The sequence below is a fragment of the Dyella japonica genome (assembly GCF_040545895.1).
Taxonomy (GTDB): Bacteria; Pseudomonadota; Gammaproteobacteria; order Xanthomonadales; family Rhodanobacteraceae; genus Dyella; species Dyella japonica_D.
In genome coordinates this window covers 173,015-230,685 of record NZ_JBEPMU010000005.1, presented here as the reverse complement: position 1 = coordinate 230,685, position 57,671 = coordinate 173,015, and the positions used below count along the sequence as shown (strand labels likewise).

The 57,671-nt window shown below is 65.2% G+C and carries 43 protein-coding genes and 2 pseudogenes (1 of these 45 cut by a window edge); 21 read left to right on the top strand and 24 right to left on the bottom strand.

Going from position 1 to position 57,671, the window contains the following annotated elements; all coding sequences use genetic code 11:
• The 14 genes from ABIC75_RS16795 to ABIC75_RS16730 form a co-directional block, all read right to left on the bottom strand.
• Positions 1-1,097, bottom strand: partial view of a S10 family peptidase gene (locus ABIC75_RS16795; RefSeq protein ID WP_354015042.1) — the 5' portion only. Its footprint begins 451 nt before the window's first position; 1,097 of the gene's 1,548 nt are visible here — the first part of the coding sequence; its start codon is at positions 1,095-1,097; its stop codon lies off the left edge, out of view.
• Positions 1,098-1,394: 297 nt separating this feature from the next.
• Complete coding sequence (locus ABIC75_RS16790; RefSeq protein WP_354015041.1) at positions 1,395-2,132, bottom strand: DUF2968 domain-containing protein; 738 nt, start codon at positions 2,130-2,132, stop codon at positions 1,395-1,397.
• 124 nt (positions 2,133-2,256) lie between these two features.
• Positions 2,257-4,335, bottom strand: a complete 2,079-nt coding sequence (locus ABIC75_RS16785; RefSeq protein WP_354015040.1) for a TadG family pilus assembly protein — start codon at positions 4,333-4,335, stop codon at positions 2,257-2,259.
• Between the two features lie 5 nt (positions 4,336-4,340).
• Positions 4,341-4,751 carry a DUF3613 domain-containing protein gene (locus ABIC75_RS16780; RefSeq protein ID WP_354015039.1) on the bottom strand — a complete coding sequence of 137 codons (411 nt, stop codon included), beginning with the start codon at positions 4,749-4,751 and terminating at the stop codon, positions 4,341-4,343.
• Positions 4,748-5,581 (bottom strand): Flp pilus assembly protein TadD, encoded by an 834-nt coding sequence (locus ABIC75_RS16775; protein WP_354015038.1) that lies wholly within the window; start codon positions 5,579-5,581, stop codon positions 4,748-4,750. The genes ABIC75_RS16780 and ABIC75_RS16775 overlap by 4 nt, the downstream gene beginning before the upstream one ends.
• Before the next feature lie 2 nt (positions 5,582-5,583).
• Entirely contained in the window at positions 5,584-6,519 is a 936-nt protein-coding gene (locus tag ABIC75_RS16770; protein WP_354015037.1) for a type II secretion system F family protein, read from the bottom strand.
• Between the two features lie 53 nt (positions 6,520-6,572).
• Positions 6,573-7,499: a type II secretion system F family protein gene (locus ABIC75_RS16765; protein ID WP_354015036.1), complete on the bottom strand. Its 927-nt coding sequence runs from the start codon at positions 7,497-7,499 to the stop codon at positions 6,573-6,575.
• Complete coding sequence (locus tag ABIC75_RS16760; RefSeq protein ID WP_354015035.1) at positions 7,496-8,860, bottom strand: CpaF family protein; 1,365 nt, start codon at positions 8,858-8,860, stop codon at positions 7,496-7,498. The genes ABIC75_RS16765 and ABIC75_RS16760 overlap by 4 nt, the downstream gene beginning before the upstream one ends.
• On the bottom strand, positions 8,845-10,122 hold the full coding sequence (locus ABIC75_RS16755; RefSeq protein ID WP_354015034.1) for an AAA family ATPase: 1,278 nt from the start codon (positions 10,120-10,122) through the stop codon (positions 8,845-8,847). The genes ABIC75_RS16760 and ABIC75_RS16755 overlap by 16 nt, the downstream gene beginning before the upstream one ends.
• 10 nt (positions 10,123-10,132) lie before the next feature.
• Positions 10,133-11,434, bottom strand: coding sequence for a type II and III secretion system protein family protein (locus ABIC75_RS16750; RefSeq protein ID WP_354015033.1), 1,302 nt, complete (start codon positions 11,432-11,434; stop codon positions 10,133-10,135).
• A complete protein-coding gene (cpaB, locus tag ABIC75_RS16745) occupies positions 11,431-12,432 on the bottom strand; it encodes a Flp pilus assembly protein CpaB (RefSeq protein ID WP_354015032.1) in 1,002 nt (333 codons plus the stop codon). The genes ABIC75_RS16750 and cpaB overlap by 4 nt, the downstream gene beginning before the upstream one ends.
• Before the next feature lie 29 nt (positions 12,433-12,461).
• The gene (locus tag ABIC75_RS16740; protein WP_354015031.1) at positions 12,462-12,956 is read right to left on the bottom strand and encodes a TadE/TadG family type IV pilus assembly protein; all 495 of its coding nucleotides are present in this window, start codon (positions 12,954-12,956) and stop codon (positions 12,462-12,464) included.
• Complete coding sequence (locus tag ABIC75_RS16735; protein ID WP_354015030.1) at positions 12,953-13,477, bottom strand: A24 family peptidase; 525 nt, start codon at positions 13,475-13,477, stop codon at positions 12,953-12,955. Before ABIC75_RS16735 ends, ABIC75_RS16740 begins: the two co-directional genes overlap by 4 nt.
• A 107-nt stretch (positions 13,478-13,584) precedes the next feature.
• On the bottom strand, positions 13,585-13,764 hold the full coding sequence (locus tag ABIC75_RS16730) for a Flp family type IVb pilin (protein WP_354015029.1): 180 nt from the start codon (positions 13,762-13,764) through the stop codon (positions 13,585-13,587).
• 616 nt (positions 13,765-14,380) lie between these two features.
• Between ABIC75_RS16730 and ABIC75_RS16725 the strand changes: the two genes are divergently transcribed.
• The 4 genes from ABIC75_RS16725 (at position 14,381) to ABIC75_RS16710 (ending at position 21,408) form a co-directional block, all read left to right on the top strand.
• Positions 14,381-15,352 carry an AraC family transcriptional regulator gene (locus tag ABIC75_RS16725; protein ID WP_354015028.1) on the top strand — a complete coding sequence of 324 codons (972 nt, stop codon included), beginning with the start codon at positions 14,381-14,383 and terminating at the stop codon, positions 15,350-15,352.
• A gap of 279 nt (positions 15,353-15,631) precedes the next feature.
• The gene (locus ABIC75_RS16720) at positions 15,632-20,140 is read left to right on the top strand and encodes a YadA-like family protein (protein ID WP_354015027.1); all 4,509 of its coding nucleotides are present in this window, start codon (positions 15,632-15,634) and stop codon (positions 20,138-20,140) included.
• Positions 20,141-20,187: 47 nt separating this feature from the next.
• Positions 20,188-21,006, top strand: a complete 819-nt coding sequence (locus tag ABIC75_RS16715) for an OmpA family protein (protein WP_354015026.1) — start codon at positions 20,188-20,190, stop codon at positions 21,004-21,006.
• A gap of 186 nt (positions 21,007-21,192) precedes the next feature.
• Positions 21,193-21,408 (top strand): hypothetical protein, encoded by a 216-nt coding sequence (locus tag ABIC75_RS16710; RefSeq protein WP_354015025.1) that lies wholly within the window; start codon positions 21,193-21,195, stop codon positions 21,406-21,408.
• Positions 21,409-21,447: 39 nt separating this feature from the next.
• Here the strand turns inward: ABIC75_RS16710 and ABIC75_RS16705 are convergent, their stop codons facing one another.
• Positions 21,448-22,743, bottom strand: a complete 1,296-nt coding sequence (locus ABIC75_RS16705; protein WP_354015024.1) for an amidohydrolase — start codon at positions 22,741-22,743, stop codon at positions 21,448-21,450.
• A 146-nt stretch (positions 22,744-22,889) separates the two neighbouring features.
• On the opposite strand from ABIC75_RS16705, the gene ABIC75_RS16700 reads away from it, so the two are divergent.
• On the top strand, positions 22,890-24,578 hold the full coding sequence (locus ABIC75_RS16700; RefSeq protein WP_354015023.1) for an AMP-binding protein: 1,689 nt from the start codon (positions 22,890-22,892) through the stop codon (positions 24,576-24,578).
• Here ABIC75_RS16700 and ABIC75_RS16695 read toward each other — a convergent pair.
• The 4 genes from ABIC75_RS16695 to ABIC75_RS16680 form a co-directional block, all read right to left on the bottom strand.
• Entirely contained in the window at positions 24,575-26,404 is a 1,830-nt protein-coding gene (locus ABIC75_RS16695) for a putative bifunctional diguanylate cyclase/phosphodiesterase (RefSeq protein ID WP_354015022.1), read from the bottom strand. The two genes, ABIC75_RS16700 and ABIC75_RS16695, sit on opposite strands and share 4 nt — an antisense overlap.
• A gap of 133 nt (positions 26,405-26,537) precedes the next feature.
• On the bottom strand, positions 26,538-26,915 hold the full coding sequence (locus tag ABIC75_RS16690; protein WP_354015021.1) for a peptidase C13: 378 nt from the start codon (positions 26,913-26,915) through the stop codon (positions 26,538-26,540).
• A gap of 60 nt (positions 26,916-26,975) precedes the next feature.
• Complete coding sequence (gene zapE, locus ABIC75_RS16685; RefSeq protein WP_354015020.1) at positions 26,976-28,094, bottom strand: cell division protein ZapE; 1,119 nt, start codon at positions 28,092-28,094, stop codon at positions 26,976-26,978.
• Positions 28,095-28,163: 69 nt separating this feature from the next.
• Entirely contained in the window at positions 28,164-28,853 is a 690-nt protein-coding gene (locus tag ABIC75_RS16680; protein WP_354015019.1) for an alpha/beta hydrolase, read from the bottom strand.
• A gap of 48 nt (positions 28,854-28,901) precedes the next feature.
• On the opposite strand from ABIC75_RS16680, the gene ABIC75_RS16675 reads away from it, so the two are divergent.
• Positions 28,902-29,501: an ACP phosphodiesterase gene (locus ABIC75_RS16675; protein ID WP_354015018.1), complete on the top strand. Its 600-nt coding sequence runs from the start codon at positions 28,902-28,904 to the stop codon at positions 29,499-29,501.
• A gap of 1,147 nt (positions 29,502-30,648) precedes the next feature.
• Here the strand turns inward: ABIC75_RS16675 and ABIC75_RS16670 are convergent.
• Positions 30,649-31,170 (bottom strand): c-type cytochrome, encoded by a 522-nt coding sequence (locus ABIC75_RS16670; RefSeq protein WP_354015017.1) that lies wholly within the window; start codon positions 31,168-31,170, stop codon positions 30,649-30,651.
• Positions 31,171-31,525: 355 nt separating this feature from the next.
• On the opposite strand from ABIC75_RS16670, the gene ABIC75_RS16665 reads away from it, so the two are divergent.
• From ABIC75_RS16665 to ABIC75_RS16650, 4 genes are all read left to right on the top strand, one after another.
• Positions 31,526-32,797, top strand: coding sequence for an efflux RND transporter periplasmic adaptor subunit (locus ABIC75_RS16665; RefSeq protein ID WP_354015016.1), 1,272 nt, complete (start codon positions 31,526-31,528; stop codon positions 32,795-32,797).
• A gap of 145 nt (positions 32,798-32,942) precedes the next feature.
• On the top strand, positions 32,943-36,179 hold the full coding sequence (locus tag ABIC75_RS16660; protein WP_354015015.1) for an efflux RND transporter permease subunit: 3,237 nt from the start codon (positions 32,943-32,945) through the stop codon (positions 36,177-36,179).
• A gap of 114 nt (positions 36,180-36,293) precedes the next feature.
• Positions 36,294-36,809 carry a Rossmann fold nucleotide-binding protein gene (locus tag ABIC75_RS16655; protein WP_354015014.1) on the top strand — a complete coding sequence of 172 codons (516 nt, stop codon included), beginning with the start codon at positions 36,294-36,296 and terminating at the stop codon, positions 36,807-36,809.
• Between the two features lie 174 nt (positions 36,810-36,983).
• Positions 36,984-40,112, top strand: a complete 3,129-nt coding sequence (locus ABIC75_RS16650) for an efflux RND transporter permease subunit (protein ID WP_354015013.1) — start codon at positions 36,984-36,986, stop codon at positions 40,110-40,112.
• A gap of 59 nt (positions 40,113-40,171) precedes the next feature.
• On the opposite strand, the gene ABIC75_RS16645 is transcribed toward ABIC75_RS16650, so the two are convergent.
• Positions 40,172-40,516, bottom strand: a complete 345-nt coding sequence (locus tag ABIC75_RS16645) for a hypothetical protein (protein ID WP_354015012.1) — start codon at positions 40,514-40,516, stop codon at positions 40,172-40,174.
• Here ABIC75_RS16645 and ABIC75_RS16640 point away from each other — a divergent pair.
• From ABIC75_RS16640 to ABIC75_RS16630, 3 genes are all read left to right on the top strand, one after another.
• A complete protein-coding gene (locus tag ABIC75_RS16640; RefSeq protein ID WP_354015011.1) occupies positions 40,506-42,734 on the top strand; it encodes an NADP-dependent isocitrate dehydrogenase in 2,229 nt (742 codons plus the stop codon). The two genes, ABIC75_RS16645 and ABIC75_RS16640, sit on opposite strands and share 11 nt — an antisense overlap.
• Positions 42,735-42,838: 104 nt before the next feature.
• Positions 42,839-44,059 (top strand): chromate efflux transporter, encoded by a 1,221-nt coding sequence (gene chrA, locus ABIC75_RS16635; protein ID WP_354015010.1) that lies wholly within the window; start codon positions 42,839-42,841, stop codon positions 44,057-44,059.
• A gap of 74 nt (positions 44,060-44,133) precedes the next feature.
• On the top strand, positions 44,134-45,210 hold the full coding sequence (locus tag ABIC75_RS16630) for a TraB/GumN family protein (RefSeq protein WP_354015009.1): 1,077 nt from the start codon (positions 44,134-44,136) through the stop codon (positions 45,208-45,210).
• A gap of 214 nt (positions 45,211-45,424) precedes the next feature.
• On the opposite strand, the gene ABIC75_RS16625 is transcribed toward ABIC75_RS16630, so the two are convergent.
• A complete protein-coding gene (locus ABIC75_RS16625; RefSeq protein ID WP_354015008.1) occupies positions 45,425-46,369 on the bottom strand; it encodes an aldo/keto reductase in 945 nt (314 codons plus the stop codon).
• A 117-nt stretch (positions 46,370-46,486) separates the two neighbouring features.
• Here ABIC75_RS16625 and ABIC75_RS16620 point away from each other — a divergent pair, with 117 nt between their 5' ends.
• A complete protein-coding gene (locus tag ABIC75_RS16620; RefSeq protein ID WP_436407937.1) occupies positions 46,487-48,718 on the top strand; it encodes a beta-glucosidase family protein in 2,232 nt (743 codons plus the stop codon).
• Between the two features lie 37 nt (positions 48,719-48,755).
• On the opposite strand, the gene ABIC75_RS16615 is transcribed toward ABIC75_RS16620, so the two are convergent.
• Positions 48,756-48,944 (bottom strand): hypothetical protein, encoded by a 189-nt coding sequence (locus tag ABIC75_RS16615; protein ID WP_354015006.1) that lies wholly within the window; start codon positions 48,942-48,944, stop codon positions 48,756-48,758.
• A gap of 105 nt (positions 48,945-49,049) precedes the next feature.
• On the opposite strand from ABIC75_RS16615, the gene ABIC75_RS16610 reads away from it, so the two are divergent.
• The 4 genes from ABIC75_RS16610 (at position 49,050) to ABIC75_RS16595 (ending at position 52,881) form a co-directional block, all read left to right on the top strand.
• Positions 49,050-49,958, top strand: a complete 909-nt coding sequence (locus ABIC75_RS16610) for a LysR substrate-binding domain-containing protein (protein WP_354015005.1) — start codon at positions 49,050-49,052, stop codon at positions 49,956-49,958.
• 145 nt (positions 49,959-50,103) lie between these two features.
• Positions 50,104-51,216, top strand: coding sequence for an S-(hydroxymethyl)glutathione dehydrogenase/class III alcohol dehydrogenase (locus ABIC75_RS16605; protein ID WP_354015004.1), 1,113 nt, complete (start codon positions 50,104-50,106; stop codon positions 51,214-51,216).
• 187 nt (positions 51,217-51,403) lie between these two features.
• Complete coding sequence (locus ABIC75_RS16600) at positions 51,404-52,300, top strand: class I SAM-dependent methyltransferase (RefSeq protein WP_354015003.1); 897 nt, start codon at positions 51,404-51,406, stop codon at positions 52,298-52,300.
• Between the two features lie 47 nt (positions 52,301-52,347).
• A complete protein-coding gene (locus tag ABIC75_RS16595; protein ID WP_354015002.1) occupies positions 52,348-52,881 on the top strand; it encodes a pseudouridine synthase in 534 nt (177 codons plus the stop codon).
• A gap of 11 nt (positions 52,882-52,892) precedes the next feature.
• Here the strand turns inward: ABIC75_RS16595 and ABIC75_RS16590 are convergent, their stop codons facing one another.
• Positions 52,893-53,687: a TatD family hydrolase gene (locus ABIC75_RS16590; protein ID WP_354015001.1), complete on the bottom strand. Its 795-nt coding sequence runs from the start codon at positions 53,685-53,687 to the stop codon at positions 52,893-52,895.
• Positions 53,688-53,962: 275 nt separating this feature from the next.
• On the opposite strand from ABIC75_RS16590, the pseudogene ABIC75_RS16585 reads away from it, so the two are divergent.
• The 3 genes and pseudogenes from ABIC75_RS16585 to ABIC75_RS16575 form a co-directional block, all read left to right on the top strand.
• Positions 53,963-55,057 (top strand): annotated as a pseudogene (locus ABIC75_RS16585) (S8 family serine peptidase); the annotation flags it as partial.
• 10 nt (positions 55,058-55,067) lie between these two features.
• Positions 55,068-56,270 (top strand): annotated as a pseudogene (locus ABIC75_RS16580) (YadA family autotransporter adhesin); the annotation flags it as partial.
• A gap of 149 nt (positions 56,271-56,419) precedes the next feature.
• On the top strand, positions 56,420-57,286 hold the full coding sequence (locus tag ABIC75_RS16575; RefSeq protein WP_354015000.1) for a YadA family autotransporter adhesin: 867 nt from the start codon (positions 56,420-56,422) through the stop codon (positions 57,284-57,286).
• Positions 57,287-57,671: the final 385 nt, after the last annotated feature.

Here is a 57,671-nt window from a genome sequence, read left to right as displayed (position 1 = left end):
CCGGCGGCGTCTTCGTCCACGCCTTCGAAGCGCGCGTCGTAGCGACCGATGGTGCGACGCTCGTTGCGCAGCAGTTCCTTGCGGAAGCGCGAGGGATCCACGCGCAGGTTCGATTCCTTGATGTAGCTCACCGACAGGCCGGTGTACGCAGCGAGCTGGCGCGCCACGGTGTCGGCTTCGGCCGGCGAAATGTCCTGTCCCTTGGCGAGCGCGCTCGCATACGGGCCGCTGGCGAAGGCGCGCACCTGGTCGATGTATGTCTTCAGATCAGCCGGCTTGTTGGCCAGCTTGTTGTGGTACCACGCGGCGGCGGCGTAGCTCGGCACGTAGCCGATGTACATCGCGTCGTAGCCCGGCATGCGCATGCCGTAGTTGAGGATGGAGGACATGATGATCACGCCGTTGAACGACATGCCCTTGTCCTGCAGCGCATCCACCAGCGCGCCGGAGCGCGTGGTGCCGTAGCTTTCGCCATAGAGGAACTTCGGCGAGTTCCAGCGGTTGTTGATGGTCACGTAGCGCTGGATGGCGCGCGAGAATGCGGACACGTCCTGGTCCACGCCCCAGAAGTCCTTGCCCTCGGCCTTGCCCAGCGGACGCGAATAACCCGTGCCCACGGCATCGATGAAGACCAGGTCGGTCTTGTCGAGCAGGCTGTCGCTGTTGGACACCAGCTTGTACGGTGCGGGCGCCGTGGCTGCCGGGCTGTCGGTGGCAATGCGCACCGGGCCGAACGAGCCCATGTGCAGCCACATCGAGGAAGAACCCGGGCCGCCGTTGTAGAGGAAGGTGACGGGACGCTTCTCCGCCTTGCCGCCATCCACCGTATAGGCCACGTAGAACACGCTGGCCTGCGGTTCACCCTTGTCGTCGCGGATGATCACCGTGCCGGCCGTGGCGGTGTACGACACCGAGTGACCGTTGATGCTTACGCTGTGCTTGGTGCGCACCGCGGTCTCGGTGCTGGGCGCCTGGACGTCCTCGTCCTTGCTGGCGGCCTTCTTGTCTTTATCGGGCGGCGCGTCCTTGGCCAAGGTCGTGAAACACGGCAGCAGCACAAGGCTGCCTGCCATCAGCAAGGTCAAGAGACGGCGCATGCAATTCCCCGGGGTTGGATCGATGTAAGCCCCGAGTATGCGTATCGCGGTCACGCGGCGACCGTGACAAAAGTACTGGTTGGCTTGCCTTTCACTGACGGGATGCGCCAAAGCGACGTCGCAGGATCATGCGCGTGGCGGCGTCAGGCCAGCCCAGCGATGGGCTTGTTGGCGATGGCCGCCGGTCGGCAAACGTGATCGACGTCACGCTTTCCGTGCGCGCGCCACGCAAGCAGCCAAAACCAAGCCGCCGCTATCCAGGCGGATGCGACGGCTCTCAGGAGAAGCGCGTGTTGCTCAGGGCGAGGCGGCAGGCGGCTGGTTCGGCTGCGCGGTGGGCGTCGATGTGGTGGCGGCCGGTGCCGGCGTGGGCAGCACGAGGTTCGGGTTGGCCTGCATGGTTTCCAGCGCGTGGATCTGCTGCTTCACTGCATCGAGCTGCGCGTTGGTGTTGTGCAGGTCGCTGCTGAGCGCCACGGCCTGCTGGCGCGCCTGCTCCTGCTGCTCGGCCACCTGGCGGGCCTGCTGCTGCTGGTTGTTCGCATCCTGCTGCAGGCTGCGCAGCTTGGCTTCGTTCACCGCGATCATGTGCGCGGCGTATTTGTTGCCGGCATCCAGTCGCATGGTGTCGATCTCGACCTGGCCCAGCGTCTGCGTTTGCGACACGAAGGTGCGGTAGAGGCTTTCGGCATCGTCGAAGGAATCGGTCTGCATCACGCGCCAGAATTCCTTGCCGTGAAACAGCACCACGTAATAGGCCAGCGTATCCGGGCGGAACAGCAGGCTCGCGCCGTAGGTGCTGTTGTAGGTGGTGCGCACTTCGGTGAGCTGGTGGTTGTCGATCAGCTGGCGAAGGCTCTCCACCGTGTTCAGTGGCACCTTGGTCTGCGTGGATGCGGCAGGATCGGGTGTGGGCGGCATCGGGTTGTTGCTCGTCGCGGGCGCGCTGGCGCAAGCGGAGGTAGCCATGAGCACCATGGTGCCGATCGCGAACAGCACACGCCGTGCGCTCGCGTTGCGAGTGAAAGCCGTCATCCTGATGTTCCCCTCTGATCGTGGCCCGCCCCGGAGCGCACTGGAACGTGCGGTTCCGGCCCTTTGTCGAGCCATCCACGACAGTCTAAGGTTCTGCCTGATGGGGTCAAGGGGCCGCGCATGGCTAATAGACCAACTGCACGCCGTGACACTGCAACGACTGCAGGCTCACGGTGCTCACGCCGAGACGGACACCAAGGATGTCTCTCAACGCCGGCGTCAGGAACTGCGAGCCGAGCTGGTTGAGCGGCCCCTGCAACGTCTGCACCACAAAACCGAGCACGGCCACGAGGCTGTTGGGCAGCGTGCTGGAACCACCGTTCATGGCCGTCTGGATGGCCGCGATGCAACTGCCTTGAAAGCCTGCCGCACAACCGGTTTGCGTGAGCACGCTGCCCAGCAGGTTGACCACGCCACCCAGCACGTTGCTGGTGCCGGCGAGGATGCCGGGCACGTTGAGTGTCAGCGTGCTGCCCAGGATGCCGCCGACCTGGCCGCTGGTGTTCTGCAGAAAGCCCTGCAACCCGCTGGTGGTATTCGACAGCTGGTTCAACGCGGCCGACAACTGATTGAGATTGGGCGAGGCGCCGGTATGGGCGCCCGCATTGTTGTTCCACAAATCGGTCGCCAACGGGCTGGATATCGTCGATGACGACGATGACGTCGCCGTCTGGTTGATCAGCGCCGTGGTCAGCGCGTTGAAGACATTGGTGACGGTGGTGCCCACGTCGAGCGCGGTGCCGCCGCTGGGAATGTCCGCCGATTCGCCGGCCGCCAGCGTGCCGCTGCCATTGGCCGGCAGGCCCGTAATCACGAAAGGGTGGACCACGCTGGCCACGGTTGCCCCGGCCACCGTCACGTTCAACAGCGGATTGCCGCTCACCTGCGGAATCTGGTCGCAGCTGCCGGCCGTACTGAAGGCGCTGTTCTGCGACACGCCGCCCACGCACATCTTCAATACCGACGATTGCACGCCGAACGTGGCGTGATAGGGGCCGCTGTTCTCCGTGCACAGGCTGTTGAGCGTCGCTTTGGCATAAACCAGATCGATCGCGATGGGCAGGTTGAGGCTGATGGACGTCTTGGCCAGCGTCGACGCCAGCGTGCCCAGCAACGGAATGTTGTTGCTCGAGAACTGCACGTTGACGAAGGCACGCACCTGGGCCGTGGATGCCGTGGTGCCCACGCCGCCGATGCCGATGGAGGGAGGCTCGATCACGCTCACCGCGCTGCTGATGTTGAATCCCAGAACGTTCGGCGCCGTGACGGCGCCGGTCAGCGCGTGCTGTCCGGTGGCCACGCCGACCGCGCCACTGATCAGCTGCAGCGCATTCACCTGCGCATTGAGCGCGGACTGCAGGTTGGCGTCGGGCGCGGTGATCTGCGCGAACAATCCACTGGTCGAACCATACGACCCGAGCGTGACCTTGCCCGGTGGCGTGCCGACGGCCGTCGTCACCGCGTTGACCAGGGTGGCGTTGGCGCTGAGCAGCTGTTGCTGTCCCGCGGCGTTCACCACGGCGTTGAGCACGTCGATCAACGCATGTGCCTGCACCGACGAGGCGAGCAACTGGTTGAGGCCACCGGCGTCGATGTTGGCCGGCACGCTCACGCCAAGCTGATTGAGCAGGCCCGAAGGCGTGATGCTCGCCGTGGCCAGCCCGTTGTAGCCGACCAGCGTGGCCTCGGGAATGTTGAGTCCCACGCCGCTGAGCAGTTGTCCCAGCGGCGACTTGCCGCTGACGCTCGCCAGCGTGCTGCCGATGCTGAAAACGGCAGTGGGTTGCAAGCCGCTGGCCACGGCTTCGGCGCTGACCGAAGGCAATGCGCCAGCCATGCCCCAGATGGGAAGCACCGAACGTTGCGCCACTACCTTCACCGCATTGGGTGTGCCGCTGGTGCCGGCGAAGTGATCGCTGGCGCCGCTGGCCATCGGGTTCCAGGTGCCGCAGGTGACGGTCAACTGGCCGGTGAACCGATTCTCGGTCGTGGCATTGCCCGTGGCGGCCGTGTTGTTCGCATTGCCCGACGCGCACGCGTTGAGCTGTTGCGCGCCGGCAAGCGCCGCAAGATCGGCCACCTTCTGCGTGTCGCGCTTGGCCCAGTACAGATAGCCCACTTCCACCAGGCCCAGCATGGTGATGAGGCCAAGCATCATCAACAACATCGCCACGGCCGTGGCCCCGCGTTGTGTGCGCTGCATACAGGTCAGGGCGAGCTGGATGTGGAGGACATGCCGGCACTCTTGGACACCGCCGCGTCATAGAACTCCGGAATGGGATGTTCGAAGCTCTTGAGGTAACGCTGGTAGCTCGCCGACGCCTCCTGTCCGGGTATCGGCAGATGCTTGCCTGCGTGCGTGCCTTGCGACTGCATGGTCAGCAACTGGCGCGTCACATCGCCTACCTGCGTCTGCATGGTCGCGTTGTCGGTCGCAACTGACGGCATGGGCGAAGGAGCGAGCGGTGGCGATGCGTGTTCGGCCACGGCGGTCGGCGTGGTGGGTGCCAGCATCTGGCCCGTGAGCGGAGCCTGTTGCGCCTGCACGGCGATACCGGCCGAGCAGGCGAGCAACCCTGCAATGAGATGCCGTTGGCATGCGTAAGGCGAGCGATTCATGGGCGTGCCTCGTAAGCGGTGGCGTCCGTGGTAAAGCGTTTCAACATGCTGGCGGGCACATCAGTGCCGCCCGCCGCTTCATTCGCGGAAGAGGCGGTTGCGGTGGGACGCGTTGTCGACGTGCTCGCATGCGTGCGGCGCGATGCGAGCTGCATGGCAAGACGCCGCACATCGTCCTGGCTGCTCGCGGGAAGTTCGCCACGCTGCATGATGGCGTCGGCGCGCGCGCTGTCGCCCGTCAGCATCGCCCACAGGGCGAGATTGGCGATGACCTTCGCATTGGTCGGGTCGAGTTCGGCGGCCATGGCGAGCGGGTCCTTCGCGCTGGCGGTTTGCCCATCGCACAGGCGCGCATAGCCCAGGTCGCTGAGGTAGGCGGCGTTCACCGGTTCCAGTTCGGTGGCCTTGAGCAGCGCGTCGTCGGCCGCGACGGCGTGACCCGACTGCGCCTCGACGAGCCCCAGGCCGTGCCACGCCGCAGCGGCCTGGTCACCGTTGAGCAGGCTGCGATAGAGCGCGCGTGCCGCATCCAGTTGCCCGGTGGCGCGCAGTGCGTCGGCTTTTCTCCGCAGCAATTCCGGCGTGCTGCCAAAGCGCTGGCGATAGGCATCGATATGCGCCAGCGAGGCGTAGTACGCGCCCTGTTGCTGCATCTGGCGTATCAGGTCCATGTAGACCGTCTTGTCGTCGCGCGCACTGTTGCTCGGCGCAACGAGGGATGCCGTGGACGCGTGGTTGGGATAACCGCCGAGCGTCTTGCCGCATGCGGTAAGCAGCATGCAAGCCGTACCGATAAACATCCAGCGGGGCAACGAGGCATGCAAAGCCATGATCAATGTCCTTTCAGCTTCATCATGGTGGTGACGAGCGAGATCACCGCGGGGCCCGCGAGCACCAGCATCAGGGCCGGAATAAGCGTGAGCATCATCACCACGGTCATCTTCACGGAAAGCTTTCCGCTCAGTTCCTTCATGCGCAGCTTGCGCTGCTCGCGCAGGCGGTCGCCGAACTGGCGCAAGGGCTCCTGCACCGCGCCGCCGTGCTCGTGCACCTGCACAAGGATCTGCACGAGGCTCTTCAGTCCATCGTTGTCGAACTCGCACAGGCGATGCAGCGACTGCATGCGCGTGCGGCCGCGCAGGTAGAGCGCGTTGGCGTCGCGAACTTCGCGGCTCATCAGGGGCATCGCTTCCTGGAAACGATCGCCCACCATCTGCAGGCTCTGGTCCACGCTGAAACCCACGCCCTGCAGCAGCCGCAGAAGGTCGATCAGCAAGGGCAATTCGTCATCGGCACGCTTGCGCAGCTTCTTGGCGAGGCTGCCAAGCACCAGCTTGGGCGCGATCAGTCCGAATGCCGCTGCACCAAGGAACACCACGAATGCGGCAAGCCCGCTCGGTGCGAACCACAGCAACGCCGGCAGCGGCACGGCCATCGCCAGCGCGAGCCGCAGGCCCAGGAACATGGCGCGGCCTTGTGCGGTGTTGCGATTGATCTGTCCCAGCAACAGACGGTCTTCCGGCGTGATCAGCGCGCGCCCAAGCCGACCGCTCTCGAAACGGTTGCCCAGCGCACCCAGCGAGCGCAGTAGGAGTTTCCAGCCACCTTCGTCGGCATCGGCCGGTGTGCCCGGCTCGTTGCCGGTGCCCGGACCCAGCAGCGCGCGATCGATCAGCCGGCCTTCCTGCTGCCGCTGACGGTAGTGACGCACCGCCTCGCTGGCGAACAGCGCAAGGCCTGCCAGCAGCGCCACCGATGCAGCGAGCATGATCCAACCCACTTCCACCACGCACCCCCTGTGAACATCGAACGGAACGACAGCTACAACGACTTGGCAAGGCGGTAGAGCAAGAAGCCTCCCGTCAACTCCAGTCCGAGCGCGATGAGCATGAACCGGTGACCCAACGGCGAGGTGAACATCGGCTTGAAGAAGGTCGGGTCGATCAGCGTCATCACCGTGGAGACCGCCACCGGCAGCAAGGCGAGTACCCAGGCGGACATGCGCGTTTCGGCGGTGATGGCCTTCAGCTCGGCGCGCGCGTGTGCGTGATCGCGCATGAAGTCGCTCATGCGTTGCAGGATGTGATCGGCGCGGCCGCCCACGCGCATGCCGATGCCGAACACGGCGTGCAGCAGCGAGAGTTCTTCCATGGCGTAAGGACGCGATGCCATGGCCAGGGCCTGGTCGAGATCGGCGCCCGCATGCATGGACGACAGCGTGCGATCGAGTACGCCACGCAAGGGCATCGCCACCGACTTGCTGGTGCTCTGGAAGGCCATCGGCAGGCTGTTGCCCACGCTGGTCATGCGGATCATGCCGTCCAGGAAATCGGGCAATTGCGCGAGAAGCATCTGTTGCTGCCTTTCGATGCGCCGGCGTAGCCACAGCCACACGCCCGCCAGATACAGCGCCAGCATCAAGGGCATGCCCCATGCGCTGCCGATGCGCCACCACGCCAGCAGCGTGAGCACCACGCCGGGAGCGGCCAACGCGAGATAGATCGACCTGTCCGTGGAAAGCGCGGCACGCATGAGGACGCTGTCCAACCTCTGCACCAGTGCGCGCCGGCGCGGCACCGGCAACGGTGGCGGCGCGCGATGATCGGCCGGGCCGTGCGGCACCAATCGCTGCTCGATGCTTTCCATGCTCTTGCGCTGTTGCAGGCGCAAGGCACTGCCCCACCACAGCTCGATCGCGCCGGCGAGCAGCAGCAAAGCGAGGGCCGCGAGGGACAGCGCCTGGATCATGCAAACGGCCCGTTCGCATCGCGCAGGAACTGCCGGAACGGTTCGAGCTTGCTGGTGTGCGGCTGCAGGCCCAGGCTCATCCAGCGGTCGACTTCCTTGCCGTCGCGGTCGACGAAGGGATCGTGGCGATACATGTCCTGCGTGGTGATCACGTTGTCGCCCACGCCCGTCACTTCGGTGATGGAGGAAATCACGCGACGCCCGTTGCTCAGTCGCGCGATCTGCACGATGAAATCCACCGCGCTGGCAATCTGCCGGCGCAGGCTGTTCTCGCTGCCTTGGAAGCCGGCGAAGCCCGCGAGCATTTCCAGGCGATACAGCGCATCGCGCGGCGAGTTGGCGTGGATGGTGGACATCGAGCCGTCATGGCCGGTGTTCATCGCCTGCAGCATTTCCAGCACTTCGGTGCCGCGCACTTCGCCCACCACGATGCGGTCCGGGCGCATGCGCAGGCTGTTGCGCACCAGGTCGCGGATGCTCACGGCGCCTTCGCCGTCGAAACTGCCCAGGCGGCTTTCCAGGCGCACCACATGCGGATGGTTGAGCGCGAGTTCGGCGGTGTCTTCCACCGTGATGACGCGTTCCTGCGCGGGGATGAAACTCGCCAGCGCATTGAGCAGCGATGTCTTGCCTGAACTTGTGCCGCCAGAGACGATCACATTGCAGCGCCCCAGCACCGCCGCTTCGAGGAACGAGCGGATGGCGCGGTCGAAGGTGCCCTTGTCCTGCAGCTCGTCCGGCGTGAACGGATCCTTGCGGAACTTGCGGATGGAGACGCAGGGGCCGGTGACGGAGAGCGGTTCGATGATGGCGTTGAGGCGGCCGCCGTTGGGCAGTCGCGCATCCACCATGGGGTTGGAATCGTCCAGGCGACGGCCCAGCGGCGCGAGAATGCGGCGCACGATGCGCAGCAGGTGATGGTTGTCGCTGAAGCGGATGTTCTCGCGCTTGAGCACGCCCTTGCGCGAGACGTACACGTCATCGTGGCCATTGATCAGGATGTCTTCGACGTCCGCATCCAGCAGCAGATCGTCCAGCGGGCCGAAGCCGGTGAGCTCCTTCACCAGCGCGCCGGATACTTGCTGCATCTCCGACTCGTTGACCGGAATGCGCCACTCCTGCACGAAGCTGGCAGTTTCCGTTTCCACATACTTGGTGACGGTGCTGCGCGACCACGAGGCGATGTCGATACGCTGGTCCTCGATGCGGTTCAGCAGGAACTCGTGCGCGGCGGACAGCACGTCCTGGAACTGCTGGGTCTGCTCAAACGGCAGGTTCGGGCCATCCAGGCGCGAGGAGACATCGGCACGGCGAAGTGCCGCGGCTAGCAACGCACTGGAGGAATTCAGTGGCGTGTCCATAAGGCCCCCATTCGGTTGAGCAAGGTCCTCCAGCCGCCGTCGCCGGTGCTGCGCTTCGTGCGCAGGCGGAAGCGGGCGAGGAGGGGTGCGAGTGCGCGCACGTAGGCGTCGCTCGCGGCGGTTTCGTGCAACAGCGTTCCGCGGTTGGCGGCCGCGCGCAGCGTGCGCGAGCGCTCGGGCAAGGTGGCAAGCAAGGGCAGGCCGAAACGTTCGGCCATGCGCATGGCGCTGATGCCGCAGCCTTCGTCGTAGCGATTCACCACCAGCGACACGCGAAGGTCGCGTGCCTGCGCGCGATCGAGCTGGCGCAGGCAGGCATCGAGCGCCACCATGGAACCGAGCGCCTGGTCGCTGACCAGCCAGATCGCGTCGGCCATCTTCAGCAGCGTGTGCGCGACGTCGTCCAGCAGGCGGCTGTCGAGATCGCACAGCACCAGGTCGAACATGCCCAGCAGCCGTTCCAGCAGTGGGCCGACCTCGGCGCCGCCGAGGCTGATGTTGCGCTCGCGCGGTTGTCCCAGCACGGCGGCGCCGCTGGCATGGTGCGATACCGCCGTGCGCAGCAGCGTGGCGTCGATGCGGCTGGCGTTGCGCAGCGCGTCGTCGAAATGGAAATCGCCGCTCGTGCCCAGGTAGAGCCCGATGTCGCCGCTGGAATGTCCAAGGTCCAGCAGCATCACGTGATTGGCGATGGCCGGTGCATCGGCGGACGGCTTGATCGCTGCCGCCATCGCCCCGAGGTGCGCGGCCAGCGTGCTGGTGCCCAGGCCCGGACGCACGCCGCACACCAGTACGAGTTGTCCGCGCTTGGTTGCACGTGCGGGTTGGCCGTCCGCCGCGTTGCGCAGTTGCTCAAGCGCCGTCTTGAGTTGGTCGAGGATTTCATCATCGCCAGCATCGATGTCGATGAAGTCCTTCAGTCCGGCGCGCATCGCGCAGAGCACGCCAGCCCCGCGATCCGATGCCGCCGAGCCGATGCCCAGCAACACCAGGCCGGGATCGAGCGCCATGAGTTGGCGCGCGATTTCGGCGGACGCATCCGTATGACCCTTGGAGAAATCGAGCAGCACCAGGCGCGGCTGGTGCTCGTCGAGCACGCGACGGCTGGCGGTGAACTGACGGCTGTCGCACCAGGCCAGCGTGACCAGGTTGCGCAGGCGTGCCGAAAAACGCTGCGCATTGTTTTCATCGGGCGCGTAGAGCAGCAGCGTCGATTCCAGCGCCGGCTTGGTCAAGGTCACCACGGTGGGGTTTACCTGCATGGCCATGTCCTCAGCGCGAAAAGCCCGGCAGTTGATCGGAGCCTGCCGGATTGAGCAGCCACGAGCCCCACACCGGCAGGTTGTTCCGCTGTTCGCGCTCGCCAGGCAGCGGCAGCCGGGTGTCCTTGGCGATCGGGCGCACCAGATGCGGTGTCACGATCAGCACCAGCTCCTTGTCCTGCCGGCTGTACTTCAGGTCGCGGAAGAACGAACCGAGTATTGGGATGTCGCCGAGCAGCGGAATCTTGTCCACCTGGCTGCTGATGTTCTGGCTCACCAGGCCACCGATGATGAAGGTCTCGCCGTCGCCCAGTTCCACCGTGGTGTCCGCGCGGCGCGTGCTGATGGCAGGCACGGACACGCCGTTCAACACCACGGCATTGGTGTAGTCCAGGTCGCTGGCTTCTGGCGCCACCTTCAACGCGATGCGATCGGGCGCCAGCACCGTGGGCGTCACGGTGAGGCCGATGCCGAACGGCTTGTACACGATGGTGGTGGTGCCCAGCCCCTGCGGTTCGGGAATCGGCAACTCGCCGCCCGAGAGAAAGCTCGCGCTCTGGCCCGACAACGCCACCAGCGTCGGCTCGGCGAGCACGCGTGCCATGCCGTCGCTCTGCAGCAGGTTGAGGTTGGCGTTCCACGCATGCTGACCGTTGGCGCTGGTGTGGCCCATCACCAGGTTGAAGGCAGAAGAGATGGCGCCGCCGGTCGCGGTGGTGGCGCCCAGCGGTGAGGTGAAGCCGTAGCTGAAGCCGTTGTTGGTCGCCTTGAAGTTGATGCCGATCTGGCTCATCACCGTCTTGTCGAACTCCACCACCTTGACTTCCACCTGCACCACGCCGCCGCTGGCGACGGTGGAGGCATCGATCACCGCGCCCTTGTCGCCCGCAGCGTTTTGCGCGGCAGCGACGCCGCGTTCGTGTTCGAGCATGCTGTCGGCCTGTCCGCGCAACACGGCTTCGTTGTCCTGCACGGCGATGTGCAGGCCGCTATCGCTTTGCAGCGCGGCCTGTCCCGCGCTGCGCACTTCCACCGCCAGGCGTTGCGGCGTGGCATCGCCGCGACGCCACAGCAGCAAGGTGGTTTCGCCGGGCTTCTTGCCGACCAGCAGCGCGTCGCGCTGGCCTTTCAGCATCACGATGTCGGTGACGGACGGGTCGGCAATCGCCACGCGCTGGATGTCCGCCGGCAGATGCCAGGGCCGCTGCTCGTGCACTTGCAGCGCTATCGCTGCATCGTTGACGGACGCGGCGTGGGCCACCAGCAGCGGCAATGCGGCGGTTGCGAGCGTGATCCAGAGGCGATGGTTCATGGCGTCACCGCTTGCGGTGCGTGCGACGAGGATGCATTCGAGCCACGAATGATCTCCAAGCCGCCCTGCGAAGGCACGCGTGGCCGTAGTGTCGGTGCGCTTCCTCTTCCGTGTCCCACCAGGCTCGCATCCTCGATGCCGGCGAACGCCCGGTTTTCCGGCATGAGCAACCAGGCGCGCTGTTCGGCGGTGAGATCGCCACGAGGCGCCAGCACCGTGGGCGGCAAGGGAAACAGCAGATCGCTGGGCATGCCCTGATCGCCGGGATGCCGCAGCGCCAGCGACACCTTGCCGGCCTGCAGGCCAAGCACCAGCGGATCGACGTCCGCCAGTGGCACGGCAAGCACCGCCATCTTCGCTGCGGCCTCGCCCGCGTCGTTCCTGGTCGCCGATGCGGACTGCCCCGGTGTGACGCCGACGCTCGGCAGGTCACGCGCACCGTAGGCCAGCACGCGCAAACGCGAGGCAAGCAGGCGGCTGTCGGTATGTTGCCTGCCCATGGCGGCGGGGTTGAGCTCTTCCATCTTCAACGTGACCACGACGTCGACGTAATCGCCCGGTTGCACGCGGTAGCCCACGCCGGACACTTCATCCACCGGCACCGCGAGTGCGCGCTCGCCCGGCCGCAGCTGCATCGCGATGGGATTGGCGAGCAGTGCGGAGGTGACCACCGTGCCCTCGGGAATATCCACGCGCGGCACCTGACCCACCAGCAAGGCGAGCTGGCCGTAGCTGCCCTCAGGCGCCGTGGAAACCACCATGTCACGCAAGGAAGAAGCAGGGATCACCTCGCCCGCTGGCAACGCCTGTGCCGCCACGATGGCGTGCGCCACCTTCGCCGGCGCAGCGGGAGCAGGCGGTGGCGGAGTGGTCGCAGCGGCCACCGGCGCCGGCGCCTCCTGTACCTGTCGCCGCTTGCCGAGGTTGAAGGCGACCAGCGCCAGCACCGTCGCGAGGACGACCAGCACGATGGCGGCGATGCGTGACACGTTGTGCATCTGGATGCGTCTCCGGTTCGCGTGGGTCGTCAGGTGCCCAGATCCAGCTGCACGGTGGCCGAGCTGCTGAGGTTGGACTTCATCAGCCATCCGTACAGCGCCGTGGCGCCAGGTATGAACGGGTGCGTGTTGTAGTCGAACGAAGCCACCACCGTGATGCATTGCATGGCGGCGTTGCTGGGGCAGGGCGTGGCGGCAGAAACCGCGATCGGCGCGTAGTTGCCGCCAGGTGCGGGAGGTGTTCCGCAGTTGGCGCTCTCGCCGGAGAAGGCGAGCAGCCAGGACATGGAACGCTGGGCAGCGTTGCAGGCGTTGCTTTGCCGCTGCGCCACCGTGCCGTACTGCAGTGCCGCGCGGGCACCTTCGGCGGAAGCCAGTGCCAGCGATTGCTGCGCGGCGAAGATAAGAATGCCCGCCAGCGTAATCAGCAACAGCGGAAGCACCCCCAGCAGGAACACGAAGGCGAACTCGATCGCCGCCACGCCGCGCTGTCGCGCCGGGCCTGTGTGAAGGCGGCTGATCACGGCCGTCCCCACTGCGTCAGTTCCGGCGCGAGCACGGTGACGATGGCGGCGATGGCGAGATAGGCGGCATGCGGCAGGCCCACGCGCCCTTGCCGCGCATGCTGGGCGCGCCGCCACAGCGGCCATGCACGCAGATGTTGGTGGACGCTGACGATGCCGGGCGCACATGCGATGCGCGGCATGCGCAGCAGCAGCACGCAGGTGGCATGCACGCCAGTCATCAGGCAGCCCATGACCCAGATCGGCAGCAGCGCACGCGCGCCGAGCAGAAATCCCAGCGTGGCGAAGAACTTCACGTCGCCCGCACCCATCCAGCGGATCGCATAGAAGGGCAGCATGCTGATCAGGCCCGTAGCCAGTCCCAGCGGCGACGGCCAGCTGACCTGGCTGGCACCGGACAACTTTTGCAGGAACGCCATCGCGATGGCGGTCAGCAACGTGGCGACGAGCCACGCGTTGGGCACTCGGCGCGCATAGACATCGCTCAGCACCACGCAGGCGCCAAGAACGATTGCAAGCATAGAAAGTAGCGTGACCATGCCATCCCCCTTCAAGCCTGGTAGCCGTCCGTGGCCGGCCCCGATGCATCGGCGACGTCGCCCTCCGCAACGTCCTCTTCTGCAGTTGCTTAAGTGGTTGCCTTGGTCACCTGTCCCGTCAGGGCGGTGAAGATACTTTCGAACAGCGTGGCCAAAGGCCCCTTGAAGGCCAGTACGACGGCCGCCGCCACGATGGCCGCGAGAATGCCGTACTCGATCGCCGTGATGCCGTCTTCTTCCACAAGGAACTTGCGAATCGCTGCGTTCATGGGTTTGTCTCCGGTGGAGCTACGCGCTCTGTGTTCGGTATTTCAATCAGCATCCCGTCTTTGGCTATCGACGGTTTGCCGCCCCAATTGAGCATTAAGACCATCGTCCATTTGGACTATGAAAAGCGGTTGCACGGCCCGTGCCTTTAATCGGTCCAATAATCCGAATGGCTAGTTGGATCGATTAACAGCAAGCTGCCCGAAAGGTCTTCCGACGATTTAAATCGATGAAATAAAGATCGCGTGAAATTCGCGATTTTGTGAAGTCAATTTCACGTCGCCCGACGGCAGAAAACCGACGCCGGCCGCTCACGGCGCGAATCGCGAGAATTGTCGGAAAGCCCCCAAAAAAGTACGTTCCGGCCGTCCCGGGCGGAGTGACGTACAGCCACAGTCTGTTTTGAGCATGCGTGACTGCTTGCACAAAAACGGCAGGCATGAAGATCAATAATGTGATGCGCTTCACAAACTGAAGGGTGGCATTTCAGCCAAAACGGAAATTGCCGAATACGTGCATGGGGCGGCGCGTGCGAATTCTTTAATGCGCCTTGGCACCGGAGATAATCGATCAAGCAATTAATGGGCGCCTCGAAGTGGATGCCTCAGGGGGCAATCAATGGAAATCGAGAACGACGTCGGACTGCAGTCGCCCGATCTCGTCACGCTGTGCGGCATCCTGAAAGTCTGCGAACTGGAATTGGTGCTGCTGGGCAAGCAGGGACCGCGTGCGCACGCCGACTCGATGGCATCGGAGCATGCGATCTATTTCAGCGGTGAGGTGAACTTCGCCTTCCGCGGCCGCTTCGCGTTGCCGCAGGGCTGGTGCCTGTTCGGCTATCTGCATCACACGACGGAGGACAGCTGGTGCCATGGCACGTCGCTCGGCTCGGGCATGGCGTTCACCGTGTTTCCCGAAGGCATCAGTGAATTCATGCTCGGCAGCGGCAGTCGCGTCACCGGCGTGCTGGTGCCGCAGCAGCGCCTGGTGGACAAGTATCTCGAACTCAGTCCGCACCAGCCCGATGTTCCCGTGCGGGCGATTTCGCTCTTCGCGCTGTCTGACGACGAGCGCGCCCGCGCGTTGCGCGCGAAGATCGACGCCGTGCGCGAGCGCGTGGCGCGTCCGCCCAGCGCGGGGCCGCCGCACGACATCGACCTGGACGGGCTGCTCGAAACGCACCTCATTGCGGCGTTGTCGGCGCGCGCCGAAGATCGGCCCGCCTGCTCGCGCGGCCGCCGCACGCACTACCTGGCCATGCAACGCGCCGAAGAATTCATGCGGCGCAACCTGCGGCGGGACATCTATATAACGGAGTTGTGCAACGCCGCCGGCGTAAGCGAGCGCGCCCTGCGCTATGCGTTCGACGACCTGCTCGGCGTGTCGCCCAACCGTTACCTGTCCATGCTTCGACTTTGCACGGCGTGCAAGAACCTCACGTTGTCCGATGCCAGCCGGCGCTCGGTGAAGTCGGTGGCGCTCAGTTGCGGCCTGTGGGATCTCTCGCGCTTTGCCGATCACTATCGGCGTGTCTTCGGCGAGCGCCCGCGCGACACCTTGATGCGTGCGCCGCCGTTCGAAGTGGCCTGAGCGTCGTTGCTGCGCGCTGGTCACGCGCACGTTCTTCATCATCTCTCTTCACGCGACGCCCACGTGATGCCGGATTTGTGCAGGGCGCTGCCGTATTTGCCCAAGGCCTTGCCGGATTGGCTTATCTCGTTGCCGGATTGGAACATCGGGCGACCGCTGCGATCGTTGTAATGAACCCCAAGCGTTGCCGGTGGCACACGACGTGCGCCGGCACAGCTCGCATGGACTGTATGCGCGGCCACACCACGTGGACTGCGCCGGCCAAAAGGGGACATCTCAATGAACCGCATCTATCGTCTCGTCTGGTCCGACGCGCGGCGCGCGTGGGTACCGGCCTCGGAGCTCTCTTCGCCGCGTCATCGCGTTGCGCGCCAGATGGGTTTTCTGCCCGCGGTACGTGCCTTGCTGGTAACGGGCATGGCGCTGTGCGCGTTGGCGTATCACTCGGCATCGCATGCGGAAGGCGTCGACGACGCCAAGCTCAACGATCTCATGGGCCTGGTGGCGAAGTATGAGAATCCGCCCGCGCGGACGGCGCCGGTGGCCGCCAGCGTGCAGCTGTCGTCGCTGGGCAACCATGCCGCCGTGAGCGTGCCTGCTGGCACCGAGGCCGGCATGTCGTCGACATCATCGTCGGCATCGGTGCGACGCAAGGCCATGGTTGCCGGCGTGCGGGTGAAGGGTGGCGTGCCGATCGTACCCACCGTGCAGCAGATGAACTCCGGCGTCGCCATTCCGGCCGACCTGGGTTCGCGCGTTGGTGCGATATCCGGCGGTGCCGGCGTGGCGGCGTTGGGTCAGGGCCTGGCGTCCGCGATCCTGCCTTCATCGAACGAAGCAGCGGATCGCAACCGTTCCGTGGTGCTGGCCACGCAGGCGAACGTCACCAGCTCGCTCGTGGACAACCGCGCACCGGCGCTGGTCGGCGCCGATGGCCTGGTGCATCTCGGAACGCCGGTCGATGCCACGGTGGGCGCGCATGCCGCGGTGCTGGCAAGCAATGGCGATCTGGTCGATGCGCACGGACATGTCGGCGTCTCCGTGCCGGTGCTGTCGAGCACGCCCCTGGTGAATGCCGACGTCAATCTTCACGTAGGTGGCCAGCTGACGTCCGCGCTTGGTCCCGTACTGCAACCGGTCACCGGCGGCCTGGGTTCCGGCAGCGTGAGTGGCGTGGCGTCGACCTTGCCCGCGGCAGTCGATAGCGTGAATCACGCGGTGAATGGTGTCGTTGGCGGTGTTACCGCAGGTACGCCGCTCGCAGGCGTAACTGCGGCGGTGTTGCCTCCCGTGGAATCGACGCTGCACAACGTGGCGACGACGCTGGCCGGTGCAGGCACAGGCTCGGGTCTCGGCGGCGCGCTGGGAACGAACGGTCTCGTTTCCCCCTTGCCTGCCGCGGTGGATGGCGTGAATCACGCGGTGAACGGTGTCGTTGGTGGCGTCACCGCAGGCACGCCGCTCGCCGGCGCGACTGGCGCAGTGCTCCCGCCCGTGGAGTCGACGCTGCACAACGTGGCGACGACGTTGGCCGGTGCAGGCACAGGTTCGGGTCTCGGCGGCGTGCTGGGAACGAACGGTCTCGTGTCCACCTTGCCCGCCACGGCGGATGGCGTAAATCACGCGGTGAACGGTGTCGTTGGTGGCGTCACCGCAGGCACGCCGCTCGCCGGCGTGACTGGCGCAGTGCTCCCGCCCGTGGAGTCGACACTGCACAACGTGGCGACGGCATTGACCAGCGCGGGCGCAGGTTCCGGTCTCGGCGGCGTGCTCGGTGCGGGCAACGGTTTGGGCGGTGTGGTTTCCGATGTCACCTCGACCGTCGGCAAGGTACTGCAGCCGGTGACGGGTGGCAGCGCTGGCCTCGGCAATGTCACTGGCTTGGTATCGAACCTGCCGGCAACCGTGAGTGGCGTGACCCACACCGTGAGCGGTCTGGTCGGCGGCGCCACCGCGGGTACGCCGCTTGGTGGCACGGTGTCAGGCGTCGTGCAGCCGGTGGTGTCGACGGTCAACGGCGTCGTTGGCACGGTGGCTGGCGTGGGCAACGGCAGCGGTCTTGGCGGTGTGCTTGGATCGGGCAATGGTCTTGGCGGCGTGGTGTCCGGCGTCACCTCGACAGTGGGCCATGTGTTGCAGCCGGCGACGGGTGGCAACAGTGGCCTCGGCCAGGTCGGCAACGTCGTTTCGGGTGTGACGTCGACGCTCGGCGCCGTGTTGAATCCCGTGACGACGGGCGGACCGCTTGGCGCGATAAGCAATCTTCCTTCTACCCTCAACGGCGTCAGCAACACGGTGACGGGCATCGTGGGCGGCGCAACGGCGGGGACGCCGCTTGCCGGCACCGTCAACGGCGTGCTTCAGCCGGTGACCGGCGCGCTCAACAACGTGGTTGGCGCCGTGGCCGGCACGGCATCGGGAAGTGGACTCGGTGGCGTGCTGGGGTCGAGCGATGCGTCGCTGGGCAAGGTGCTGCCCGATGCGGACAAGACCGTCGGCGATCTCACCTCCACCGTTGGCGCGGTGCTTTCGCAGCCGAACGGCGCGGGCCTGGCGAGTGTGCTGGGGCAGGACGGCACGGCATCGTCGCTGTTGGGCAATCTCACGAATACGGCGGCCGACACGGTGAACAGCGTGCCGGGCGTGCAACTGGGCGCCACAGGCAATGGTCAGTCGTCCGGACAGAATCTGATCGGTGCGATTCCCGGTGCATCCAATCTCGTGGGCAAGGCCTTGCCGAGTGTCGCCTCGCTGCTCGGCGCGACGCCTGCCACGCCAGTCACCAGTGCGTCGGGCACGGGCAGCAGTGCTGCCGCCGTGCCGGTGGTGCCCGCACCGTCGGCCACGCCGACGGGACTCATCGTGGGCAATGGCGGTGTCGTGGGTACGGCCGGCCAGTTGCTCGGTTCATCCGGCAACTCGCTGTTCACCAACACCAATGGCTACGTGACCAATGGTGGGCTGCAGGTGAACGCGGCCAACTTCACGCAGGGCTATCAGGTGGTGAGCGTGGCTGGCATTCCGTTGGTGAATGCCACGCCCGTCGGCACGGTGCTCACCACGGTGGGCGGTGCCACGCTCGGCGGCACCGGCAGCAATTCGCACCTGACGCTGATCGGTTCGGTGAGTTCGGACAGCTACATCACCAACATCAACAATGGCGCGGCGGGCGGCCTGCTCGGCCTGGCGCTGCCCAACAGCGCGCCGGCGTGGGCATCCACCTGCGCGAACGTGCTGGGCGTGGTGCAGGCATCGTGCTGGGCGGTGAATGCCGCGCAGGACTACCAAGTGTTGATGGGCGATGGCGCGACGGCCAACGGTTCGAAGGAAGTGGTGATCGGCACCAACGCCAGCCACACCTTGCCGGCGGTCACGGCGGCCGCGGCCTTCCCCGGCAATGGCGCGAATGATCCCAACGATCCGTCCGGCGTTCCCACCGACGACTACAACGCTCGCCTGGGCCATTCCGTAGTGATCGGCGACAGCGCCACCGGCACGGCGAATGCGCAGACCATTATCGGTGCCAACGCCACCGCGAGCGTCGCCAACAGCGTGGCGCTGGGTTATGCCTCGTCCGCGGCACGTGGCGCGCAGAGCGGCTATGTCGCCTACGGCATGAGCACGTTGCAGAACTCCGCGGGCGAAGTGTCCATCGGCGCGCCGGGACAGGAGCGCCAGATCACCAACGTGGCAGCGGGCAGTGCGCTGACCGATGCGGTGAACCTGGCACAGCTCGAAGCGGTGTCCTTCGCCACAGGCAATGCCGTGCAGTACGACGATGTCACGCACGCCACGGTGACGATGGACAACACCAGCAGCACCGACGGCGGCGTGACGGGTGGCACCACGTTATCGAACCTGCACCAGGGCATCATTGGCGCCACCAGCACGCAGGCCATCAATGGCTCGCAGATGTGGCACTGGACGCAGGACACCACCAACGTCTACAGCAACACCAGCCTCTACAACGCGATCCAGAACATCAAGCCGGGCGGCACCACGATCAACAACGGCACGTCGGTGAAGTATTTCAACGTCAACTCCGCGTTGGCCGATTCCAGTGCCACCGGTGCAAACAGCATCGCGGCAGGTCCCGCGGCGACGGCGAGCGGAAGCAACGCGGTGGCCGTGGGCAACGGTGCGAATGCATCGGCTGACAATGCCGTGGCGCTCGGTTCCGGCTCGGTGGCCGATCGCGCGAATACCGTGTCAGTGGGAAGCGCCGGCGGCGAACGGCAGATCACCAACGTGGCGGCGGGTTCGGCGGCCACCGATGCGGTGAACCTCGGCCAGATGCAGGCGAGCATCAACACCTCCACGCAGGGCACGGTTCGCTACGACACCAACACCGACGGCAGCACCAACTACAGCAGCGTCACGCTGGGCAACGGCAATGCGGGCACCACCATCCACAATGTTGCCAACGGCGTGGCCACCAGCGACGCGGCGAACGTGGGTCAACTCAACGCGGGCATCCAGCAGGCGCAGAACTGGGCGCAGAACTACACCGACCAGCGCTTCGACCAGTTGAACGGCCAGATCCAGAACGTGGGCAATCGCGCCAACGCGGGCATTGCCGCAGGCATGGCGATGGCGGGATTGCCGCAGTCGTACGAGCCGGGCCGGAGCATGGCGGCGGTGGCCGCCGGTACGTTCCGCGGCGAATCGAGCATTGCGGTGGGCGTGTCTACCATCTCGCAGGGCGGCCGCTGGGTCTACAAGCTCACCGGCAGCGCGGACACGCGCGGCGACGCGGGCTTCTCCATCGGCGCGGGCATGCAGTGGTAACGCGGCTCTTCACAGCGAACTTCGGATAGCGATCAAGGGGAATCGTCATGCGAAAGACCATCCACATCACGCGACTGTTGCCTGCCATCCTGGCGGCAGCAGTCGCGATGGCCATCGGGGGCGCCATGCCCAGCCATGCGCAAACCGCCGAGGCCGGGCCGAATTTTCCCGACCCCGCACGCGCCACCATGCCCGAAGGCGTGTTCGTCAACGTGGAAAACCTGCGCAAGCTCGCGCCAGGCATGACCAAGCATCAGCTGTATGACCTGCTCGGCGCGCCGCATTTCAGCGAGGGCGTGTTCGGCGTGCATCGGTGGAATTACATCTTCGCTTTCCGCGAAACCGATGGCGGTGTGATCAAGTGCCAGTTCCAGGTGCAGTTCGACAAGAACCATCTCGCCCGGGCGTTCTACTGGAAGCCGGATTCGTGCAAGAACCTGCTTGCCCCGCCGGCACCACCACCGTCCCCCACGCCCGTGGCGACACCGATGATGGCGCTCACCTTGTCGTCCGATGCGATGTTCGGTTTCGACAGCGCCACGCTCACCCCCGATGGCAAGGCCAACCTCGATCAACTGTTGTCGCGCGTGCAGGAGGCGAGCCACATCCAGGACATCACGATCACGGGCTACACCGACCGCATCGGCAGCGAGCGCTACAACCTCGCGCTGTCGCAGCGGCGCGCCGAAGCGGTGCGCGACTATCTCGCCGCGCACGGTGTGTCGCCCGCCGCCATGCAGGTGGCGGGGCGCGGCGATGCCGACCCGCTGGTGCAATGCGATGACAAGCAGCGCGCGCGGCTCATTGCCTGCCTTGCGCCCAATCGCCGGGTGGAACTGAAGGGGACAGCAAAAGCGCAGATGTGACGCGGCGACGAGCCTGTCGCAGTCGGCACCGTGGCGGCCACATGGAAACCGGTGACCCCTCTACGGCGCGCCCCCCTAGCGCCGACCACCGCCACGGTGCCGACTACGACAGGTTCAAGGCGACGCATGAACCGAGGGCAGGCGGCCGCGCAACGCGTGCCGCCACAGGAGCAGGAGGAGGGAGTGATGAAATCCGTCTATTCGATCTGCGAACGCGAAGGCCGCCAGTGGTGCATCACGCTGGGCCAGCACCTGGTGCGCAGCCAGTTGTGTCCGGCAGTGGCGATCAAGCTTGCACGGCATCTGGCGCGCGAGCATCACCATGTCACCGGTTGTCCCGCCCGCGTGGAATTCCTCGGCGGCAAGATGACCATCGTGCTCGCAAGCTACGGCATGCAGTGAGGTACGCCGTAGCCTGCATCGCGCGATGGCACGGCGGGATCAGCTCGTCGGCGTATTGAGATAGTCCAGCGTGGCCTGCAGCATCGACGCCATGCCGATCTTCAACGCGCCTTCGTCCATGAAGAACTTCGGCGAGTGGTTGGCAGGCGCCTTGAGCGCGTCCTGACCGGTCGGCGTGGCGCCCACCCAGAAATACACGCTGGGTACCTCGTTGGCGAAATAGGCGAAGTCTTCCGACGCCATCCACGGCTTGGCCTCGATCACGTGATCGCCGCCGATGGCCTTGCCGATGCTCTCGCGCACGCGTGCGGTGAGCGCCGGGTTGTTGATCAGCACCGGGTTGCTGTCGCCCACCGGGATCTGCGTCTCCACCGTGGCGCCGTTCGCTTCGGCAATGTGGCCGGCGATGCCCTTCAAGTTGTCGATGGCCTGCTGGCGCATGCCGGCGTCGAACGTGCGCAGCGTGCCCTGCATTTCCACCTGGTCGGGCACGATGTTGTAGCGCGAGCCGCCCTCGACGATGCCGAAGCTGAGCACGGCGGGGTAGTCGCCGATGTTGAGCTTGCGGCTGACGATGGTCTGCGCGGTGCTGATGATTTCCGCCGAGGTGACCACGGGGTCGACGCCGTTCCATGGCATCGCACCGTGCGTCTGCTTGCCGTGCACCACCATCTTGAACCAGTCCGAGCCCGCCATCGCGGGACCGGATCGCACACCCACCGTGCCGACGTTGAGCGAGCTGACCACATGCATGCCGAACATGGCGTCGGGTTTGAAGTCGCGGAACACACCTTCCTTCAACATCAGCGAGGCACCGCCCTGTTCGCCCGGAGGTGCACCTTCCTCCGCGGGCTGGAACACGAACATCACTTCGCCAGGGAGATCCTTCTTCATGCCGGCGAGCACGGTGGCGAGCCCGAGCAGCATGGAGGTGTGCGCGTCGTGACCGCAGGCATGCATCACGCCGACCTGCTTGCCGCGGTACTCGCCCTTCGCCTTTGAAGCGAAGGGCACGTCCACGTCCTCCGTCACGGGCAGTGCATCCATGTCGGCGCGAATGGCGAGCTTCGGTCCCGGCCTGCCGCCCTTGAGGATGGCGATGACGCCGGTGTGCGCGATGCCGGTATGCACCTCCAGTCCCAGCTTCTTCAGTTGCGCCGCGACCAGCGCCGCCGTGCGCGTTTCGCGATTGCTCAACTCCGGATGCTGGTGGATGTCGCGCCGCCACGCGGTGACCTGCGGCAGTTCGCCTTGCACGAGTTGGGCGGTGTCGGCGGCGTGGGCAGTGCCGGCAACGACGGTGGCGACGGCCAGGGCGAGCAAGGTCAGGCGCATGGGGTGTCTCCGCGAAAGGAGACTCGATCCTAGCGTCATACGCTGTGGGTGGCAGCGCGTTTCTTCTCGCCGCGACCAAAGTCGAACAGGCGCGGGGCGCGCAAACCCGGTGCTATCCTCGTTTCCGGTCCACCAAGGCACAGCCCATGCCCGCTTCGAGCTACGTCCATGGCGTCAGTGCACAGCCGCTGCTCGGCGACACCGTGGGTACGCTGTTGGACCGCATCGCGGCCGCACATCCGGATCGCCCGGCACTGGTGGTGCGCTCGCAGGGCATCCGCCTCGACTATCGCCGGTTCCATGCAGAAGTCGAACGCGTCGCCGCGGGCCTGCTGTCGTCAGGGTTGCAGCGGGGCGACCGCATCGGCATCTGGGCACCGAACCGCTACGAGTGGGTGGTGCTTCAGTTCGCGGCGCCGAAGATCGGCGCGATCCTGGTCAACATCAATCCCGCGTATCGCCTGCACGAGTTGGAGTACGCGCTGAACAAGGTGCGCTGCCGCGCGCTGGTGTTGCCACGGCGCTTCAAGACCTCGCACTACCTCGACATGCTGTTGGAACTGGCGCCGGAACTGGCCGTGGCCGAGGCGGGCGCGCTGCAATCGGAGCGCCTGCCGTCGCTGCGCGAGGTGGTCCTGCTCGATGAACATGCAGCACCCGGTACGCGAACATGGCAAGACCTGGCGACATGCGCCGACGAACACGCCATGGCGCAGATGCGCGCGGTGGAAGGCGAGCTGAGCTTCGACGACCCGGTGAACATCCAGTTCACTTCGGGCACTACGGGCGCACCCAAGGGCGCCACGCTGACGCATCACAACATCGTCAACAACGGCTTCTTCATCGGTGAGGCCATGCGCCTCACCGAGCACGATCGCTTGTGCATTCCCGTACCGTTCTACCATTGCTTCGGCATGGTGCTGGGCAATCTCGCCTGCGTCACGCACGGCGCCTGCATGGTGATTCCCGGCGAAGGCTTCGACGTGCTCGCCACGCTGGAAACCGTGCAGGCGGAACGTTGCACCGGATTGCACGGCGTGCCGACCATGTTCATCGCTGAGCTGGAACATCCCGAATTCCATCGGTTCGACCTCAGCTCGCTGCGCACCGGCATCATGGCCGGCTCGCCGTGTCCCATCGAGGTGATGCGCCGCGTGGTCAGCGAGATGCACATGGGCGAAGTCACCATCGCCTACGGCATGACCGAAACGAGCCCGGTAAGTTTCCAGTCGACCGTACACGATCCGCTGGAGCGTCGCGTGGACAGCGTGGGCCGCATCCATCCGCACGTGGAAGTGAAGCTGGTGGACGAGCGCGGACGCATCGTGCCGTGCGGCACGCCGGGCGAGCTGTGCACGCGTGGCTATTCGGTGATGCTCGGCTATTGGGAGGACGAGGCGCGCACGCGCGAAGCCATCGACGATGCGCGTTGGATGCATACCGGCGATCTGGCGGTGATCGACGACGACGGCTACTGCACCATCGTCGGACGACTGAAGGACATGATCATCCGCGGCGGCGAGAACGTGTATCCGCGCGAGATCGAGGAATTCCTCTACACGCATCCCAAGGTGCAGGACGTGCAGGTATTCGGCGTGCCGGACGAGAAGTTTGGCGAACAGGTATGCGCGTGGATTCGTTTGCGCGAAGGCTGCGAATCCAGCGAGGCGGAAATCCAGAGCTATTGCCGTCATCACCTCGCGTACTTCAAGGTGCCGCACTACGTGCGCTTCGTCGATACCTTCCCGATGACGGTGACGGGCAAGGTGCAGAAGTACCTGATGCGCGAGGCCATGGCCGAAGCGCTGGGCCTTTCCGTGTCCCCAGGCGTTTAGTCGCTCCAGCGCACCGCGCGGCGCGACGGCATGCCCTGCTGCGTGGCGAGCCACGTGGGCACGTCGCGGGCGTGCATGGGGTGGGCGATGTGGAAGCCTTGTGCTTCGTCGCAGGCCATGCCGAGCACGCTTTCGTAGATGCTCGCCGTTTCCACGCCTTCCACCACCACGCGAAAGCCCATGTTGCGCGCAAGCTCGGCCACCGAGCGCACGATGGCCTCGTCGTGCGGGCTGGTGCCCATGCCGCGCACGAAGGACTGGTCGATCTTCAGGCTGGTGGCCGGCATCTGCCGCAAGGTGGCGAGGTTGCTGTAGCCGGTGCCGAAGTCGTCGATGGCGATGCCGGCGCCGAGCTGGCGGATGGCGGTGAGATGGCGACGCGTGACCGCGCTGTGTTCCATCAGCGTGCTTTCGGTGAATTCCAGTTCCAGCGCATCGAGCCCGATCTTGTGGCGCTCGGCGACGGTGCGCAGGCGGTCCACCAGATCGGCGTCCAGATCGCTGCTGGACACGTTGATCGACAGCTTGATGTCGTGGCCGTCGTGGCGCCACCGGGCGAGCTGCGCAACGCTGTGTTCCATCACCCATTGCGTGAGCGAGTGCATCAGGCCCGCGCGCTCGGCTAGCGCCACGAAATGCGCGGGCGGAATATTCCCCAGCGTGGGGTGATGCCAGCGCGCCAGTGCTTCGAGGGCCACGCAGCGGCCGGTGTCGAGGTCCACGCGCGGCTGGTAGTGAAGGTCGAGTTCGGTGCGTTCGCTCAACGCGGCGGCCAACTCGGTGACGAGCAGGAACTCCTGTCGCTGCTGTTCGTCCTGCATGCGGTTGTACACCGCCCAGCCGCGCGGGCTCTGCTGCGCGGCGAACGAGGCGTTCATCACCAGCCGCAGTGGATCGCCGCCCCGCAACTCGCTGGCATTGATCTTCAGCAGGCCCACGCCCGGCTGGATGGTGAGCGGAATGCCCAGGCAGTCAAACGGCCGGCGCAGGCGCGCCACCAGATCGTCCAGCCGCGTGGTGTCATCGAGCAGGTGATGATCGGGCAGCACGGCGGCGAAACGCGTGGCGCCTACCTGATACAGGCGCGTGTTGGGCGGGACCCATGCGAGCGCGCGCGCGGCCACTGCGCGCATCAGCTCGTCCGCATAGGCGTGGCCCATGGCGCGGATGAAGGCGTTGAAGCGCTGCACCGGCGCCACGTCGATGGCGATCACCCACGCGTGCGGCACGCCCTCGTGCAGGTGTTTGCGCAGGTCATCGAAGAACGCGTAGCGGTGCGGCAACTGCGTGATGGGATCGGTGCGCCCGAGATAACTGCGCAGCACCACGCCGGCACCGACCAGCGACGCGGCATCGCGCAAGGCCGACTGCTCGCTCTCGCTCAGTTCCGCGCGCGGCTGCGCATCCATCACGCACAGCGCGCCCATGTGCTGGCCGGTGAGCGTGCACACCGGTTCGCTGGCGAAGAAGCGGATGGGGCCGGGGCCGGCCGTCAGCGGTACGGCGACATCGCGCAGGCGTTCGTCGCTGAGCGCATCGAGCACGACGTGCGGGGCGAGGCTGCGCGCAGCTTCAAGAAAAAGCGGATGCAGGGAGCGCGGGCCATGCGCCGGCAGTTCGTTGCCATCGGCGAACCAATAAGCGGCGCCGCTGTTGAGCACCAGCGCCACCAGCGGCACGTTGAGCGAGCGCGTGACCAGGCGCACCACGGCGTCGAAGCCGGGCACCGCAAAATGTTCCGCCGTCGCGGACGGATCAACGGTGGGCGGTGTCAGCTGATGCCCGGCCGCGAGTTGCCCCGGATCCAGCTCCGTGGTCGTGCGCATCGCGTAGTGCCCCCTCGGGACTGACGTCCCGATCTTCGCCCGAGGCTACTCCAGCCTCTCCGCGAACCGCAATCTGCCAATAAGTGGTAGCGCTCATGGCGCAGCCCTGCGCCGCGACGGCGTCATGCCATGGTCATGGCTTGATGCTGAAGTCCACCTCGACGGGATAAGGCGCGGGCTTCGCCGGTGGCGCGGGCAGCGTCCAGCTGGCGAAATGACTGGCCATGCACTGGGCTGTCTTCGTCTCCGGCTGCACCGCGATGCGGCTGAGGCGACCGTCGACGGCCACGTCGGCCACCAGCGTGAAGGGCGATTTGTCCGGCGGCTGGGTGCTCGCCAGGCAGGCCTTGTACGCATCGGTGGTGGCGTTGCCGATGCGCTCCCACATCTGCTTCTGGTAGGCCGGGCCGGTGGCCGCGCCTTCGGCGAGCTTGGCCTGGGTGACGCGCGTGTGGAAATCCGCGCCGGCGTCGGGGCTCAGTTGCAGGGCGAGGGCGAGCAGGATCGGCATGGCGGTTCCGGCCAGTGAGGTGTCGCCACGTTAGCAGCAGCGACGAGCCGTTTCATGCCGCTACGGCAAATGCTCGCTGGCGAGGTATTCCTCGCTCTGCATCTCGATCAGTCGCGATTCGGTGCGGCCGAATTCCGCGCGCAGCCGCTCGCCGTCGTACAGATCGGTGATGGCCGTCGCGGCGGAAAGGATCAGCTTCACGTGGCGGTCGTAGAACTCGTCCACCAGCATCACGAAGCGGCGCGCGGCATCGTCGGTATAGATGGTGAACTGCGGCACGTTGGAGACGATCACCGCCGGGCAGGACTTGGCCAGCGCAATGTAGTCGGACACGGCGCGCGGGCCTTCGCACAGGTCGGCGAAGTCGAACCACAGAATGTTGCGCGCGCGCTTGCGCACCGCAATGGAACGATCGTTGATGACGATCTCGCCGCCGTCCTGCACGGCGCCCTCGGCCTGCGTGGTGAAGATGCGGGCGAGCGCGCGTTCCGCTTCCGGCCCCGGCGGCGTCTGGTACACCGCCGCCTGCGTGAGTGCGCGCAGGCGCCAGTCGTGCGAGGAGATCATCTGCACCACGCGGCAGTGCTTTTCGATCAGCGCGATGGCGGGCAGGAAGCGCGCGCGTTGCAGGCCGTCCTTGTAGAGATTCTCCGGCGCGGTGTTGGACGTGGTCACCAGCGTCACGCCGCGCTCGAACAGCGACTGCAGCAGCGTGCCCAGGATCATCGCGTCGCCGATGTCGTTCACCAGGAACTCGTCCAGGCACACCACGCGGCAGCGCGAAGCGATGTTGGCGGCCACCTCGATCAGTGGATCCTGGCGTTCGCCCAGATCGCGCAACTGCTCGTGCACCTCGCCCATGAACCGGTGGTAGTGACGGCGCAGCGCCATGCCCTGGGGCAGGCTGGCCACGAACATGTCCATCAGGAAGGTCTTGCCGCGACCCACGCTGCCCCACAGGTACAAGCCCTGCACGCCGTCGCGCGCATCGTTGCCGAGCAGCGATTTCAGACGTCCAAACAGGCCGCCGCCATTGCCGTTAGCGGCCTCGATCAGCGCCGCATGCATGCGGTCGAACTCGGGCAGCAAGGCCTGCTGCGCCGGATCGGCCTCCCAGCGATGCGCGCTGACGCCTTCGTGATAGCGCGCACTGGGCGCGAGGGGAGCGGGGTTACTCATGGGTACGGCGGACTCTGCGGACGCCCTGTGGGGAAGCAGGGCATCGGATCGGGGGGAGGTCGAGCGGCATCAATCCTGACGCAGCGGTGGCAGCCACGGCTGCACGGCGTGCTTGATGGCGCCGCGCAGGTCCATGAGGCGGCGGTGGAAGAAATGGCTGGTTTCCGGCATGCGCACCAGTTCGGGCTTTTTCGCCATGCCGTCGATCCAGTCGAACACGGCCTGCGGGTCGACCACTTCGTCTTCCTCGCCCTGCACGATCAGCCAGGGGCAGGTGGGCAACGGGATCTCCTCGAACGGCCAGCGCCCGGCCGGCGGCGCGATGCTCACCAGCGCATCGGCGCGCAGGCGCACCGCGTTGCGGATGGAGACGTAGCTGCCGAACGAGAAGCCCGCCAGCCACAGCGCGTCGTGCGGCCGAACGCGGCGCACCCAGGCGGCCACGGCGGCCAGGTCGTCGCCTTCGCCATTGCCGTGGTCGTACGTGCCTTCGGATTCGCCCGTGCCGCGGAAATTGAAGCGCACCGTGTCCAGCCCGGATTCGCGCAGCGAGCGCTCCACCATCGTCACCACCTTGTTGTGCATGGTGCCGCCCTGGAGCGGATGCGGATGGCAGATGATGGCGGTGCCGCGGCGCGCCTCTTCGGGCACGGCCACGTCGCTCACGGATTCAAGCTTGCCGGCGGGCCCTTCCAGCGCGAAGCTGGAGGCCTGCTCGGGAAAACGGTCGGGTTGGGTGGGGATGATCACGGGGTTCATAAGCAAGATGATAACCGCCGCGTGCCCTCGGCGTTCGGGCAGAACGGCATGAATCATCTTGCGCACACGTTGCTGGCCGGTGACGACGACTTCTTGCGGCTGGGCGGTTTCATGGGCGATTTCGTCCACGGCCAGCCCGATGCGGCCTTGCCTGCCGGGGTGATCACCGGCATTCGCCTGCACCGCGCCATCGACGTCTATACCGACAGCCATCCGGCCGTGGCCGAGGCGCGCGCGCTGTTGCCGGCGCCGTTTCGCCGTTACGGCGGCATCCTGCTGGACATGTGGTTCGACCATCTGCTGGCGCGCGATTTCCCGCGCTGGAGCGACCAGCCGCTGGAAACCTATTCCCTGGGCGTGCGCGACCTGCTCCATCGCTACGAGCCACTGCTGCCACCCGGCCTGCTGCGTTTTCGCCACTACATGGAAGCGCATGCGCTGCCGGCGGGGTACGCACGGCCGGAGGAAATGTCGGCGGCGCTGAGCGGCATTTCGCATCGCCTGAGCCGCGCCAATCCGGTGGGCGAAGCGATGCCGGTGCTTACCTCGCTGGATCGTCCGCTGCAGGCGCATTTTGAGACGTTTTTTCCGCAGTTGCGGGGGTTTGCGGCGGAGTGGGTGGAGGCGAATGGGGGGCGGGGTGCTTAGTGTGCTGTGCCTTGACCTGGCATTTGAATCGGCACTTTCGGCCTGGCCCTCCGCTTTGCTTGTCATTCCTGCGGAGGCAGGAGGCGCTTCTCAACAGCCGAATGGCTGGTCATCCAGTGACTTTGCGCTCGGTTGTTGCGATACGGCGACCTGGCTCGCCTGCGGCGGGCTTCCGAACCGCTGCCGCGGTCCGGGTTACTTTTCTTTGCTTGCTCAAAGAAAAGTAACCAAAAGAAAGAGCACCCCGGATGACGCGCCTTCCGTCCGTTGGACGGAAGGTACGCGTGCGGGTTGCGGGGTTTTTCGACAGGACGTCCCTGTCCTGTCGAAAAACTGGCCGCATCCATGCGGCCACCCTGCGGGCTGATCCTCCACCCGCCCGCCGCGTCATACGGGGACCCCGAAGAGCCCAGAGCAAAAGCTCGCCTTCGCGACGCTTCCGCGAGCACCCGCCACTCACCACCGCAAAGGTGGCAGTGCCCAGACCCTCTCCCCGGAGGGGAGAGGGACAAGTGAGGGGCATCGCGTACTGGCTACGCGATGCGAAGCGAGCTCCGCTTTAAGTCCTCTCCGCACCGGCGCGTTGCGGTGTAGCAACAACGCATGTCGGACGATCGCCACGCTTCCGAGACCCTCAGGTGCCAAGGCTCGTATCCAACAGAACGCTACGAGCCTATCGCTCTAAAGGCCATTTTCTTTGGGTTACTTTTCTTTTGGGCCAGCAAAAGAAAAGTGACTCGAGCGGCGGCAGCCGATCGAAACGCCCGCTGCGTAAGCGGCCCGACCGCCGCAGCGCCACAAAAGCGCGATCAGACGCTAACGCGACAACCCAACACCGAGGCGCTGGATTCCGGCCTTCGCCGGAATGACGAACCAAGGCCGGTGCCTCCGGCCTTCGCCCCACCTGGGATGACGATCTGGACGAGGCACCCGTGCCCGAGCCTCATCGCGGGTAGGCTGACCACATCTCACAGATGTGTAACTTCGCGTTGCAAGCAACTCGTCGTCGATATCGCGATAACTACAAGCGGTACGGAAACCAAGCAACCAGCCTCAACGTAGCCCCCAGCCGCACACAAAAGAAAACGCCGCCCAAAAGGCGGCGCTTCCACAACATCATCAAGTAGGCAACAAGCGCCGCGAGCGCTTACTTCGCCTGATCCACGATCCAGTGCACGGCCGCCTTCACCTGATCGTCCGTCAGCGACGGGTTGCCGCCCTTGGCCGGCATCATGTTGCCATCCGGGCCCTTGTAGCCCTCGATGGCGTGCTTGACCAGGGTATCGAGGCCCTGGGCCACGCGCGGACCCCAGTTGCCCTTGTCGCCCAGCTTCGGTGCGCCGGCCACGCCAGCGGTATGGCAGCTGTGGCAGAGGTTGTCGTAGATGGTCTTGCCGTCGGTGGTGCCGCCGTAGGCGACCTGCGCGGCGGCAGCCTTGGTGGCGGCTTCCTGCGCGGCCTGCATGGCGGCGCGGCCGGTGTCGCCGGCGTATACCGCGCCGGCCGGCGCGATGCGTGCGGCGGTTTGTGCGGTGGTCTGCGGATTTATTTCCTTCGGCTCGTGGTCGTAGATCCACCAGGCGCCGCCGATCAGCAACAGGGTCAGAACACTCAGGCCCGCGATCAGCATGGAAAAGCTGCGCATAAAGCTCTGGTCGGATTTCGTCATGGAACCGCTCACGCAATGACTCCAATTCAATGGACAGATCAAAGGACAGCCACAAAGGGCCAGATTAGCTTTGGTTCAGGCAACAATTGGCCGAGTATAGACGAAGGCCGCGGCAAGTTTCAGTCGGGTCGAGAGGACAGCGTGTCGCGCCCGAAAACAGCCTGATTTCACGCAACTTTCGTCATCTGGACGGGATACGCTTGAAAAACCCTGCCATCGGTCATGGGGCACCCATGTCAACTGGCATTGTCTATTTTCGTTGATCTGACCCTATCCTTTCACTCGACACATAGGTCAGGCGCGCGGAGCGCACCGGTGGGGTCGGTTGACCTGTCTTTCATTCTGGGAGTTTTTCATGTCGCGTTTTTGGAAGATCGCGCTGATCGTTGTGGTCGTGATCGTGGTGGGAGCCGTGGGCTTCCGTCTGCTGCACAAGCCCGCAGCCGAGGACGGCGCACAGGGCCAGCACCGCGGTCAGCACAAGGGACAGGGACAAGCCGATGGCGATGCGTCGGACAAGGACAAGGACGCGCCGCCGGTGCCGGTGACGGTCGAGCCTGTGGTGAAGCAGGACGTGCCGGTGTACCTGACGGCGCTGGGCACCGTGCAGGCGCTCAATACCGTCACCATCAATCCGCAGATCAGCGGCCAGATGCTGAGCATCAATTTCAAGGAAGGCCAGGAAGTGAAGAAGGGCGACCTGCTCGCGCAGATCGACCCGCGTCCCTTCCAGGCCGCCTATGACCAGGCCACGGCCAAGCAGGAACAGGACGAGGCGCAGCTTGCCACCGCACAGAGCACGCTCAAGCGCAACGATGCGCTGGTGGCCAAGGGCTATGTGGCGCAGCTGGACATGGACACCTTCCGCAACAACGTGGCCAACCTGGTCGCGCTGGTGGCGGCCGACAAGGCGGCCGAGCGCGCGGCCAAGGTCAACCTCGACTACACCCGCATCATTTCGCCGATCGACGGCGTGGCCGGCATCCGCAACGTGGACCCGGGCAACGTGGTGACCACCACCACCGCCGTGGTGACGCTCACGCAGATCCATCCGATCTATGTGATGTTCACCCTGCCGGAGCAGAACCTGGAAATGGTGCGTAGCGCCGCCGCTGCGGGCGACCCGCTGGAAGTGCTGGCGCTGGACCGCTCCGACGCGCACACCATCGCCGACGACGGCACGCTCAACGTGGTGGACAACCAGATCGACACCACCACCGGCACGTTCAAGCTGCGCTCGGTGTTCCAGAATGCCAAGGGCGAGCTGTGGCCTGGCCAGTTCGTCAACACGCGCCTGAAGGTGCGCACCGTGAAGGGCGGCCTGGTGATACCGGCGCAAGCGGTGCAGCGCGGTCCGGATGGCGACTACGTGTACCTCGTGCAGCAGGACCAGACGGTCAAGATGAATCCGGTCAAGGTGGCCGGTGAAGTGGGCGACAGCCACGTGATGATCGGTTCGGGCCTGGCGCTCAACGACTTGGTGGTGACCGAAGGCCAGTTCCGCCTCAAGCCGGGCAGCAAGGTCAAGGCGCTCAAGCCGGGCGAAGTGCCGGCAGCGCCGACCGCAGCCGACGTGGACAAGGCCAAGAAGAACGCCAAGCAGGGCGGTGGTCGCCGCGGCGGCTAAGCGGCCCACGGGAACAAGGCGGCGGAGGCGATGGCTTCCGCTGCCGGTGGCAAGGCAGGGACGCATCGCGCGCCGTCGCCGCCACGGTCCGCTCCGACACTGCCTTGCGCGAGCAAGCTGACAGCCACTTATTGACGGCAAACCTATGGGCTTCTCCACACTCTTCATTCGCCGACCGATCGCCACCTCGCTGCTGATGGTGGCGGTGCTGTTGCTCGGCATCCTCGGTTACCGCGAGCTGCCGGTGTCGGCGCTGCCCGAGATCGACGCACCCAGCCTGGTCGTGACCACGCAGTACCCGGGCGCCAGCGCATCGACCATGGCCTCGCTGGTCACCACGCCGCTGGAGCGCAACTTCGGCCAGATCTCCGGCCTGTCGATGATGACCTCCGATTCGTCGGCGGGCCTGTCGACCATCGTGCTGCAGTTCGCGATGGATCGCGACATCGACATCGCCGCGCAGGACGTGCAGGCGGCCATCAACCAGGCGCGCGGCACCTTGCCGAGCACGCTGCCGTATCCGCCGGTGTACAACCGCGTGAATCCGGCCGACGCGCCGATCATGACGCTCAAGCTCACCTCCGACAGCCTGCCGCTGCGCGACGTGAACAACTACGCCGATTCCATCCTGGCGCAGAAGCTCTCGCAGGTGCAGGGCGTGGGCCTGGTGTCCATTGCCGGCAACGTGCGTCCGGCCGTGCGCGTGCAGGTGAATCCGTCGCAGCTGGCCAATCTCGGCCTCACCATGGAGGACGTGCGCAGCGCGCTCACCGAAGCCAACGTGAACGCGCCCAAGGGCACGCTCAACGGCGCCACGCAGTCCTACAGCATCGGCACCAACGACCAGCTGTCCGATGCGGCCGAGTACCAGAGCACCATCATCGCGTACAAGAACAACGCGCCGGTGCGCCTGTCCGACGTGGCCAGCGTGGTCGACGGTGTGGAGAACGATCAGCTCGCGGCGTGGGCCAACGGCAAGCCGGCGGTGCTGCTGGACATCCGTCGCCAGCCGGGCGCCAACATCGTGCAGACGGTGGAGCAGATCCGCAACATCCTGCCGCAGCTGCGCGCGGTGTTGCCGGCGGACGTCCATCTGGATGTGTTCGCCGACCGCACCATCACCATCCGTGCGTCCGTGGAAGATGTGCAGTTCACCCTGATCCTCACCATCTTCCTGGTGGTGGCGGTGATCTTCGTGTTCCTGCGCCGCCTGTGGGCGACGATCATTCCGTCGGTGGCGGTGCCGCTGTCGCTGATGGGCACGTTCGGCGTGATGGCCTTCACCGGCATGTCGCTGGACAACCTCTCGCTGATGGCGCTCACCGTGGCCACCGGCTTCGTGGTGGACGATGCGATCGTGATGATCGAGAACATCGTGCGCTACATCGAGCAGGGCAAGGAGGGCAAGGAAGCGGCCGAGATCGGTGCGAAGGAAATCGGCTTCACCGTGCTGTCGCTGACCGTGTCGCTGATCGCGGTGTTCCTGCCGCTGCTGCTGATGCCCGGCGTCACCGGTCGCCTGTTCCATGAATTCGCCTGGGTGCTCACCATCGCGGTGGCCATCTCGATGCTGGTGTCGTTGACGCTGACGCCGATGATGTGCGCTTACCTGCTCAAGCCCGACGCGCTGCCCGAAGGCGACGATGCGCACGAGCGCCATGCCGCCGCGGGCAAGAAGACATGGTGGACGCGACTGGTCAACGTGTACGAGAGCTCGCTCGACTGGGTGCTCGGCCACCAGCGCTTCACCCTGCTGATCGCCGCGGGCACCGTCGTGTTCACCGTGTTCCTCTACGTCGTGATTCCCAAGGGACTGTTGCCCGAGCAGGACACGGGCCTGGTCACCGGCGTGGTGCAGGCGGACCAGAACGTGGCGTTCCCGCAGATGGAACAGCGCACCAAGGCCGTGGCCGATGCATTGCGTCGCGACAAGGCGGTGACCGGCGTGGCCGCGTTCATCGGCGCCGGCTCCATCAACCCCACGCTCAACCAGGGCCAGCTCAGCATCGTGCTGAAGGACCGCGGCGACCGCGATGGCCTGGATGAAGTGCTGGCGCGTTTGCAGAAGGAAGCGGCCGGTATTCCGGGCGTGGCGCTGTACCTGAAGCCCGTGCAGGACGTGACGCTGGATAGCCGCGTATCCGCCACCGAGTACCAGTACTCGATGTCCGACGTGAATGCGACGGAGCTGTCCGGCTACGCCACGCAGATGACGCAGGCGCTGCGCGAACTGCCCGAACTGGCCGACGTGGACAACAACCTCGCCGACCAGGGCAGCTCGCTCAAGCTCACCATCGACCGCGAAAAAGCCAGCCGTCTCGGCGTGCCGGTGCAGACCATCGACGACACGCTGTACGACTCGTTCGGCCAGCGCCAGATCTCCACCATCTTCACCCAGCTCAATCAATACCGCGTGGTGCTGGAGGTGGCGCCGCAATTCCGTTCCAGCACCGCGCTGCTCAACCAGCTCACGGTGAAGAGCAACGGCAGCGGTGCGCTCACGGGCAGCAACGCCACGGCGTTCGGTCAGGTGGCATCGAGCAACTCGTCCACCAGCACGGGCCTGGGCGTGGCCAACACCGGCGTGATCATCGGTGGCGGCGGCACCATTCCGCTGGCGTCGCTGGCCACCGCTGAAGTCACCACCGCACCGCTGGTGGTGAGCCATCAGCAGCAGCTGCCGGCGGTGACCATCTCGTTCAACCTCGCGCCGGGCTATTCGCTGTCCGAAGCGGTGGAGGCGATTCACGGCGTGGAGCAGAGGATCAACTTCCCGCCGCAGGTGCGTGGCCAGTTCATCGGCAAGGCGGCGGAGTTCTCCACCTCGCTCACCAACGAAGTGCTGTTGCTCATTGCCTCCATCGTGGTGATCTACATCGTGCTGGGTGTGCTGTACGAGAGCTACATCCACCCGCTGACCATCATCTCCACCCTGCCGCCGGCCGGCGTGGGTGCCTTGCTGGCGCTCATCCTCTGCGACATGAGCCTGTCGGTGGATGGCATCGTGGGCATCGTGCTCTTGATCGGTATCGTGAAGAAGAACGCGATCATGATGATCGACTTCGCCATCGAGGCGCAGCGCGAGGGCATGCAGCCGCGCGAGGCGATCCGCCGCGCGTGCCTGCTGCGCTTCCGCCCGATCATGATGACCACCGCGGCGGCCATGCTCGGTGCGTTGCCGCTGGCGCTGGGCAACGGCATCGGCGCGGAGCTGCGCCGTCCGCTGGGCGTCTCCATCGTGGGCGGCCTGCTGCTCTCGCAGCTGGTGACGCTGTACACCACGCCGGTGATCTATCTCTACATGGAGCGCTTCTCCGACTGGTTGCGCGAGCGTCGCGAACGTCGCGCGCTGCTGCGTGCGCAGACGCGGGGCGCGGTGTGATGGCAGCAGCGTGAACCGGCCTGCGCCGGCTCAGTGGCGGAATACGAAAGGGGCGTGCCGCGAAGGTGCGCCCCTTTTCGCGTCTGCGGACTTCCCCCTCATTGGAGCGACAACATGACTGCACCGAGAAGACCACAGGTGTGCGTATTGGGCAGCGCCGAGCCGGGTTCGAACGCCTATGAACTCGCCGGTGCAGCAGGCGAGTTGCTGGCCAGATCGGGCATCACGGTGGTGAGCGGCTGCGGCAGCCCGGCCACGCGATATGCGGCGCAGCGTGCCATCGATGCCGGTGGACTTGTGGTCAGCATCATTCCGGCCGACGCGATGCCGGCGGAAGACTGGCCTGCCACTGTCGTCATCCCGTGCGGCATGGGCGATGCGCGCAACCTGTTGATGGCGTTGGCGGGCGACGCCTGCCTGGTGATCGGCGGACGTGCGGGCACCATCTCCGAAGTGTGCCTCGCGTGGCTGCATCATCGACCGCTACTGCCGTTGACGGGCTGCGGCGGCTGGTCGGATGGCTTGCTGCAGAACCCACCGGACGAGCGCGGCAACTCGCCCGTCCTGCCGTGGGATTCAATGGATGCGCTCCATGCGCAACTCCAGTCGCTGAACCTGGCGGGCATTTAGACGTCTAATAGCCGTCGCGTTATTCCGCGCAAAAACCCATCAACCAAACCGACCGTCATGCGTTCTTGCGTCAATGTGCGGTATATACGTACCTTCGTGCGCGCGCCGCCATCCGGCCTGCGACCTTTTTGAACATCTTCGCGCGTTGCGCGTTGTTTCTGGCTTGCTGACGGCATGAACATTTCCGGCCCCTTCATTCGCCGCCCGATCGGTACCTCGCTGCTTGCCATGGGCGTTTTCGCGGTGGGCCTGATCTGCTACGTGCTGCTGGGCGTGGCCGCGCTGCCGAACATGCAGTTCCCGGTGATCTTCGTGCAGGCCAGCCAGGCCGGTGCCAGCGCCAGCACCATGGCTTCCACCGTGGCCGCGCCGCTGGAGCGCCATCTGGGACAAGTGCCGGGCATCGACACCATGCGCTCGTCCAGTTCGCTGGGCAGCACGCAGGTGTTCCTGATGTTCGAGACGGGACGTAACCTCGACTCGGCCGCACGCGATGTGCAGGCGGCGATCAACGCCGCGCAGTCCGATCTGCCCAGCGGCCTCAATGCGCCGCCGAGCTACCAGAAGGCCAACCCGAACGACGATCCGATCATCGCCTTCGCGCTCACCTCGGAAACGCAGTCGGCGCGCGAGCTCTACGACATCGCCGACTCGCTGCTCGCGCAGCGCATCCGCCAGCTCGAAGGCGTGTCGGAGGTGGACATCCTCGGTGCCGCGACGCCCGCCATCCGCGTCGACGTGAACCTGCGCCAGCTCAATGCGCTGGGCCTGTCGCCCGACCAGCTGCGCAACGCGCTCACCGCCGCCAACGTCACCTCGCCGCAGGGCTTCCTGTCCGACGGCAAGACCACCATGGCGGTGACCGCGAACGATTCGCTGCACAACGCGGCCGACTTCGCCAACCTGGTGATCGCCTCCAACAACGGCACGCCGGTGCGGCTGTCCGATGTGGCCAAGGTGTACGACGGCCTGCAGGATGCCTATCAAGCCGCCTGGTTCGAGGGCAAGCCGGCCATCCTCATGTATGTGTATCGCCAGTCCACCGCCAACATCATCGGCACGGTGGACCGCGTGAAGGCCGCGGTGCCGATGCTGCGCAACTACCTGCAGCCCGGCACCACGCTCACGCCGTACTTCGATGGCACGCCGACCATCCGCGCCTCGCTGCATGAAGTGCAGGCCACTCTGCTGATCAGCCTGCTGATGGTGATGCTGACCATGGCGCTGTTCCTGCGCCGGCTCGCGCCCACGCTGATCGCCACGGCTGCCGTGCCGCTGTCGCTCGCAGGCGCGGCGATGGTGATGTACGTGCTCGGCTTCACGCTCAACAACCTCACGCTGCTCGCGCTGGTGATCGCCATCGGCTTCGTGGTGGACGATGCCATCGTGGTGATCGAGAACATCGTGCGCCACATCGACCAGGGCATGACGCGCATGGAAGCGGCGCTGGCCGGCGCGAGGGAAATCGGCTTCACCATCGTCTCGATCACGGCCTCGCTGGTGGCGGTGTTCCTGCCGCTGTTGTTCATGAGCGGCATCACCGGCCTGTTCTTCAAGGAATTCACCATCACGCTGGTGGCGGCGATCATCGTCTCCGCATTGGTGTCGCTCACGCTCACCACCTCGCTGTGTGGCCAGTTCCTCAGCAGCCACGACCAGGACAAGCCGACCACGCGCATCGGCATCGCGCTGGAAGGTTTCCAGGCGCGCATGCTTGGCGTCTACTCGCGTTGCCTGAAATTCTCGATCAAGCACGCGCTGGCGTTCTCGCTGACGCCGCTGGTGCTCATCGTGATCACCATCTTCCTGTTCGGCCAGGTGAAGACCGGCTTGTTCCCGCCACAGGACACGGGCCTGATCCGAGGGCGCGCGACTTCCGGCGCCACGGTGTCGTTCCAGGATGCGGTGGCGCGCCAGCAGCGCCTCATCGACATGCTGCTGAAGGATCGCGACGTGGCGCGCGTCGGCTCGCGTCTGGGCACCAGTCGCCAGGGCGCGTCGGGCACCTTCGACATCGAATTGAAGACGCACGCGCAGGGCCGCAAGGACGATACGTTCGCCGTGCTGGCGCGACTGAGTGCGAAGGCGGCGCGCTATCCCGACCTCAACGTGCGCCTGCGTCCCATCCAGGACCTGCCCAGCTTCGGTGGTGGCGGTGGCACCAGCCAGGGCGCGCAATACCAGGTGTCATTGCAGGGCGACAACCCGGAAGAACTGACGCTGTGGCTGCCCAAGCTGGTCGCCGAACTGAAGAAGAATCCCAAGCTCAAGGACGTGGGTAGCGACGTCGACGACGCCGGCCTGCAGCAGAACATCGTGATCGATCGCGACAAGGCCGCGCGCCTGGGCGTGGGCATCGGCACCATCGATGGCGCGTTGTACAACGCCTTCGGCCAGCGCCAGATCAGCACCATTTATTCGGACCTCAACCAGTACAAGGTGGTGGTGAACGCGCTGCCGAACCAGACGGCAACGCCGGCGGCGATCAATGCGGTCTACGTCGCCAGCACCAACGGCAAGATGGTGCCGCTCACGGCCTTCGCGCACCAGGAGGCCGGCCTCGCGCCCACGCAGATCTCGCACGAAAACCAATACACCGTGATGAGCATGAGCTTCAACCTCGCGCCCGGCGTGAGCATGGGCGAAGCCTTGCAGATCATCCAGCAAACCGGCTCGCAGATGCGTTTGCCGGGCGACATCCGCATCAATATCGGCGGCGATTTCCGCCGCTTCCAGCAATCGCAGAGCGGCATGCTGTGGCTGCTGCTCGGCGCCGTGGTCACCGTCTACATCGTGCTGGGCATGTTGTACGAGAGCCTGATCCACCCGGTGACGATTCTTTCCACGCTGCCGGCGGCGGGCGTGGGCGCGTTGCTGGCGCTGTGGTTCACCGATACGGAATTGTCGGTGATCGCGCAGATCGCGCTCGTGCTGCTCATAGGCATCGTGAAGAAGAACGCGATCATGATGATCGACTTCGCGCTGGTGTCGCGCCGCGAACACGGCCTGAGCCCGGCCGACGCCGCCTACGAGGCGAGCATGGTGCGCTTCCGCCCCATCATGATGACGACGATGGTGGCGATCCTCGCCGCCGTGCCCATCGCGGTGGGCCTGGGCGAAGGTTCGGATCTGCGCCGCCCGCTGGGTATTGCGCTGATCGGCGGCCTGCTGATCTCGCAGAGCCTGACATTGCTGAGCACGCCTGCGCTCTACGTGATCTTCTCGTGCCTGGCCGATCGGTTCTCCGCATGGCGCGCCCGCCATCGCTCGGCCAAGCGGGTGCCGGTGAGCGAGGGGGCGTGAGGTCTGGCGTGACCGGGGCGTAGCAGTCGACATCCTTCGTCGCTTCATACTCCTCACCGTCATTCCGGCGAAAGCCGGAATCCAGCGCCTTCAGTGCGCCTCGTGGAGAGACACTGGATTCCGGCTTTCGCCGGAATGACGGTGAGGGACGTGGTGAGTATTCCCGGCACCAGCACCCTGCGGAAAAAATCCCGCCCAACCATACCCTTGCGCATTGTCTGGCCGCCGAACTTTCGCGCGCGATGTGAAATCGTGACAATGAGGGGCTTCCGTCCCGCCATTTCGACCCCATGTCGAACGGCTCCGGACGATGTGTGCGTCCGCGCACGGCGCTGCCCTCGGGCGCGCATCCCCACCTTGAACATGCCGTAGCCAGCGAGGTCATAGCAGACAATGTCGAACACGCCCAAGATCATCTACACGCTCACGGACGAAGCGCCGTACCTCGCCACGCATTCGCTGCTGCCGATCATCAAGGCCTTCACCGCCACCGCCGGCATCCAGGTGGAAACGCGCGACATTTCGCTGGCGGGCCGCATCATCGCCCAGTTCCCGGACATCCTCCCGGACAACCAGAAGATCGCCGACGATCTCACCGAACTGGGCCAGCTGGCGACCACGCCTGAAGCCAACATCATCAAGCTCCCCAACATCAGCGCCTCGATGCCGCAGCTGAAGGCCGCGATCAAGGAGCTGCAGAGCCAGGGTTATGCGCTGCCGGACTACCCGGAAGACCCGAAGGACGTCAGCGAGTGGAACGTCAAGGCGCGCTACGACAAGGTGAAGGGCAGCGCCGTGAACCCCGTGCTGCGCGAAGGCAACTCCGACCGCCGCGCACCGCTTTCGGTGAAGAACTACGCGCGCAAGCACCCGCACAAGATGGGTGCGTGGTCCAAAGATTCGAAGACGCACGTGTCGCACATGGATGGCGGCGATTTCTACGGCAGCGAGAAATCCACTGTCGTCGAGAAAGCCACCAACGTGAAGATCGAGTGGTTCGGCAAGGACGGCACCACCAAGGTCCTCAAGGAAAAGACCGCGCTGAAGGACGGCGAGATCATCGACGCCGCCGTGATGAGCAAAAAGGCGCTCACTCGCTTCATCGACGCGCAGATCGAAGACGCGAAGAACCAGGGCGTGCTGTTCTCGCTGCACCTGAAGGCGACCATGATGAAGGTCTCCGACCCCATCATGTTCGGCTTCGCTGTCAACGAGTTCTATAAGGACGTGCTGACCAAGCACGCCGACGCGTTGAAGGGGGTGGGCTTCGAGCCGAACAACGGCATCGGTGACCTGTATGCGCGCCTCGGCCAGCTGCCGCAGGCGACGCAGGACGAGATCCTCGCCGACATCAAGGCCGAATACGCCAAGCGTCCGGCGCTGGCCATGGTGAATTCCGACAAGGGCATCACCAACCTGCACGTGCCCAGCGACGTGATCATCGACGCGTCGATGCCGGCGATGATTCGCGACTCCGGCAAGATGTGGAACACCGAAGGCAAGCTGCAGGACACCAAGGCGGTGATCCCCGATCGCAGCTATGCGGGCGTGTACCAGGCCGTGATCGACGACTGCAAGGCGCATGGCGCTTTCGATCCGGCCACCATGGGCAGCGTGCCCAACGTCGGCCTGATGGCGCAGGCTGCCGAGGAATACGGTTCGCACGACAAGACCTTCAAGATCGCCGGCGACGGCCTGGTCAAGGTCATCGACGATGCCGGCAAGGTGCTGCTGGAACAGTCGGTGGAAACCGGCGACATCTGGCGCATGTGCCAGACCAAGGACGCACCGATCCAGGATTGGGTGAAGCTCGCCGTGTCGCGTGCGCGCCTCAGCAACACGCCGGCCGTGTTCTGGCTTGACGCCAACCGCGCGCACGATGCGCAGGTGATCAAGAAGGTCGAGCGTTACCTCAAGGATCACGACACCTCGGGCCTGGACATCCGCGTGCTCTCGCCGGTCGATGCCACCACGTTCTCGCTGGAGCGCATCCGCAAGGGCCAGGACACCATCTCGGTGACCGGCAACGTGCTGCGCGACTACCTCACCGACCTGTTCCCGATCATGGAGCTGGGCACCAGCGCCAAGATGCTTTCCATCGTGCCGCTGATGGCCGGTGGCGGCCTGTTCGAAACCGGTGCGGGCGGTTCCGCGCCCAAGCACGTGCAGCAGTTCCTGGAAGAGGATTACCTGCGCTGGGATTCGCTGGGTGAATTCCTTGCCATCGCCGCCTCGCTGGAACACCTCGCCAACCGCTACGACAACGCCGATGCCCGCGTGCTGGCCAAGACGCTGGACGAAGCGAACGGCAAGATCCTCGACAACAACAAGTCGCCCGCCCGCAAGGTCGGCGAGCTCGACAACCGCGGTAGCCACTTCTACCTGGCCATGTACTGGGCGCAGGCGCTCGCTGCCCAGAACGACGACGCCAAGCTCAAGGCCAAGTTCGAGCCCATCGCCAAGGCGCTCACCGAGAACGAAGCCGCCATCATTGGCGAACTCAACGGCGCGCAGGGCAAGACGGTGGACATCAAGGGCTACTACCACCCGGACGTGGCGCGAGTGACCGAGGCCATGCGTTCGAGCAAGACGTTCAACGACACGCTGGCGTCGCTGGGCTGATGTCGCTCTCGCACAGGTGAATGGAGAAAGGCCGCGCAAGCGGCCTTTCTTTTGCGCGCTTCCCGGCAAAGCTTTCGCAAAGACCGTGCGCTACGCTGGTGTGCATGAGCGCGCCAGATGCAAACCACGACGAGGCAGCACCAACCGGCAGCGCCGGCGAAGTGTTCTTCGCTTTCCTGTCGCTCGGGCTGCGTTCGTTCGGTGGTCCCATCGCGCATCTCGGTTATTTCCGGCGCGCCTTTGTCGACGAGCGCCGCTGGCTGGACGACGCGCGCTATACGCAACTGCTCGCCCTGTGCCAGTTCCTGCCGGGGCCGGCGAGCAGCCAGTTCGGCTTCTCCATTGGCCTGATGCGCGCGGGATGGCGCGGTGCGATAGCCGCGTTCGTGGGTTTCACGCTGCCCTCGGCCTTGCTGATGTTCGCCTTCGCCTGGTGGACGCCTTATCTGCAGACGGCCTGGGGGCGTTCGCTCCTGCACGGCTTGAAGTTGGTGGCCGTTGTCGTGGTGGCACAGGCGGTCCATAGCATGTGGCGTTCGCTGGCGCCCGACGGGCCGCGCCGTGTGCTCGCCGTGGTGGCCGCCGCGTTCCTGCTGTGGCAGCCGGAGAACGGAATGCAGCTATTGGTCCTTGCGGCAGCGGCGCTGCTCTCGCCTTGGGTGTGTCGTCATGTGCAGGCGCAAGGCGAATCAAGCCTGGATCCCGGTTATGGAACGCGCGCAGGCACGATGCTGTTGGTGATCTACGCGTTGTTATTGCTCGCGGCTTTCACCGTCGCCTGGGATGGCGGCGCGCTGCTGCGTACCGGTGCCGCGTTCTATCGCGCGGGTGCCCTGGTGTTCGGCGGCGGTCACGTGGTGCTGCCGTGGCTGAAGCAGGCGCTGGTCGAACCGGGCTTGATCGACGAGAACACGTTTCTCGCTGGCTATGGCGCGGCACAGGCCGTGCCCGGGCCGATGTTCTCGCTGGCCGCGTTCCTGGGCGATCACATGGTGGATCGCGCGGGCTGGGCGGGTGCGTTGGTGGCGCTCGTCGCGATTTTTCTGCCGGGGTTTCTCTTGCTCGGCGGCGCCATGCCGTTCTGGCGCAGCCTTTCGACACGCGCGCATGCTGTACGGATCATGGCTGCGATCAACGCGGCGGTCGTCGGCCTGCTCGCGGCCGCGTTCTACAATCCCGTATGGACCGGCACGGTGCACGATGCGTCCGACATCCTCATCGCTCTTTGCGGATTCGTGATGCTCGCCGTGGCGCGACAGCCCGCATGGGTCGCGGTGTTGTGGTGCGTGGCGGCGACCGGCGTGGGTACATGGCTGGTTCACTGAACACGCGATATTCAACGAAGGAACCGGGCTTCTGCGCGGTGGTCTCAACGCAGCCCCATAAGGAACTTGAGACGATGACACCCACGCACTCCACGCCGCTGGCTCGTTCATTGGCGACCGTCCTGCTGGTGGGCGCGCTGGCGTTCGGCGGCCCGGCAAGCGCGCAGGTCGCACCCGCGTCGGCAAGCAGTGCGCCGGGACAGGTGCAGAATCTCGAAGCCGTCACCGTCAGCGGCATACAGCCCGGTCCGGGACTGTGGAAGGTGAGCAAGGGCGATCATGTGATGTGGGTGCTCGGCACGCTGTCACCGCTGCCCAATCGCATCCAGTGGAAAACCGACGAAGTCGAGCAGACCATCGCCGAATCGCAGGAAGTGCTTGGGCCACCGTCGATCGCGCTGAAACCCAAGACCAACTTCTTCGGCAAGCTGTTCCTGCTGCCGTCGCTGGTGGGGGCGCGCAAGAACCCGGACGGGCAGACGCTGCAGCAGATGGTGCCGGCGCCCGACTACGCGCGCTGGTTGACGTTGAAGAAACAGTACATCGGCAACGACAGCGGCATCGAGAACTGGCGCCCGATCTTCGCCGCGGTCGAACTCTACGACAAGGCGATCAAGCGCTATGGCCTCACCTCGTCGGGCGGCGTGAAGGACACCGTGCGCGACCTGGCCAAGAAGCACAACGTGAAGTTCGAAACGGTGCGCTACACCATGCTGGTGGACGAACCGCGCAACGCGGTGAAGACGTTCAAGTCATCGCCGATGGATGATCGCGAATGCTTCGGTCGCACGCTCGACACGGTGGAGCGCGACATGGGCCGCATCACGGAACGCGCCAATGCCTGGGCCACCGGCGACATCGATGAGCTCCGCAAGTTGCCGATGAACGATCAACGCGAGGCGTGCATCTCCGCCGTGACCGAGGCAGGCTTCGCCAAGCAGCTTGGCTTCAGCGACGTAGAGCAAAAAGCCGAGACTATGTGGATGGGCGCGGCCGAGCGGGCGCTCAATACGAACGCGCAGACCTTCGCCATGCTCCCGATGCAGGAGGTGCTGTCGCCGAAGGGTTTGATCGCGCGGCTGAAGGCGGCGGGGTATCAGGTGGAGGCACCGGACGGGAGCGATGCGGAAGGCGAGGCGCCTTCGCCATAGTGCATGAGCGTCTTTTGAGCGCAGCGAAGTAGCGTCATTCGCGCCAGCTTTGAATCGTGCAACACCTCGCCGCCTCTACGAATTCGGAACGCTTCAAAGCGCCGCCATCCCTGCGAAAGCAGGGATCGAGCGACTTTGCCCTGACGCATGAGAGGCGCTGGATCCCCGCTTTCGCGGGGATGACGGTCAGGAGTACGTAGCGTGCGAGGATGCCTCAGGCGCTCGCCTGATCCAGCGCTGCAATCTCGTCCTTGCCAAGCTGCAATTCCGCGCCGCCCAGCAATTCCTTCAACTGGGGAAGGGTGGTTGCGCTCGCAATCGGTGCAGTAACACTGGGCCGTGCGATCAACCATGCGATGGCCACCTGCGCGGGCGTCGCGCCGCGTGCATTGGCCACCTTGTCGAGCGCGCCAAGCACGCCGAACGCGTGCTTGTTGAGATACTTCTGCACGGCGCCGCTGCGCGCCGCACTCTTGGCGAGATCCGCTTCGCTTCTGTACTTCCCGCTCAGGAAGCCGCTGGCCAGCGCGTAGTAGTTGATGACGCCGATGTTCTCGGCCACCACCAACGGCTCCAGTTCCTTCTCGTAGCCGGCGCGGCTCACGAGGTTGTATTCGGGCTGCAGGGTTTCGTAGCGCGGCAGATGGTGTTCGGCCGATACCTTCAGTGCTTCGGCGAAGCGATCCGCCACATAGTTCGACGCGCCGATCACGCGCACCTTGCCTTGTTCGATCAGCTTGCCGAACGTGCCCAGCGTGTCGTGCAGCGGCACGGTGGCGTCATCTTCGTGCGCCTGGTACAGATCGATGTAGTCGGTCTGCAGGCGCTTGAGCGAGCCTTCCACCGCCTGGTTGATGTTCATCGGCGAAAGACCCGGATGCTCCGCCCATTTCGCGACCTTGGTGGCAATCACCACCTTGTCGCGCTTGCCGCTGCGCTTGAGCCACTTGCCGATGATGGTTTCCGATTCGCCGCCGCGATTGCCGGGCACCCACGCCGAGTAGACGTCCGCCGTATCGATCAGGTTGAACCCCGCGTCGACGAACGCATCGAGCAATTCGAACGAGCGTTGCTCATCCGCGCTCCAGCCAAACACGTTGCCGCCAAAGGCGAGCGGTGCGACGGAAAGGGAGGATCGACCGAGGGGACGCCATTGCATGGATGTGCTCCGTGTTCGATGTGGGTTCGTGCATACTCCGGGGACTGGGCGAGTATACGCGCCGCCCGCGTGATGCCGAGGCGAGCGCGTGACCGGACCGACACTGGAGGAAGGCGGATGAAGAGCAAGGCGGCAGCACTGCGGTGCACGGTTTTGAAGGGCACGGTCCTGAAGGCTGCGGTTGTGATGGCCTTGTGTACGTGGGCCGGCATGGCGACGTCGCAAACCGCGACCCGACCGTGGAACGACACCGCGCTTTCGCCCGATGCGCGCGCCAAGCTGCTGCTGGCGCAACTCACGCAGGACGAAAAATTCCAGCTCATCCGCAGCTACTACGCAGGCCCCGACCGTCCGCCCAACGTGCCGTTTCCCAAGGGCGCGATCGCGTCGGCCGGCTATGTGCCGCCGATTGACCGACTCGGCATTCCCGCGCTCGAAGAAAGCGACGCGGGCCTGGGCGTGGCCAGTTCCGACCGCATGCGCCCCGGCGATCACGCCACGCCGCTGCCGGCCGGGCCGGTGACTGCGGCAACGTGGGATCCGCAAGTGGCGTACCGCGGTGGCGCCATGATCGGTAGCGAAGCGCACAGCAAGGGGTTCAACGTGCTGCTGGCCGGCGGCGTCAACCTTACGCGCGAGCCGCGCAACGGCCGCAATTTCGAATATGCCGGTGAAGACCCGCTGCTGGCCGGAACCATCGTCGGCGAGGCGATCAAGGGCATCCAGGATCAGCACGTCATCTCCACCATCAAGCACTACGCGTTGAACGACCAGGAGACGGCGCGCAACACCATCAGCGCGCAGATCGGCGAACAGGCCATGCGCGAATCGGACCTGCTCGCGTTCGAGCTGGCCATCGAGATCGGCAAGCCCGGTTCGGTGATGTGTTCGTACAACAAGATCAACAGCGACTGGGCATGCGAGAACGATTACCTGATGAACCAGGTGCTCAAGCGCGACTGGAAATACCCCGGCTTCGTGATGTCCGACTGGGGCGGCGTGCACAGCGCTGCAAAGTCGGTGAACGCGGGACTCGATCAGGAATCGGCGGGCGAGGTGTTCGACAAGGAGGTTTATTTCGACGCACCGTTGCGCACGGCGCTCGCCAAGGGCGAGGTGAAGCAGGCGCGCATCGACGACATGGTGCAACGCATTCTGCGCAGCATGTTTGCGGTGGGCGTGTTCCAGTATCCCGCAGGCAAGGCGCCGATCGATCCGCAGGTCAACCTCAAGGTGGCGCGCGAAACGCTGGAGTCGGGCGCGGTGCTGTTGCGCAACGAGAATGCGCTGCTGCCGCTGGACCTCAACAAGCTGCAATCCATCGCGGTGATTGGCGCGCATGCCGACAAGGGCGTACTTGCCGGCGGCGGCTCGTCGCTGGTCACGGCCATGGGTGGCAACGCCGTGCCGGGCATTGCGCCCACCGCCTGGCCGGGCCCGGTGATGTATCACCCGTACGCACCGTTGAAGGCGCTGCGTGACGCGGCACCGAAAGCCAACGTGCAGTTCGCCGAAGGCAACGATGTGGCCGCTGCCGCCGCACTCGCCGCAAAGTCGGAGGTGGCGGTGGTGTTCGTGCAGAAGTGGCAGGCCGAATCGGTCGACACCGCGGATCTGTCGCTGCCCGACAACCAGGATGCCCTCGTCGATGCCGTCGCCAAGGCGAACCCGCATACGGTGGTGGTGCTGGAAAACAGCGGCCCAGTCGCCATGCCGTGGCTCGATCAGGTTGGCGCCGTGTTGGAGACCTGGTATCCCGGCGGCGATGGCGGCAAGGCGATTGCCAATCTGCTGTCGGGCAAGGTGAACCCGTCAGGTCGACTGCCGGTGAGCTGGCCCAGCGATCTCTCGCAGCTGCCGCGCAAGGACCTTCCCGGGGTTTCCGGCGGCACGCCGCCTGAATCCGTGGACTACGCCATCGAAGGCGCGAACGTTGGCTATCGCTGGTATCAATCCAAAGGCATCAAGCCGCTGTTTCCGTTCGGCTATGGTCTTTCCTATACGCAGTTCAAGCACGGCGACCTGAAGGTCGATGCCAAGGGCACGCAGCTTCGCGCGACAGTGGACGTCACCAACACTGGTTCGCGTGCCGGTGCGGACGTGGCGCAGGTGTACGTGCGCGTGCCGGGTGCCAAATCGGCGCGGCTTGCCGGTTACGCCAAGGTGTTCCTGAAGCCGGGTGAGCACCGCACGCTCAGCATTCCACTCGAACCGAAACTGTTGGCCGACTTCGACGCCGGCAAGCATGGTTGGGTGATACGCGGCGGCCAGTACAGCGTGGCCGAAGGGCGTTCATCCGACGATCTCGGCAAGCCAGTCAACGTGCAGTTGCCCGCGGGGACACTTTGACGATCACGACACCGGCCCTCGCGGGTCGGTGTCCAGCTCAGCCGCAACCGCCGTGTGCCAGCGTCGCCGGTGCAACGACCTTGGGCACCACCGACGCATCCGGCGTCCGCTTGCGCTTGCCGGTGGGCTTGGAGGTGGGAGCGGGTGGCTCTGCCAGTCGGCGCGCCAGTTCCAGGTTGGTGATGTGGCCATGCATGAACAACAGGTTCGTGAAGATCGAGCTCATGACATCCTCCCTTGGCGCTGTGACTTGAGCGCCAGCTCAAGTTAGAGGCGTCGCAGGCGACGAAAAAGCGATATATTCGCAAGCCAGCCTTGAGGGAAATTCAAGATGGCGCGCGTGTCGCTGGATCTTCTCCAACAGTTCGTGCAGGTGGCCCGGCTGGGCAATCTCTCGCGCGCGGCGGAACAGGCCAACCTCACCGTCAGCGCGCTCAGTCATCAGGTGCGGCAGCTCGAGCAACGGCTGGAGCGCAAGCTGTTCGAGCGCGGCCCGCGTGGCGTGCAACTCACCGCCGAAGGCCGACGCTTGATGGAATCGGTCAGCCATCATTTCGAAGGCATCGATCGTGCGATGGTCGGCTTCCGCTGTCGCCGCGACGACGTGCTCACGCTCAGCGCCATTCCCGGCGTGATGTCGAGCTGGCTGGTGCCGCGCCTTGCACGTCTGGTGGCGGCGCATCCGGAGCTTCAGCTCAACCTGCAATCCAGCGTGGAGCTGGTGAATTTCGAACGCGATCCCGTGGACGCCGCGGTGCGCTACGGGCGCGGTCCATGGCCCGGCCTGATCACGGAACGCCTGTTCGGCGAGTGGATTGCGCCGGTGGCGGCGCCGTCGCTGGTGGAACGCATGGGCGATCTTGATCCCAACGATCTCAGCCAATGGCCGCTGCTCGGCGATCCCGGCGATCGCTGGCGTGACTGGTTCGCCGAGGGCGATGCCGAATTGCCGCGTCGCTACGTGGCGCACTTCGACAACACCGATGCCTTGCAGCGCGGCGCCATGGAAGGCATGGGCGTGGCGCTGGGGCGCATGGTGATGGCGCGCCCGCTGATCGAGGCCGGCTTGCTCACCGTGCTGGGCGATCGCTACCAGCAGATTCCCGAGGCGTATTTCCTGGTGTATCCGGAGCACGCGAAAGATCACGCCGGCTTGCGCACCTTCCGCGAATGGTTGCTGTGCGAGGCGGGAAAATATTCGGAGGCGATGTCCTACGCCACGGGCAACGCCGACCCGTAGGAAGCGCACTCATGCGCGACTGCCGCCCGCAAGCGCCGTGTGCCCGACGACGGTTGCACCAAGGTCGATGGTTCCCACGGTTTCACTTCCGGGCCCAACCCTTCATCATTCGCTTTCCCCACCTCAGCCCTCAAGGATTCAAGCCATGAAATCGCGCGCCGCCGTCGCCTGGGAAGCAGGCAAGCCTCTGTCCATCGAGCAGGTTGATGTGGCCGGTCCCAAGGCGGGCGAAGTGCTGGTGCGCATCGTGGCAACCGGCGTGTGCCACACGGACGCGTTCACGCTGTCGGGTGCCGATCCGGAAGGCCAGTTCCCGGTGATCCTTGGTCACGAAGGTGGCGGCATCGTGGAGGAAGTGGGCGAGGGCGTGACCTCGCTGAAAGTGGGCGACCACGTGATTCCGCTGTACACGCCCGAATGTGGCGAGTGCAAGTTCTGCCTCAGCGGCAAGACCAACCTCTGCCAGAAGATCCGCCTCACGCAGGGCCGCGGCGTGATGCCTGACGGCACCTCGCGCTTCTCGCTCAACGGCAAGCCGCTGCTGCACTACATGGGCACCAGCACCTTCAGCGAATACACCGTGCTGCCGGAAATCTCGCTGGCCAAGATCAACAAGGCGGCGCCGCTGGAAAAGGTGTGCCTGCTCGGTTGCGGCATCACCACCGGCATCGGCGCCGTGCTCAACACCGCGAAAGTGGAGCCGGGCGCGAGCGTGGCGGTGTTCGGCCTGGGTGGCATTGGCCTGTCGGTGGTGCAGGGCGCCGTGATGGCCAGGGCCGGGCGCATCGTGGTGGTGGACACCAACCCGGACAAGTTCGAGATGGCACGCGCGCTGGGCGCCACCGATTTCGTCAATCCGAAGGATTATGCGGATACGTCGATCCAGCAGGTCATCGTGGATCTCACCGATGGCGGCGTGGACTATTCGTTCGAGTGCATCGGCAACGTCAACGTGATGCGTTCGGCGCTGGAGTGCTGCCACAAGGGTTGGGGCGAGTCGATCATCATCGGCGTGGCCGGTGCAGGCCAGGAGATCAGCACGCGGCCGTTCCAGCTGGTGACGGGCCGCGTGTGGCGCGGCTCCGCGTTCGGCGGCGTGAAGGGCCGCTCGCAGCTGCCCGGCTACGTGGACCGCTACATGGCCGGCGAGATCAAGATCGACGAGATGATCACCAAGGTGCTGCCGCTGGAAGCCATCAACGAGGCCTTCGACCTGATGCACGAAGGCAAGGTCATCCGCTCGGTCATTCATTACTGAGCTGATCTCGGTCGGCTTGCGCCCCCGCGTGGCGCGCCGGCCTTGCGAAAGACGGGCTCCAGCTTCGCGTGCTTAGCTGACGCGTGGGGTGAAGGGGCTCGTTTTCCACCCTTTGTATACATCGTGGCCGGCAAGCTGAGAAAGCCTTGCCGGGCTGTCGTACCAACGTTTTCGCTAGGGGTTTTCAATGAAGAGCGGTGTTTTCCTTGGGCTGGCAGCGCTGCTGCTGGCCGCTTGCAGTGGCAATTCCGGGCCCGCCAACGCGCAGGCGCAGGATCAACCTGCCGGTGCCCTGGTGCCTCCCACCAGCGCCAGCGACTTCACGGCGTCGCAGCTCGATCAGGTGATCGCGGGCGACTGGCGCTCGCCGGAGCACAAGGCGCGCGATGTCTATCGCCATCCCAAGGGTACGCTGCAGTTCTTCGGCATCCGCCCTGACCTCACCGTCGTCGAGGTCACGCCAGGCGGCGGTTGGTACACGGAAATCCTCGCGCCGCTGTTGCGCAACAACGGCCACTACATCGCCGCCACCGCCAAGCCCGCCGCCGATGGCGAGGCAAGCCGCGACTTGAATGCACTGAAGGCCAAGTTTGCAGCCGACGCTGCGCATTACGGCAAGGCGCAGGTGATCGAGTTCGATCCCAAGGCCCCTTCGTTCGGCGCACCGGGCTCGGCGGACATGGTGCTGACCTTCCGCAACGTGCATAACTGGGTGGAAGCCGATACCGCGCCGGGCATGTTCAAGGCGTTCTATGCGGTGCTTCGTCCCGGCGGCGTGCTGGGCGTGGAAGATCATCGCGCCGCCGACAACGCGAGCCTGGATGCGGTGAAGGAAAGCGGCTACCTGCCCACGAACGTGGTGATCAAGCTCGCCACCGATGCGGGTTTCCGCTTGCAGGAATCGAGCGAGATCAACGCGAACCCGAAGGACACCAAGGATTATCCCAAGGGCGTGTGGACGCTGCCGCCCACGCTCACGCTGGGTGACCAGGATCGCGCCAAGTATCTGGCCATCGGCGAATCGGACCGCATGACGCTGCGCTTCGTGAAGCCCGACGCCGCGACGCCCTCGACGTCGCACTGAACCAGGGCGCGGCCATTCGCTCGGATGCGGATGGCCGCGCACGCTGCATGCTCATTGCGCTCAACAAACCCTACGGCGTGCTCTGCCAGTTCAGTGATGGGGATGGTCGTCCCACGCTGGCGGCCTTCGTCAAGCAAAAAGACGTCTATCCGGCCGGACGTCTCGATCACGACAGCGAAGGCCTGCTGCTGCTGACCGATGATGGCCGGCTGGCGCACAAGCTCACCGATCCGCGTCACAAGGAACCCAAAACCTACCTGGTGCAGGTGGACGGCCAAGTCACCGATGACGCCATCGACGCGCTGCGTCGCGGCGTGGTGCTCAATGACGGGCCGACGCTTCCTGCACACGCCGAACACGCAAGCGAACCGGAGTGGCTGTGGCCGCGCGACCCGCCCGTGCGTTTCCGCAAGCTCATTCCCACCAGTTGGCTGCGCATCACGCTGCGCGAAGGCCGCAACCGCCAGGTGCGTCGCATGACGGCAGCGGTCGGTTTCCCCACGCTCCGGCTCATACGCGAACGCATCGGGCCGTACGCGCTCGATGGCCTTTTACCGGGAAGCACGCGCATCGTGGGTTGATGCGCGCGCGCTCAGATCGAAGGCAATCCAAAGAACGCACGCGCCGTCGCCGTGCTGTTGGCCGCCGTCTCCTCCGGCGATTCGCCGCGATCGCGCGCAATCTCGTCGCAGATGTGGCGCAGGTACATCGGTTCATTGCGTCGATGCGACGGATGCGGCTTCACCGTGCGCGGCAGCAGATACGGCGCATCGGTCTCGATCATAAGACGATCCGCCGGAATCTCCTTCACCAGTTCGCGCAGATGTGTGCCACGACGCTCATCGCAGATCCAGCCCGTGATGCCGATATGGCAATCGAGGGCCAGATAGTCGCGCAGCGCTTCGCCCGTATCGGTAAAGCAATGCACCACTGCGCCCGGGATGCTGTCCCGATAGCGACGCAATAAAGCGACGAAGTCGTGATGCGCATCGCGCTGGTGCAGGAAGACCGGCTTCTGCACATCCACGGCAATCTGCAACTGCCGCTCGAACACCGCCAGCTGGACGTCGCGCGGCGAGTAGTTGCGGTTGTAGTCCAGCCCCGCCTCGCCCACGGCGCGTACTTCTTCATGCATCGCCAGTTTGCGCAGAAGCACGTCGGTGGCGTCGTCGTAGTCGATCGCATGATGCGGATGAACACCGGCGGTGGCATAGAGCAGCCCCGGATGCGCCTGGGCCAGCGCCAGCGCGTGCGAACTCCCGTCGGTCGATGCACCCGTCACCATCAATTGGACAACACCATGCTCCTGCGCACGCTGCAGCACGGCATCGAAGTCATGTCGAAATGACTCATGAGTGAGATTGGCGCCGATGTCGACGAGTTGCATTGCGCGGTCACTTGCCAGGTTGGGTTCGCCATTTTTCCAGAGATTGACGGTCAAGCAAACACAAATGGCATGACCGTTGGCCCGGCACGGACAGCGAGTGCGCGTGAGGTGCGCCGCATCAATACGCGCCGGCATCGGCCAAGACCTACTTTGTTACGAGTGAAACAGTGCGGGTTGGGCGCAGCCATGCCCTCTTAGCGAAGGTGCTGGGCGCGCGGATAGTCGAACCGGTCTTCGCCATAGCCTGCCATCCATCGCCATGGGGACGGTGATGAATGACTCCAGCGTGCGTGGAAGAGGCGCGGCCTTGCCGGTCGCTCATCATCATCGGGGAGTATCCAAACATGCAGTGCCTAACATTCAAAGCGGCGCTCGCCGCATCGGTAGCGTTTGCGCTTTCGTTCGGTTGCATCACTCACGCACAAACTGCCTCGGGTTCGAATGGCCTTGCTACGCGCATCAACACGAGTGCAGTTACCAGTAATGCAACGTTCAACCGCTTCATCGTTCGCTACAACGCCAGTACACCCATGACGGCCGTGACTGCCACGCAGGGCGCAAGCGCAGCCATGACGCACGCGATGAAACTCCAGGCAACGTTGTCCAGTAATGCACCCACCGTTTCCTACAAGCGCGCGCTGGCTACCGGCGCTCATCTGATCGCCACGTCGCGCAAGCTAAGTGCGTCCGAAGCAACGGCTTTCATGCAGTCAATCGCCAGTGATCCAACCGTGGCTTATGTGCAGCCTGACGTGATGCGCCATCCCATCCAGGCACCGGCTTCATTCACACCCAACGACAACTATTTCGCGAAGTATCAGACAGACTTCTTGCCGGGCGACGGCAAACTGACGCCGATCAGTAGCGCGGCTAACTGGGGGGGCGCCAACATCACAGGGGCCTGGGATCTGGCAGACGGCACAGGCATCACTATTGCCGTGCTGGATACCGGTATCGTCAAGCACGCGGATCTCGATACGTCGTTGGCCGATGATGGTTACGATTTTCTTACCAGTGCGTTGAATTCTGGCCGTCCTGGTGATGGTCGCGCGGCCGGTGGCTGGGATCTGGGTGACTGGACGACGGGTGCGCCGTACTCCTCGGGCCCCGATGCCTGCGTTGATGCTGCTCACGCATCTGGCAGCTCCTGGCACGGCTCGCATGTGGCTGGCGCCAGTGGAGCGGAAATTACCAACAACGGCATTGGCATGGCCGGCATGGCCTATAAGGCAAAAGTGTTGCCTGTGCGCGTGTTGGGCCACTGTGGCGGCCCCGACAGCGATATCGCCGATGCCATCGTGTGGGCATCGGGTGGCCATGTAGATGGGGTGCCGGACAACAAGCATCCGGCACAAGTCATCAACATGAGTCTAGGCGGTGATGGTGCATGTACGGCTGACGACAATACGGCACTCCACCAACAGCGTTGTCATTGGCACGAATGCCCTTTCCTACGGCGCGGCCAGTGGCATCGCGATCGGCTTGAACTCTGGTGTGGCGCAAGGCAGCATCAACGCCATCGGCATCGGCACGAAAGCGATCGGCTACAACGACGGTTCCGTTGCCATCGGCGCGAATACTTATGCCGTGGGCCCCGGTGCCATCGCCTTGGGCGGTTCTTACACCACGGGCAACGGATCGAGTCCCGCATGGGCGCTGGGTTTTGCATCGACGTCACTTGGTGCGGGCGCCTATACTTTCGGCGATTACAGCGTAGCGCTGGGTGCCGGTGCTTATGCGAGCGGCGGTCAGGCGAAGAATGGGCTTGATTCAAGCCTCGGCGGTGCTGTTGCCATAGGCAATAAATCTCTCGCCGGCGGTGATGGCAGTATCGCCCTCGGCAAGAATGCGTTGGCCAACGGCGCGAATAAGGGCACCACGGATTCCATTGCCATCGGCAACGGGAGTGTGGCGTGGGGCACCGATGCCATGGGGATTGGCCATGGTGCCGTCGCGGCGTACACCAACGATCAAGCGATGGGCGTCAATGCTTGGGCCGGCGGTGGTACGGGTACGCGCAACATGGCGATCGGCAATGGTGCAATCGCGGGCGTCAAGGATGGCAGTGCGGACATTAGCGACGCCATTGCCTTTGGTGCCGTGTCCAAAGTCACCGCCAGTCGTGCGCAGGCCATGGGCGTGGGTGCCGCCGCCTCGGCGGAACGCGCGCTGGCCAGCGGTTATCAGTCCGATGCCGAAGGAGTGGACAGCACGGCGACGGGTGCCAACGCTGCGGCGTTCGGTGATCGCAGCAGCGCGTACGGTGCCAACAGTCTGACCAATGGCATCGAAAGTACGGCGATCGGTGCGGGTAGCGTCGCGTACGACGACAACAGCAGCGCGGTCGGTGCCAACGCCATCGCGCAAGGCGTCGGCTCCACAGCCGTGGGCAGCGGTGCTGGCACCAATGCCGCCAACGCTAGCGCGATTGGCAACGGCGCCTATGCCAGCGCCGCCAACAGCGTGGCGCTGGGTGCCAACTCCGTTGCCGATACGACCAACACCGTGTCGGTCGGCAGCGTCGGCAACGAGCGCAAGATCACCAACGTAGCGGTCGGCACGGACGATACCGACGCGGTGAACGTGTCGCAGCTCAAGCAGGTCGGCGCCGCCACGGCGGCGGCACAGCACTACTTCAAAGCCGACGGTCCGGCCGATGGTTCGGACGATGCCAGCGCTACGGGCAATAAGGCCGTGGCATCCGGTTCCAACAGCGCGGCATTCGGTGACCCGTGCCATACATCGACGGCAACGCCGGTGCGTCCAGCAATGCAAAGGCCAATGCCGGCAACAGCGCGGGTGTGGCCGTGGGCTATAACTCCAACGCATCCGGCAACAACGCGTCGGTGCTGGGCCAGAATGCGACAGCGCTCGGCAGCTACGGCACGGCGATCGGCAACGATAGCTATGCCGCAGGTCCCGACGACACGGCCCTGGGCGGGAACGCCAAGGTCAAGGCGGATGGCAGCGTGGCGGTGGGCGCGAACAGCGTGGTCGCGGTTACAGCTACCAACGCAGTCGCGGTGGGCGCGGACAGCGCCGTCACCGCTGCGTCCGCTACGGCGGTTGGTCAAGGTGCGTCGGCCACGGCAAATGGCTCCGTCGCCGTGGGCCAGGGCTCCGTCGCCGACCGCGCCAATACGGTATCCGTGGGCACCGCAAGCAACACTCGTCAGATCACCAACGTCGCAGCGGGTACACAGGGCACCGATGCTGTCAACGTCAACCAGCTGACCGAGCAGACGCAGCAGGCGATCCAGACGGCCAAGTCGTACACCGACCAGAACATCCAGAATCTTGGTGGTTCAGTGAATGACTTGCGCACCCAGATGAATGACCAGTTCCGGCAACAGGGCAAGCGTATCGATCAGACCGGCGCCATGTCCGCGGCCATGACGCAGATGGCCATCAACACGGCGGGTCTAAGAACCGATAACCGCATTGGCGCAGGCATGGGTTGGCAGGGTGGCCAGTCGGCCCTGTCGGTGGGTTACCAGCGCGTGCTCAATCGTGAAGGTACCGCGACGCTCAGCGTGGGAGGCTCCGTCGCGAACGGCGGCAACTCTTCGGTCGGCGTAGGTGCGGGCTTCGGCTGGTAAATGGGTGGAGATGGGACGCCATCCGGCTACGGGTGGCGTCTCCTTGAGGAGTTCAAGGACCCGTTCGGCCTGTCGATCGAGCGAACGTTGCGACGGTCGGTACCGTCAGTGGCATGCACGATATGGGTACATCGGCGCCTCCGGGCGCCGTTTTTCGTAGCAATCACAAAATCTTGCGAATGATGCACGTCACAGTTCAAATGCCGGCGCACCGTCATGGCGTCACATCGCACCCCTGCGCCATGGAACGCAAGGCGCGCTCCGGTGTCCGAACTTATGGTTCGAGGTGAGAAACCGTGCTCGCGCGTGCGCAGGCGGGTGTGTTAACAATGCGCCTCCGTGCCGTTGGGGGCGGTTAGCGGGTCGGAACCAGTCTGGAAACGGG

Excerpts from the sequence above, each read along its gene's own strand:
- cpaB (WP_354015032.1), bottom strand. The coding sequence starts at position 12,432 with ATGCACAACGTGTCACGCATCGCCGCCATCGTGCTGGTCGTCCTCGCG.
- ABIC75_RS16790 (WP_354015041.1), bottom strand. The coding sequence starts at position 2,132 with ATGACGGCTTTCACTCGCAACGCGAGCGCACGGCGTGTGCTGTTCGCG.
- ABIC75_RS16715 (WP_354015026.1), top strand. The coding sequence starts at position 20,188 with ATGCGAAAGACCATCCACATCACGCGACTGTTGCCTGCCATCCTGGCG.
- ABIC75_RS16710 (WP_354015025.1), top strand. The coding sequence starts at position 21,193 with ATGAAATCCGTCTATTCGATCTGCGAACGCGAAGGCCGCCAGTGGTGC.
- ABIC75_RS16780 (WP_354015039.1), bottom strand. The coding sequence starts at position 4,751 with ATGAATCGCTCGCCTTACGCATGCCAACGGCATCTCATTGCAGGGTTG.
- ABIC75_RS16660 (WP_354015015.1), top strand. The coding sequence starts at position 32,943 with ATGGGCTTCTCCACACTCTTCATTCGCCGACCGATCGCCACCTCGCTG.
- zapE (WP_354015020.1), bottom strand. The coding sequence starts at position 28,094 with ATGAGTAACCCCGCTCCCCTCGCGCCCAGTGCGCGCTATCACGAAGGC.
- ABIC75_RS16615 (WP_354015006.1), bottom strand. The coding sequence starts at position 48,944 with ATGAGCTCGATCTTCACGAACCTGTTGTTCATGCATGGCCACATCACC.
- ABIC75_RS16680 (WP_354015019.1), bottom strand. The coding sequence starts at position 28,853 with ATGAACCCCGTGATCATCCCCACCCAACCCGACCGTTTTCCCGAGCAG.
- ABIC75_RS16695 (WP_354015022.1), bottom strand. The coding sequence starts at position 26,404 with ATGCGCACGACCACGGAGCTGGATCCGGGGCAACTCGCGGCCGGGCAT.
- ABIC75_RS16750 (WP_354015033.1), bottom strand. The coding sequence starts at position 11,434 with ATGAACCATCGCCTCTGGATCACGCTCGCAACCGCCGCATTGCCGCTG.
- ABIC75_RS16730 (WP_354015029.1), bottom strand. The coding sequence starts at position 13,764 with ATGAACGCAGCGATTCGCAAGTTCCTTGTGGAAGAAGACGGCATCACG.
- ABIC75_RS16610 (WP_354015005.1), top strand. The coding sequence starts at position 49,050 with ATGGCGCGCGTGTCGCTGGATCTTCTCCAACAGTTCGTGCAGGTGGCC.
- chrA (WP_354015010.1), top strand. The coding sequence starts at position 42,839 with ATGAGCGCGCCAGATGCAAACCACGACGAGGCAGCACCAACCGGCAGC.
- ABIC75_RS16620 (WP_436407937.1), top strand. The coding sequence starts at position 46,487 with ATGAAGAGCAAGGCGGCAGCACTGCGGTGCACGGTTTTGAAGGGCACG.
- ABIC75_RS16590 (WP_354015001.1), bottom strand. The coding sequence starts at position 53,687 with ATGCAACTCGTCGACATCGGCGCCAATCTCACTCATGAGTCATTTCGA.
- ABIC75_RS16775 (WP_354015038.1), bottom strand. The coding sequence starts at position 5,581 with ATGGCTTTGCATGCCTCGTTGCCCCGCTGGATGTTTATCGGTACGGCT.
- ABIC75_RS16655 (WP_354015014.1), top strand. The coding sequence starts at position 36,294 with ATGACTGCACCGAGAAGACCACAGGTGTGCGTATTGGGCAGCGCCGAG.
- ABIC75_RS16650 (WP_354015013.1), top strand. The coding sequence starts at position 36,984 with ATGAACATTTCCGGCCCCTTCATTCGCCGCCCGATCGGTACCTCGCTG.
- ABIC75_RS16765 (WP_354015036.1), bottom strand. The coding sequence starts at position 7,499 with ATGATCCAGGCGCTGTCCCTCGCGGCCCTCGCTTTGCTGCTGCTCGCC.
- ABIC75_RS16700 (WP_354015023.1), top strand. The coding sequence starts at position 22,890 with ATGCCCGCTTCGAGCTACGTCCATGGCGTCAGTGCACAGCCGCTGCTC.
- ABIC75_RS16605 (WP_354015004.1), top strand. The coding sequence starts at position 50,104 with ATGAAATCGCGCGCCGCCGTCGCCTGGGAAGCAGGCAAGCCTCTGTCC.
- ABIC75_RS16675 (WP_354015018.1), top strand. The coding sequence starts at position 28,902 with ATGAATCATCTTGCGCACACGTTGCTGGCCGGTGACGACGACTTCTTG.
- ABIC75_RS16725 (WP_354015028.1), top strand. The coding sequence starts at position 14,381 with ATGGAAATCGAGAACGACGTCGGACTGCAGTCGCCCGATCTCGTCACG.
- ABIC75_RS16640 (WP_354015011.1), top strand. The coding sequence starts at position 40,506 with ATGTCGAACACGCCCAAGATCATCTACACGCTCACGGACGAAGCGCCG.
- ABIC75_RS16705 (WP_354015024.1), bottom strand. The coding sequence starts at position 22,743 with ATGCGCCTGACCTTGCTCGCCCTGGCCGTCGCCACCGTCGTTGCCGGC.
- ABIC75_RS16785 (WP_354015040.1), bottom strand. The coding sequence starts at position 4,335 with ATGCAGCGCACACAACGCGGGGCCACGGCCGTGGCGATGTTGTTGATG.
- ABIC75_RS16735 (WP_354015030.1), bottom strand. The coding sequence starts at position 13,477 with ATGCTTGCAATCGTTCTTGGCGCCTGCGTGGTGCTGAGCGATGTCTAT.
- ABIC75_RS16760 (WP_354015035.1), bottom strand. The coding sequence starts at position 8,860 with ATGGACACGCCACTGAATTCCTCCAGTGCGTTGCTAGCCGCGGCACTT.
- ABIC75_RS16600 (WP_354015003.1), top strand. The coding sequence starts at position 51,404 with ATGAAGAGCGGTGTTTTCCTTGGGCTGGCAGCGCTGCTGCTGGCCGCT.
- ABIC75_RS16595 (WP_354015002.1), top strand. The coding sequence starts at position 52,348 with ATGCTCATTGCGCTCAACAAACCCTACGGCGTGCTCTGCCAGTTCAGT.
- ABIC75_RS16625 (WP_354015008.1), bottom strand. The coding sequence starts at position 46,369 with ATGCAATGGCGTCCCCTCGGTCGATCCTCCCTTTCCGTCGCACCGCTC.
- ABIC75_RS16670 (WP_354015017.1), bottom strand. The coding sequence starts at position 31,170 with ATGACGAAATCCGACCAGAGCTTTATGCGCAGCTTTTCCATGCTGATC.
- ABIC75_RS16665 (WP_354015016.1), top strand. The coding sequence starts at position 31,526 with ATGTCGCGTTTTTGGAAGATCGCGCTGATCGTTGTGGTCGTGATCGTG.
- ABIC75_RS16755 (WP_354015034.1), bottom strand. The coding sequence starts at position 10,122 with ATGCAGGTAAACCCCACCGTGGTGACCTTGACCAAGCCGGCGCTGGAA.
- ABIC75_RS16720 (WP_354015027.1), top strand. The coding sequence starts at position 15,632 with ATGAACCGCATCTATCGTCTCGTCTGGTCCGACGCGCGGCGCGCGTGG.
- ABIC75_RS16770 (WP_354015037.1), bottom strand. The coding sequence starts at position 6,519 with ATGCTCGCTGCATCGGTGGCGCTGCTGGCAGGCCTTGCGCTGTTCGCC.
- ABIC75_RS16690 (WP_354015021.1), bottom strand. The coding sequence starts at position 26,915 with ATGCCGATCCTGCTCGCCCTCGCCCTGCAACTGAGCCCCGACGCCGGC.
- ABIC75_RS16630 (WP_354015009.1), top strand. The coding sequence starts at position 44,134 with ATGACACCCACGCACTCCACGCCGCTGGCTCGTTCATTGGCGACCGTC.